Annotated in this window: 50 protein-coding genes and 1 pseudogene (1 of these 51 running past the window's edge); 31 read left to right on the plus strand and 20 right to left on the minus strand. The window is 71.9% G+C overall.

Annotated elements, in window-relative coordinates; all coding sequences use genetic code 11:
* Positions 1–115 precede the first annotated feature (115 nt).
* The 3 genes from ACK8N7_RS25235 (at position 116) to ACK8N7_RS25245 (ending at position 4,918) form a co-directional block, all read left to right on the plus strand.
* Positions 116–961: a DegV family protein gene (locus ACK8N7_RS25235; RefSeq protein ID WP_500444213.1), complete on the plus strand. Its 846-nt coding sequence runs from the start codon at positions 116–118 to the stop codon at positions 959–961.
* 694 nt (positions 962–1,655) lie between these two features.
* Positions 1,656–2,381 (plus strand): ComEA family DNA-binding protein, encoded by a 726-nt coding sequence (locus tag ACK8N7_RS25240; protein ID WP_500445844.1) that lies wholly within the window; start codon positions 1,656–1,658, stop codon positions 2,379–2,381.
* Positions 2,378–4,918, plus strand: coding sequence for a ComEC/Rec2 family competence protein (locus tag ACK8N7_RS25245; RefSeq protein WP_500444214.1), 2,541 nt, complete (start codon positions 2,378–2,380; stop codon positions 4,916–4,918). Before ACK8N7_RS25240 ends, ACK8N7_RS25245 begins: the two co-directional genes overlap by 4 nt.
* Here the strand turns inward: ACK8N7_RS25245 and ACK8N7_RS25250 are convergent.
* Positions 4,901–5,398, minus strand: a complete 498-nt coding sequence (locus tag ACK8N7_RS25250; RefSeq protein ID WP_500444215.1) for a pyridoxamine 5'-phosphate oxidase family protein — start codon at positions 5,396–5,398, stop codon at positions 4,901–4,903. The two genes, ACK8N7_RS25245 and ACK8N7_RS25250, sit on opposite strands and share 18 nt — an antisense overlap.
* Before the next feature lie 141 nt (positions 5,399–5,539).
* Positions 5,540–5,809, minus strand: a complete 270-nt coding sequence (locus ACK8N7_RS25255) for a hypothetical protein (protein WP_203681053.1) — start codon at positions 5,807–5,809, stop codon at positions 5,540–5,542.
* Positions 5,810–5,868: 59 nt separating this feature from the next.
* On the opposite strand from ACK8N7_RS25255, the gene holA reads away from it, so the two are divergent.
* The gene (gene holA, locus ACK8N7_RS25260; protein ID WP_403208163.1) at positions 5,869–6,855 is read left to right on the plus strand and encodes a DNA polymerase III subunit delta; all 987 of its coding nucleotides are present in this window, start codon (positions 5,869–5,871) and stop codon (positions 6,853–6,855) included.
* Positions 6,856–7,115: 260 nt separating this feature from the next.
* Here holA and rpsT read toward each other — a convergent pair whose 3' ends face one another.
* On the minus strand, positions 7,116–7,382 hold the full coding sequence (gene rpsT / locus ACK8N7_RS25265) for a 30S ribosomal protein S20 (protein WP_015608450.1): 267 nt from the start codon (positions 7,380–7,382) through the stop codon (positions 7,116–7,118).
* A 216-nt stretch (positions 7,383–7,598) separates the two neighbouring features.
* On the opposite strand from rpsT, the gene lepA reads away from it, so the two are divergent.
* The 4 genes from lepA (at position 7,599) to hemW (ending at position 15,173) form a co-directional block, all read left to right on the plus strand.
* The gene (gene lepA / locus ACK8N7_RS25270) at positions 7,599–9,473 is read left to right on the plus strand and encodes a translation elongation factor 4 (protein ID WP_403208165.1); all 1,875 of its coding nucleotides are present in this window, start codon (positions 7,599–7,601) and stop codon (positions 9,471–9,473) included.
* Between the two features lie 258 nt (positions 9,474–9,731).
* Positions 9,732–11,621, plus strand: a complete 1,890-nt coding sequence (locus tag ACK8N7_RS25275; RefSeq protein ID WP_500444216.1) for an AMP-dependent synthetase/ligase — start codon at positions 9,732–9,734, stop codon at positions 11,619–11,621.
* A 218-nt stretch (positions 11,622–11,839) separates the two neighbouring features.
* The gene (locus ACK8N7_RS25280; protein ID WP_500444217.1) at positions 11,840–13,876 is read left to right on the plus strand and encodes a SpoIIE family protein phosphatase; all 2,037 of its coding nucleotides are present in this window, start codon (positions 11,840–11,842) and stop codon (positions 13,874–13,876) included.
* A 55-nt stretch (positions 13,877–13,931) separates the two neighbouring features.
* Entirely contained in the window at positions 13,932–15,173 is a 1,242-nt protein-coding gene (hemW, locus tag ACK8N7_RS25285) for a radical SAM family heme chaperone HemW (RefSeq protein WP_500444218.1), read from the plus strand.
* 25 nt (positions 15,174–15,198) lie between these two features.
* On the opposite strand, the gene ACK8N7_RS25290 is transcribed toward hemW, so the two are convergent.
* The 3 genes from ACK8N7_RS25290 to ACK8N7_RS25300 all read right to left on the minus strand — a co-directional run bounded on the left by ACK8N7_RS25290 (position 15,199) and on the right by ACK8N7_RS25300 (position 19,846).
* Complete coding sequence (locus ACK8N7_RS25290) at positions 15,199–18,072, minus strand: ABC transporter substrate-binding protein (protein WP_403208173.1); 2,874 nt, start codon at positions 18,070–18,072, stop codon at positions 15,199–15,201.
* A 135-nt stretch (positions 18,073–18,207) separates the two neighbouring features.
* Complete coding sequence (locus tag ACK8N7_RS25295; protein WP_015608444.1) at positions 18,208–19,026, minus strand: DUF3097 domain-containing protein; 819 nt, start codon at positions 19,024–19,026, stop codon at positions 18,208–18,210.
* Positions 19,027–19,114: 88 nt separating this feature from the next.
* Entirely contained in the window at positions 19,115–19,846 is a 732-nt protein-coding gene (locus ACK8N7_RS25300; protein ID WP_403208175.1) for an MBL fold metallo-hydrolase, read from the minus strand.
* 162 nt (positions 19,847–20,008) lie between these two features.
* On the opposite strand from ACK8N7_RS25300, the gene hrcA reads away from it, so the two are divergent.
* From hrcA to ACK8N7_RS25335, 7 genes are all read left to right on the plus strand, one after another.
* Positions 20,009–21,025, plus strand: a complete 1,017-nt coding sequence (gene hrcA, locus ACK8N7_RS25305; RefSeq protein ID WP_500444219.1) for a heat-inducible transcriptional repressor HrcA — start codon at positions 20,009–20,011, stop codon at positions 21,023–21,025.
* Positions 21,026–22,165, plus strand: a complete 1,140-nt coding sequence (gene dnaJ, locus ACK8N7_RS25310) for a molecular chaperone DnaJ (protein WP_015608441.1) — start codon at positions 21,026–21,028, stop codon at positions 22,163–22,165.
* A 133-nt stretch (positions 22,166–22,298) separates the two neighbouring features.
* Entirely contained in the window at positions 22,299–23,372 is a 1,074-nt protein-coding gene (locus tag ACK8N7_RS25315) for a nitronate monooxygenase (protein ID WP_403208177.1), read from the plus strand.
* A complete protein-coding gene (locus ACK8N7_RS25320) occupies positions 23,369–24,115 on the plus strand; it encodes a 16S rRNA (uracil(1498)-N(3))-methyltransferase (RefSeq protein WP_403208179.1) in 747 nt (248 codons plus the stop codon). Before ACK8N7_RS25315 ends, ACK8N7_RS25320 begins: the two co-directional genes overlap by 4 nt.
* Before the next feature lie 81 nt (positions 24,116–24,196).
* On the plus strand, positions 24,197–24,556 hold the full coding sequence (locus ACK8N7_RS25325; RefSeq protein WP_015608438.1) for a histidine triad nucleotide-binding protein: 360 nt from the start codon (positions 24,197–24,199) through the stop codon (positions 24,554–24,556).
* Positions 24,557–24,582: 26 nt separating this feature from the next.
* Positions 24,583–25,497, plus strand: a complete 915-nt coding sequence (locus tag ACK8N7_RS25330; protein ID WP_403208181.1) for a ribonuclease Z — start codon at positions 24,583–24,585, stop codon at positions 25,495–25,497.
* A gap of 53 nt (positions 25,498–25,550) precedes the next feature.
* Complete coding sequence (locus ACK8N7_RS25335; RefSeq protein ID WP_500444220.1) at positions 25,551–26,543, plus strand: adenosine deaminase; 993 nt, start codon at positions 25,551–25,553, stop codon at positions 26,541–26,543.
* On the opposite strand, the gene ACK8N7_RS25340 is transcribed toward ACK8N7_RS25335, so the two are convergent.
* Positions 26,507–27,868, minus strand: coding sequence for an MFS transporter (locus tag ACK8N7_RS25340; protein WP_500444221.1), 1,362 nt, complete (start codon positions 27,866–27,868; stop codon positions 26,507–26,509). The genes ACK8N7_RS25335 and ACK8N7_RS25340 overlap by 37 nt on opposite strands.
* Positions 27,869–28,280: 412 nt before the next feature.
* Between ACK8N7_RS25340 and ACK8N7_RS25345 the strand changes: the two genes are divergently transcribed.
* From ACK8N7_RS25345 to ACK8N7_RS25365, 5 genes are all read left to right on the plus strand, one after another.
* Positions 28,281–29,399: a carbohydrate kinase family protein gene (locus ACK8N7_RS25345; protein ID WP_403208187.1), complete on the plus strand. Its 1,119-nt coding sequence runs from the start codon at positions 28,281–28,283 to the stop codon at positions 29,397–29,399.
* A gap of 141 nt (positions 29,400–29,540) precedes the next feature.
* Positions 29,541–31,685, plus strand: a complete 2,145-nt coding sequence (locus ACK8N7_RS25350) for a PhoH family protein (protein WP_403208189.1) — start codon at positions 29,541–29,543, stop codon at positions 31,683–31,685.
* Positions 31,686–31,697: 12 nt separating this feature from the next.
* Positions 31,698–32,195, plus strand: a complete 498-nt coding sequence (gene ybeY, locus ACK8N7_RS25355; RefSeq protein ID WP_109165754.1) for an rRNA maturation RNase YbeY — start codon at positions 31,698–31,700, stop codon at positions 32,193–32,195.
* Positions 32,192–33,481 carry a hemolysin family protein gene (locus ACK8N7_RS25360; RefSeq protein WP_403208192.1) on the plus strand — a complete coding sequence of 430 codons (1,290 nt, stop codon included), beginning with the start codon at positions 32,192–32,194 and terminating at the stop codon, positions 33,479–33,481. Before ybeY ends, ACK8N7_RS25360 begins: the two co-directional genes overlap by 4 nt.
* On the plus strand, positions 33,478–33,834 hold the full coding sequence (locus ACK8N7_RS25365) for an MmcQ/YjbR family DNA-binding protein (RefSeq protein ID WP_403208194.1): 357 nt from the start codon (positions 33,478–33,480) through the stop codon (positions 33,832–33,834). The genes ACK8N7_RS25360 and ACK8N7_RS25365 overlap by 4 nt, the downstream gene beginning before the upstream one ends.
* Before the next feature lie 78 nt (positions 33,835–33,912).
* Here the strand turns inward: ACK8N7_RS25365 and ACK8N7_RS25370 are convergent, their stop codons facing one another.
* Positions 33,913–35,337: an MFS transporter gene (locus ACK8N7_RS25370; protein WP_500444222.1), complete on the minus strand. Its 1,425-nt coding sequence runs from the start codon at positions 35,335–35,337 to the stop codon at positions 33,913–33,915.
* A 98-nt stretch (positions 35,338–35,435) separates the two neighbouring features.
* Between ACK8N7_RS25370 and ACK8N7_RS25375 the strand changes: the two genes are divergently transcribed.
* From ACK8N7_RS25375 to era, 3 genes are all read left to right on the plus strand, one after another.
* Positions 35,436–36,359, plus strand: a complete 924-nt coding sequence (locus ACK8N7_RS25375) for a helix-turn-helix transcriptional regulator (protein ID WP_403208198.1) — start codon at positions 35,436–35,438, stop codon at positions 36,357–36,359.
* A 38-nt stretch (positions 36,360–36,397) separates the two neighbouring features.
* Positions 36,398–36,760: a cytidine deaminase-like protein gene (locus ACK8N7_RS25380; RefSeq protein WP_403208200.1), complete on the plus strand. Its 363-nt coding sequence runs from the start codon at positions 36,398–36,400 to the stop codon at positions 36,758–36,760.
* A gap of 120 nt (positions 36,761–36,880) precedes the next feature.
* A complete protein-coding gene (gene era, locus ACK8N7_RS25385) occupies positions 36,881–37,855 on the plus strand; it encodes a GTPase Era (RefSeq protein WP_015608426.1) in 975 nt (324 codons plus the stop codon).
* A gap of 46 nt (positions 37,856–37,901) precedes the next feature.
* On the opposite strand, the gene ACK8N7_RS25390 is transcribed toward era, so the two are convergent.
* Both ACK8N7_RS25390 and ACK8N7_RS25395 read right to left on the minus strand, forming a co-directional pair.
* Complete coding sequence (locus ACK8N7_RS25390; protein ID WP_202705062.1) at positions 37,902–38,168, minus strand: protealysin inhibitor emfourin; 267 nt, start codon at positions 38,166–38,168, stop codon at positions 37,902–37,904.
* A 57-nt stretch (positions 38,169–38,225) separates the two neighbouring features.
* A complete protein-coding gene (locus ACK8N7_RS25395) occupies positions 38,226–39,305 on the minus strand; it encodes a M4 family metallopeptidase (RefSeq protein ID WP_403208202.1) in 1,080 nt (359 codons plus the stop codon).
* A gap of 293 nt (positions 39,306–39,598) precedes the next feature.
* Here ACK8N7_RS25395 and leuA point away from each other — a divergent pair, with 293 nt between their 5' ends.
* The 4 genes from leuA (at position 39,599) to ACK8N7_RS25415 (ending at position 44,024) form a co-directional block, all read left to right on the plus strand.
* Positions 39,599–41,392 (plus strand): 2-isopropylmalate synthase, encoded by a 1,794-nt coding sequence (gene leuA, locus ACK8N7_RS25400; RefSeq protein ID WP_403208204.1) that lies wholly within the window; start codon positions 39,599–39,601, stop codon positions 41,390–41,392.
* Positions 41,393–41,597: 205 nt separating this feature from the next.
* Entirely contained in the window at positions 41,598–42,302 is a 705-nt protein-coding gene (locus ACK8N7_RS25405) for a tellurite resistance TerB family protein (protein WP_500444223.1), read from the plus strand.
* A 68-nt stretch (positions 42,303–42,370) separates the two neighbouring features.
* A complete protein-coding gene (gene recO, locus ACK8N7_RS25410; protein ID WP_015608421.1) occupies positions 42,371–43,117 on the plus strand; it encodes a DNA repair protein RecO in 747 nt (248 codons plus the stop codon).
* 61 nt (positions 43,118–43,178) lie between these two features.
* Positions 43,179–44,024 carry an isoprenyl transferase gene (locus ACK8N7_RS25415; RefSeq protein ID WP_403208208.1) on the plus strand — a complete coding sequence of 282 codons (846 nt, stop codon included), beginning with the start codon at positions 43,179–43,181 and terminating at the stop codon, positions 44,022–44,024.
* Between the two features lie 61 nt (positions 44,025–44,085).
* Here the strand turns inward: ACK8N7_RS25415 and ACK8N7_RS25420 are convergent, their stop codons facing one another.
* From ACK8N7_RS25420 to ACK8N7_RS25435, 4 genes are all read right to left on the minus strand, one after another.
* A complete protein-coding gene (locus tag ACK8N7_RS25420; protein ID WP_031122831.1) occupies positions 44,086–44,520 on the minus strand; it encodes a Fur family transcriptional regulator in 435 nt (144 codons plus the stop codon).
* A 65-nt stretch (positions 44,521–44,585) separates the two neighbouring features.
* Positions 44,586–45,485, minus strand: a complete 900-nt coding sequence (locus ACK8N7_RS25425; protein ID WP_500444224.1) for a metal ABC transporter permease — start codon at positions 45,483–45,485, stop codon at positions 44,586–44,588.
* Complete coding sequence (locus ACK8N7_RS25430; RefSeq protein WP_500445846.1) at positions 45,485–46,267, minus strand: metal ABC transporter ATP-binding protein; 783 nt, start codon at positions 46,265–46,267, stop codon at positions 45,485–45,487. Before ACK8N7_RS25430 ends, ACK8N7_RS25425 begins: the two co-directional genes overlap by 1 nt.
* A 38-nt stretch (positions 46,268–46,305) precedes the next feature.
* Positions 46,306–47,313: a metal ABC transporter substrate-binding protein gene (locus ACK8N7_RS25435; RefSeq protein ID WP_500444225.1), complete on the minus strand. Its 1,008-nt coding sequence runs from the start codon at positions 47,311–47,313 to the stop codon at positions 46,306–46,308.
* Positions 47,314–47,490: 177 nt separating this feature from the next.
* Between ACK8N7_RS25435 and ACK8N7_RS25440 the strand changes: the two genes are divergently transcribed.
* The 4 genes from ACK8N7_RS25440 (at position 47,491) to ACK8N7_RS25455 (ending at position 50,468) form a co-directional block, all read left to right on the plus strand.
* On the plus strand, positions 47,491–48,873 hold the full coding sequence (locus ACK8N7_RS25440; RefSeq protein WP_403208214.1) for a glycine--tRNA ligase: 1,383 nt from the start codon (positions 47,491–47,493) through the stop codon (positions 48,871–48,873).
* A gap of 100 nt (positions 48,874–48,973) precedes the next feature.
* On the plus strand, positions 48,974–49,177 hold the full coding sequence (locus tag ACK8N7_RS25445; RefSeq protein WP_015608414.1) for a hypothetical protein: 204 nt from the start codon (positions 48,974–48,976) through the stop codon (positions 49,175–49,177).
* Positions 49,178–49,349: 172 nt separating this feature from the next.
* The gene (locus ACK8N7_RS25450) at positions 49,350–49,568 is read left to right on the plus strand and encodes a DUF6243 family protein (RefSeq protein ID WP_403208216.1); all 219 of its coding nucleotides are present in this window, start codon (positions 49,350–49,352) and stop codon (positions 49,566–49,568) included.
* A gap of 132 nt (positions 49,569–49,700) precedes the next feature.
* Positions 49,701–50,468: a formylglycine-generating enzyme family protein gene (locus tag ACK8N7_RS25455; protein WP_403209069.1), complete on the plus strand. Its 768-nt coding sequence runs from the start codon at positions 49,701–49,703 to the stop codon at positions 50,466–50,468.
* Positions 50,469–50,538: 70 nt separating this feature from the next.
* Here the strand turns inward: ACK8N7_RS25455 and ACK8N7_RS25460 are convergent.
* From ACK8N7_RS25460 to ACK8N7_RS25485, 6 genes and pseudogenes are all read right to left on the minus strand, one after another.
* A pseudogene (locus tag ACK8N7_RS25460) lies at positions 50,539–51,780 on the minus strand (MFS transporter); the annotation flags it as partial.
* A complete protein-coding gene (locus ACK8N7_RS25465) occupies positions 51,777–52,436 on the minus strand; it encodes a GTP cyclohydrolase II (protein WP_403208218.1) in 660 nt (219 codons plus the stop codon). The gene ACK8N7_RS25465 and the pseudogene ACK8N7_RS25460, both read right to left, overlap by 4 nt.
* Positions 52,433–53,365: a PIG-L deacetylase family protein gene (locus tag ACK8N7_RS25470; RefSeq protein ID WP_403208220.1), complete on the minus strand. Its 933-nt coding sequence runs from the start codon at positions 53,363–53,365 to the stop codon at positions 52,433–52,435. The genes ACK8N7_RS25465 and ACK8N7_RS25470 overlap by 4 nt, the downstream gene beginning before the upstream one ends.
* The gene (locus ACK8N7_RS25475) at positions 53,362–54,534 is read right to left on the minus strand and encodes a hypothetical protein (RefSeq protein ID WP_500444226.1); all 1,173 of its coding nucleotides are present in this window, start codon (positions 54,532–54,534) and stop codon (positions 53,362–53,364) included. Before ACK8N7_RS25475 ends, ACK8N7_RS25470 begins: the two co-directional genes overlap by 4 nt.
* Positions 54,524–55,735 carry a glycosyltransferase family 2 protein gene (locus ACK8N7_RS25480; RefSeq protein ID WP_500444227.1) on the minus strand — a complete coding sequence of 404 codons (1,212 nt, stop codon included), beginning with the start codon at positions 55,733–55,735 and terminating at the stop codon, positions 54,524–54,526. The genes ACK8N7_RS25475 and ACK8N7_RS25480 overlap by 11 nt, the downstream gene beginning before the upstream one ends.
* On the minus strand, positions 55,735–56,675 hold the 3' portion of the coding sequence (locus ACK8N7_RS25485) for a WD40 repeat domain-containing protein (RefSeq protein ID WP_500444228.1). It continues 766 nt past the right edge of the window; 941 of the gene's 1,707 nt are visible here — the last part of the coding sequence; its start codon lies off the right edge, out of view; it ends in the stop codon at positions 55,735–55,737. Before ACK8N7_RS25485 ends, ACK8N7_RS25480 begins: the two co-directional genes overlap by 1 nt.

Here is a 56,675-nt window from a genome sequence, read left to right on the forward strand (position 1 = left end):
GCGGCCGGTGCGTCTGTGGCCGATGGTGACAGGACGCGTTCCGAAGTGACCACGGATGATCAAAGGGCCGGGGCCGGGCTCCCGCACTCTCATCTCGGCAGGTAACCTCCGGCTCATGTCCCGCCATGTCGCTATCGTCACTGATTCAACGGCCTACCTGCCGCGCCGGACGATGGAACGGCACGGCATCACCGCGGTGCCGCTGACCGTCGTCCTGGGCGATCAGGCGTTGGAGGAGGGCACGGAGATCTCGGCCCGCTCGCTCGCCCTGGCCCTGCAGAAACGCCACTCCGTCACCACCTCCCGCCCCAGCCCCGAAGTCTTCGCCGAGACATACCGGGCGGCGGCCGGGAGGGGGGCCGACGCGGTGGTCTCGCTGCATCTGTCGGCGGAGTTCTCGGGCACGTACGACGCCGCGCTGCTCGCGGCGAAGGACGCACCGATCCCGGTCCGCGTGGTGGACACGGGCATGGTCGCCATGGCCCTCGGTTTCTGCGCCCTCGCGGCGGCGGAGAGCGCGGAGGCGGGCGGCAGCCTGGACGAGGTCGTGGCGGCGGCGGAGAAGCGGGCCGCCGGAACATCCGCTTATTTCTATGTCGACACCCTGGATTACCTCCGCCGTGGCGGCCGCATCGGAACGGCCCAGGCGCTGCTGGGCTCCGCACTCGCGGTGAAGCCGATCCTCCAGCTGGACGGCGGCAGGATCGAGATGCTGGAGAAGGTACGGACGGCGTCCAAGGCCATCGCCCGCCTGGAGGAGATCGTCGCCGAGCGGGCCGGTGGGGCGGCGGTGGACATCGCCGTCCACCACCTCGCCGCACCGGAGCGCGCGGAGCGCCTGGCCGAGCGGCTGCGCGAACGCGTGCCGGGGCTGGTCGACCTCCATGTCAGCGAGGTGGGCGCGGTGATCGGGGCGCACACCGGGCCGGGGCTGCTCGGTGCGGTGATCTCGCCGCGGTGATCTGGCCGCGGTGACGGGGTCGTTGGGCGGCGACGGGGTTTCTGCGGAGGCGTGACAGCCCCCGGACGAGTGAGCGAGATATCCACAACTGGCCTGCTATCCACAGGAATCGAGCCCGCTCGGCGGATTCGGTCGATTGTGCCTAACGTCGTGAGGCATGGCCCTTCGAACTTCTCGGGCGTCGATGCCCGACCACGCGTCTGTTGCTTCTCCGTCCGCTGTTGCTCCGCCTGCGGTTTCTTCGCCTTCGACCCCGACTCCGACTTCTGGCGATGCGGCTGCGGGAGCGGCTGTTGCTGCCGAACGTGCTCCGGTGGCCGGGCGTCGGGTGCGACGCGGCCCCGGCAGCCGTCCGAGCGGCCGGGCGGGGCTCCGTCCCGGTGCCCCGCTCGGCGCCCATGGCAGGCAGAGGTCCGCGCGGGGCCGTGCCGCCCTTGCCGCAGCGGCCGCGAGGCGTCGGGCGGACGCGCTGATGGGGAGTGCTCCGGCCTCGGGCGAGGGAGCGGACGCACCTCCGGGCCCACGGGCCGGCCTCGTCGAGGTCACGGACCCAGGAACTGTTCCGGGCGCGGTTCCTGAGCCGAGTCCGAGTCCGAGTTCGAGCCCGAGCCCAGACCCTTATCCCTTGCCCGGCGACAGTGCGGGGGAGGGCGACCGGGTGCAGGGGCCCCGACCCGTGTGGGTCGGGCGCGCGGTGGCGGGGTTCCGGGACCGGGTGCCCCTGTGGGTGCGGCTCAGGTGGGGGCCGGCACCGCGGACGCTCGCGGCCCTGGCTCTGGTGCTGCTGGTGGCCGTCGGCCTTGCCGGCTTCCACTTCTGGTCCGTGCGCCCGCAGGCGGTGAGTGCCCCCGAAACGGTGGAGGCGGGAGCCTCTGCGGGGGTCGAAGACCCGTTACGGACCGGAGACGCGGGCCCGGTACCCCGCCCGGCCGCCGGGGCGCCGCCTTCCGCTTCCTCTGTCCCTTCCCCGGACACGGCCGGGCAGATCGTCGTGGATGTCAGCGGCAAGGTGCACCGACCTGGCGTCCAGAGCCTCCCGGCCGGTTCGAGGGTGGCGGACGCGCTCCGGGCGGCGGGCGGTGTGCGCGCCGGGACCGATGTCACGGGGCTCAACCGGGCGCGCGTCCTCGTGGACGGCGAGCAGGTCGCGGTAGGTCTGCCCCAGGCCCAGGCCGCCCCCGGTACGGCCGACGGGGCGGCGGGCACACCCGGCGCCTCCGGTCCGGCGGCACCGCTGAGCCTGAGCGCGGCGACCAAGGAGCAGCTCGAAACACTGCCGGGGGTCGGGCCCGTGCTGGCGCAGCACATCATCGACCACCGCACGGAGAACAGCGGATTCCGTTCCGTCGACGAGCTCCGGCAGGTAAACGGTATCGGCGACCGCAGGTTCGCCGTCCTCCGACCGCTCGTGCAGCCATGAGCGGCCGCGCGACGGGGTGCGGTGCGGGCGAGGCGGACCGCGCGGCCGCCCCGACGAGCGGTGTGCCCGGGGCGGCCCGTGCGCGGGAGGAGGGGCCGGTGGACCTGCGGCTCGTCCCGCCGGCCCTGGCGGTCTGGGCAGCCGCGGCTCTCGCGCTGGGGCTGCCGGGACGCTGGGTGGTCGCAGGGGTGGTGGTCTGTGCCGTTGGGGGGCTCGCGCTCCTGGCAGCCGCGTCCGCAGGAGGCAGGGAGGCCGCCGCATCCGGGGGAGGCAAGTGGGCGGCCGTGCTGGGAGCCGTGCTGCTCTGCGCGGCGGCGGGCGGAGCCACGGCGGGACTGCACGGCGCCGATGTCCGACGAGGACCCGTTCCCGGACTGGCGCAGGAGCATACGCGGGTCGACGCCGAGGTGCGGGTGACATCGGATCCACGCCCGACCCGCCCCGGCGTGCGGGGCAGCCACAGCACGCCGGCCACGCTCCTGATCAACGCCGACATCACCGAGGTGACCGTACCGGGCGGCCACCGCACCAAGGTCCGCACGCCCGTGCTCCTCATGGTCTCGCCCGGGGACGACCGCGAGGAGTGGCAGCGGATTGTGCCGTCCACCCGGCTCCGCGTCGGTGGCCGTCTCTCGCCCCCCGCTCACGAGGGCGAACGCCTGGCCGCCGTGCTGCGGGTGGACACCGAAGAGCTGCCCAGGATCACCGGCCCCCCGACGGCGGTCCAACGCGCGGCCGGGGAGCTGCGCTCGGGGCTTCGGGAGGCGACGGACGGCCTCGACCCGGACGCGCGGGCGCTGCTGCCGGGGCTGGTGGTCGGAGACACCTCCAGGGTCTCGCCCGAACTCCATGACGCCTTCAAGGCCACCGACCTGACCCACTTGCTAGCCGTTTCCGGGGCGAATCTCTCGATCCTCCTCTTTCTCCTCATCGGCCCACCCGGGTCGGCGCTGAACAGTGAACGGCGAGGTCTGGCACCGAAGTTGGGCATCTCCCTGCGGGGGACCGCGCTGATCGGGGGCGCACTGACGCTCGTGTTCATCATTGTGTGCCGTCCGGAACCGAGCGTCCTGCGCGCGGCGGCGTGCGGCCTGATCACCCTTCTCGCCATCGGGACGGGCCGCCGCAGGTCCCTGATCCCCGCTCTGGCGGCGGCCGTTGTGCTCCTGGTGCTGTACGACCCCTGGCTGGCCCGCAGTTACGGCTTCCTGCTGTCGGTCCTGGCCACGGGCGCCCTGCTGACCCTCGCCCCTCGGTGGAGCACGGCCCTGCAACGGCGGGGGATGCCGGTCCGGTTCGCGGAGGTGCTGGCGGCGGCCGCCGCCGCGCAGGCGGTGTGCGCGCCCGTCGTGGTGGTACTGGCCTCGCGGGTCAGCCTGGTGGCGATTCCGTGCAACCTGCTGGCGGAGTTCGCGGTGGCGCCCGCGACGGTGCTCGGGTTCGCGGCGCTCGCCGTCGCCCCGGTCGCCCCGCCGGTCGCCGAAGTGCTGGCCGAGGTCGCGGGCTGGCCCGTCGGGTGGATCGCCGCAGTGGCCCGTACGGGGGCGGACCTGCCCGGGGCGGAGGCCCCGTGGCCCGGGGGCTGGGCCGGTGCCGCCCTCCTCGCGGTCCTCACGGTCCTGGCCGTGCTGCTCGCCCCTCGGCTGGTGCGCCACCCCTGGGTCTGCTCGGCCGCCGCGCTGCTCCTGGTCCTCGTGGTGGTGCGGCCGGTCCCGCTGACCCGGATCGTGACCGGGTGGCCGCCGCCCGGCTGGGCGTTCGCGCTGTGCGACGTGGGGCAGGGCGACGCGATGGTGCTCGCGGCCGGGGAGGGCACGGGCGTGGTTGTCGACGCCGGACCCGACCCCCGTTCGGTCGACCGGTGCCTGCGGGATCTCGGTGTCACCCGTGTACCGCTCGTCATCCTCACCCACTTCCACGCCGACCACGTGCGGGGACTGCCCGGCGTACTGCGGGGCAGGGCCGTGGGCGCGGTCCAGACGACAAGCCTCGACGAGCCGCCCGAGCAGGCCGCGTTCGTCCGGCGTACGGCGGCCGCGGCGCGGGTGGCGACGGTGCGGGCGGTATCCGGTGAGCGGCGCCGTGCAGGACCGCTCGACTGGCGGGTCCTCTGGCCGCGTGCGGGGCCCGGGGGAGTCGGGGCGGTGAAGGGGGTGCAGGGGCCGAACGACTCCAGCGTGACCCTGCACGTACGGGCCGCGGGCGGACTCACCCTGTTGCTCCTGGGCGACCTCGAACCGCCCGCCCAGCAGGGGTTGCTGCACAGCCCCGAGAGGCTCCCCCGGGTGGACGTCCTCAAGGTGGCCCACCACGGCTCCGCCTTCCAGGACGCGGGGCTGCTGCATAGTGCGCGGCCGAGGCTGGCGCTCATCTCCTGCGGCGCGGACAACCCGTACGGCCACCCGTCGCCCCGAACCGTCGACGCGCTCAGGGCCGCCGGGGCGCGGGTCCTGCGTACCGACACCGACGGCGCCATCGCGGTGACGGGCGCGGGAAAGGAGCTGCGGGCGGTGGGCCGTTCAGGACGGGAGGCCTGACCGGTCGAGGGAGGAGGGCTGGACCAGCCAGGTGCTGTCGAGCATCAGGTCGCGGCCGGCCTGCTCGTTCACCTCACGCCAGGCCCGGACGGTGTGCGGGGTGATGCGCAGGTACACCCACGGGGAGTCCTTCCGCGGGTCCCACACGAGCTTCGCCGCGAACGCGTCGCCGGAGGCGGTGGGGAGGTCCGTCCCCTCGACGACCTCGGCCTCTCCCTCGATGAGCACCACATCACGGGTGGGGCCGAGGGTGACCCTGATCCTGCCGGTGGGGGTCACGTTGACCGCCGTCGGGTTGGTCCTCCGGGTAGCCATGAGCAGGGTGCCCTCGTGCCAGACGAACGACAGCGGCACCAGGCAGGGGGTGCCGTCCGGGGAGGCGGTCGCCACCCATGCGTCCAGGTCGTCGCGGAGGCGGTCGAGGGTGTCCCGCAGGCGCTGTTCGGGGCTGCGCGGAGGGTGTGGGGTGGTGGCGGTCATGGCCGTCACGCTAACCGCCGCCCTGAGCGGTGCGCGTCGGCCGCCGGACCTAGATCTTTCGCCCCGGACGGGCCGCCCGGCCCGGACAGCCCGTGCTGCCCTGCCCGGATCGCCCTGCCCGGACCTGCAGGGCCGGAGGCGCTACGGCTTCTCCAGCCACCCCTCGTACTCCTCGGCGAACGCGTCGAGCGCGGCAGGGTCCAGTCGTCCGGCCGGGTCCTCCACGACCACCAGCCACTGGGCGTCCTCGGCGTCGTCCTCGCCGGCCAGGGCGTCCCGTACGAGCTGGGGTTCCTCGGCGACCCCGAAGCGGTCCGCCAGCTCCCCGGCGACCTCCTCCGCGGCGTCGCGGTCGGGCAGCACCAGTACATGTCTCACATCGCTCACCCGGTCATTCTCCGGTACGGGCATCTGTGCCCCACCCTCCGGGGCAGCCGGGCTGTCAGTGGGTCATGGGATGCTGGATCGCGATGGCCACCAGGAAGAATTCCACCGACGACCCGCTCGCCCCCCTCACCCTCGCCGTGGGCCAGGAGGACCTCCTCCTGGACCGTGCGGTACAGCAGGTGGTGGCGGCGGCCCGCGCTGCCGACGCCGATACGGATGTCCGTGATCTGGCGTCCGACCAGTTGCAGCCCGGCACGCTCGCCGAGCTCACCAGCCCCTCGCTCTTCGCCGAGCGCAAGGTCGTGATCGTGCGCAACGCGCAGGACCTCGCGGCCGACACGGTCAAGGACGTCAAGGCGTATCTCGGTGCGCCGGCCGAGGAGATCACGCTCGTCCTGCTGCACGCGGGCGGGGCCAAGGGCAAGGCGCTCCTGGACGCGGCGCGCAAGGCCGGGGCACGGGAGGTCGCCTGCCCGAAGACCACCAAGCCGGCCGAGCGGCTCTCCTTCGTACGGTCGGAGTTCCGGACGCACGGGCGGTCCGCGACGCCGGAGGCGTGCCAGGCGCTGGTCGACTCCATCGGCAGCGATCTGCGGGAGCTGGCCAGTGCGGTGTCCCAGCTGATCGCGGATGTCGAGGGGACGATCGACGAGGCGGTCGTCGGGCGCTACTACACGGGGCGGGCGGAGGCGTCGTCGTTCACCGTCGCCGACCGGGCGGTCGAGGGGCGGGCGGCGGAGGCGCTGGAGGCGCTGCGGTGGTCGCTGTCCACCGGGGTCGCGCCCGTGCTGATCACCAGTGCGCTGGCGCAGGGGGTGCGGGCGATCGGGAAGCTGTCCTCCGCGCGGGGTGGGAGGCCGGCCGATCTGGCCCGGGAGCTCGGGATGCCGCCGTGGAAGATCGACCGGGTGCGGCAGCAGATGCGGGGGTGGACGCCGGACGGGGTCGCCTCGGCACTGTGGGCCGTGGCTGCGGCGGATGCGGGGGTGAAGGGTGGGGGGGACGACCCCGAGTACGCCCTGGAGAAGGCCGTCGTCGCTGTTGCCCGGGCCGCGCGGGCTGGGCGGTAGGCGGTTCCGCCGGGCTGGGTAGTGCTCCGGGTCGGCTGGAAGTGGGGGGTGCGCCCCGCACCGGCCACCAAGCATGCGGAAGCCCCGGTCCTTGATCTGGGGAGATCGAGGAACCGGGGCTTCCGGGTCACACTCTTGGTGCGCCGCACCCGCGTGGCGAACGCAGGTTCGGTGTGCGGCGCGGGGTGCCGGTCAGGGACGGGAGAGAGGGCCCGTCTGGTCCGTTCCGGCGGTCACATCAGTGAGCTTCGGGAAGAAGCTCAGGCCTGCAGGGCGCCAACCTTGGACGCCAGCGCCGACTTCTTGTTGGCGGCGGCGTTCTTGTGGATGACACCCTTCGAGACAGCCTTGTCGAGCTGACGGGAAGCGTCGCGGACGGCCGTGGTGGCCTTCTCGACGTCACCGGCAACGACGGCCTCGCGGGCCTTGCGGATCGCGGTCTTGAGCGACGACTTGACGGCCTTGTTGCGCAGGCGCGCCTTCTCGTTGGTCTTGTTCCGCTTGATCTGGGACTTGATGTTCGCCACGAATAGAGCCTTTGCAGGTTCGTTGGATCTTCTAGGGCGCCACGCCGCTCATGAAGAGCCACGAGGCACAGCTGTCCACGGTAGCAGCCACCCTCCGACCGGCCCAAACCGGTCGCTGTCCCGCAGGCGTGGGACGATGGAGCCTACGTATCGATCCGACCGACCCGACATCGACCCGAGACACGGCGTTCGGCGTCTCAAGAATCAGGACCCTGCGTGCCCGCGACTCCTTCCAACGTGCCCGAGCCGAGCCGTACCGACCCGGCGCTGATCCGCAATTTCTGCATCATCGCGCACATCGACCACGGCAAGTCGACCCTTGCCGACCGGATGCTTCAGCTGACCGGAGTGGTCGACCAGCGGCAGATGCGTGCTCAGTACCTCGACCGGATGGACATCGAGCGCGAGCGCGGCATCACCATCAAGTCCCAGGCGGTCCGACTGCCCTGGGCGCCCAACACGGGCGAGGACACGGGCACCACCCACATCCTCAACATGATCGACACCCCGGGCCACGTGGACTTCACCTACGAGGTCTCCCGTTCGCTCGCGGCCTGCGAGGGCACGGTCCTGCTGGTCGACGCCGCGCAGGGGATCGAGGCCCAGACGCTGGCCAACCTCTATCTCGCGATGGAGAACGACCTCACCATCGTCCCGGTGCTCAACAAGATCGACCTTCCCGCCGCGCAGCCGGAGAAGTTCTCCGAGGAGCTGGCCAACCTCATCGGCTGCCAGCCCGAGGACGTGCTCAAGGTCTCCGCCAAGACCGGCGTCGGCGTGGACGCGCTGCTCGACCGGGTCGTCCGTGACGTACCGGCCCCGGTCGGTGTCGCGGACGCCGCCGCCCGCGCGATGATCTTCGACTCGGTCTACGACGCGTACCGCGGTGTCGTCACCTACGTCCGTGTCATCGACGGACAGCTCAACAAGCGCGAGCGCATCCGCATGATGTCGACCGGTGCCACCCACGAGCTGCTGGAGATCGGGGTGTCCTCCCCGGAGATGACCCCTGCCGACGGCATCGGCGTGGGTGAGGTCGGCTACATCATCACCGGCGTGAAGGACGTGCGGCAGTCCAAGGTCGGTGACACGATCACCTCGCTGCACAACGGGGCGACCGAGGCGCTGGGCGGCTACAAGGAGCCCAAGCCGATGGTGTTCTCCGGGCTGTATCCGCTGGACGGCTCGGACTACCCGGACCTGCGCGAGGCGCTGGACAAGCTCCAGCTCAACGACGCCGCCCTGGTCTACGAGCCGGAGACCTCCGCCGCGCTCGGCTTCGGTTTCCGCGTCGGCTTCCTCGGTCTGCTCCACCTGGACGTGGTCCGTGAGCGGCTGGAGCGCGAGTTCGGCCTCGACCTGATCGCGACCGCCCCCAACGTGGTCTACCGGGTCGAGATGGAGGACGGCAGCGAGCATGTCGTCACCAACCCGAGCGAGTTCCCCGAGGGCAAGATCGACAAGGTGCACGAGCCGGTCGTCCGCGCCACGGTGCTGGCCCCCAGCGAGTTCATCGGCGCGATCATGGAGCTCTGCCAGAACCGGCGCGGCACCCTGCTCGGCATGGACTACCTCTCCGAGGACCGCGTCGAGATCCGCTACACGCTGCCGCTCGCCGAGATCGTCTTCGACTTCTTCGACCAGCTGAAGTCCAAGACCCGCGGTTACGCCTCCCTCGACTACGAGCCCACCGGCGAGCAGTCGGCCCAGCTCGTGAAGGTCGACATCCTGCTGCACGGCGACAAGGTGGACGCGTTCTCCGCGGTCACCCACAAGGACAAGGCGTACGCGTACGGCGTCCGGCTCGTCGCCAAGCTGCAGAAGCTCATCCCTCGGCAGAACTTCGAGGTGCCGATCCAGGCTGCCATCGGCGCCCGGGTCATCGCCCGTGAGACGGTCCGCGCCATCCGCAAGGACGTCCTCGCCAAGTGCTACGGCGGTGACATCTCCCGTAAGCGGAAGCTGCTGGAGAAGCAGAAGGAGGGCAAGAAGCGGATGAAGATGGTCGGCAACGTGGAGGTCCCCCAGGACGCCTTCATCTCGGTGCTGTCGACCGACGAGTCCGCCGGGGAGAGCAAGGGCAAGAAGTAGCCCCGAGCCGCCACCCGCCGACGAGCAGTCCGAAGGGCCCTCACGCCGCAGTAACGTGCGAAGTGAGGGCCCTTTCGTTATGAAAGCGGCGGCCCGTTGCCTCTTACGTGGCGGACGAGTGCGCTCTACTCTGATCACGACTCGTTGGTTACTCGCCAGTTAAACAAGCCGAACAAGCAGGTTGCGCAGCAGGACAGCAGAAGTAGTCGCAGTATCAAAGAAGCCGGTCGTAGCAATGCCGCAGGCCCGGAGGACGTCGTGAGCGACACACAGACCTTGATCGATAACCGGCCGCCCTCCGTGGCGGCCCTCTTCATCGACCGCGTGGCGGCGACCCCGGACGGGGAGGCGTACCGCTACCCGGTCCCGTCCGCCTCGGGCGAGGGTCCCGACGACTGGAAGTCGCTGAGCTGGGGCCAGGCCGCGGAGCGGGTCTACGCGATCGCCGCCGGGCTGATCGCGCTGGGTGTGCTGCCCGAGGAGCGGGTCGCCCTCTCCTCCGCCACCCGGGTGGAGTGGATCCTCATCGACCTCGGTGTGATGTGCGCGGGCGCCGCGACCACCACGGTCTACCCCTCCACGAACGCCGAGGAGTCCGCCTTCATCCTGGCCGACTCCGAGAGCCGGATCCTCATCGCGGAGGACGCCGAGCAGCTGGCCAAGGCCCGTGAGCGCCGCGCCGAGCTGCCCGACCTGGCCCATGTCATCGTCATCGACCCGGCCGGCGTCGAGCCCGCCGAGGGTGACCCCGAGGGCTGGATCATCACCCTCGCCGATCTGGAGGCCCGGGGCAACGAGCTCCTCGCCAAGACCCCGGACGCGGTCACCGAGCGGGTCTCCGCCATCACGGCCGACCAGCTGGCCACCCTCATCTACACCTCGGGCACCACGGGCCGCCCCAAGGGCGTACGGCTGCCGCACGACAACTGGTCGTACATGGCCAAGGCCACCGTCTCGACCGGGCTGATCAACGCCGACGACGTGCAGTACCTCTGGCTGCCGCTCGCCCACGTCTTCGGCAAGGTCCTCACCTCGGGCCAGATCGAGGTCGGCCACGTCACCGCGGTCGACGGCCGCATCGACAAGATCATCGAGAACCTGCCGGTCGTCCAGCCGACCTACATGGCCGCCGTCCCCCGCATCTTCGAGAAGGTCTACAACGGGGTCGCCTCCAAGGCCCGCGCGGGCGGCGGCGCCAAGTACAAGATCTTCCTCTGGGCGGCCGGGGTCGCCCGCGAGTACGCCAAGGTCTCCCAGGACAACTTCCGCCGTACCGGCAAGGCCTCCGTCCCCTTCGCGCTCGGCGCCAAGCACAAGGTCGCCGACGCGCTCGTCTACTCCAAGATCCGCGAGGCCTTCGGCGGCCGGCTGCGCGCCTGCGTATCCGGCTCCGCCGCGCTCGCCCCGGACATCGGCTACTTCTTCGCGGGCGCCGGCGTCCACATCCTGGAGGGCTACGGCCTCACCGAGACCAGCGCAGCCTCCTTCGTCAACCCGGGCGAGGCCTACCGCACCGGCACCGTCGGCAAGCCGCTCCCCGGCACCGAGGTGCGCATCGCGGACGACGGCGAGATCCTGCTGCGCGGCCCCGGCGTCATGGAGGGCTACCACAAGCTGCCCGACAAGACCGAAGAGGTCCTGGAGTCGGACGGCTGGATCCACACCGGCGACATCGGCGAGCTCTCGGCCGACGGCTACCTGCGCATCACCGACCGCAAGAAGGACCTGATCAAGACGTCCGGCGGCAAGTACGTCGCCCCGGCTGAGGTCGAGGGCCAGTTCAAGGCGGTCTGCCCGTTCGTCTCCAACATCCTGGTGCACGGCGCGGACCGTAACTTCTGCACCGCGCTCATCGCGCTCGACGGCCCCACCATCCTGAACTGGGCCGCCGAGAACGGCCTGGAGGGCAAGTCGTACGCGGACGTGGTCGCCGCCCCGCAGACCGTCGAGCTCATCGACGGGTACGTCAAGCGCCTCAACGAGGGGCTCCAGCGCTGGCAGACCATCAAGAAGTTCCGCCTCCTGCCGCGCGACCTGGACGTCGAGCACGGCGAGCTGACGCCCAGCCTCAAGCTGAAGCGGCCGGTCGTCGAGCGGGAGTACCAGGGGCTGATCGACGAGATGTACGCGGGATCGCGCGAGGCGTAGCGCGAACCGCCGCCGCTCCGAAGGACCCGGCGTACGCGGGCGGGAGGCCCGGACACCTCGGTGTCCGGGCCTCCCGCCCGCTGTGCATGTGTCGTTGTGTTTCCCGAAGCCCTGCGTTCGAACCTGCTCGATTTTCTGCCCACTTCGGTAACTCGGTGCTTATGGATGCGGCCGGTCTGTCACTCTGTCGGAGTCGTCGGACCCGTAGGAGCCGCACCGTGGCACCCATCCCCTTGCAGCGGGACACCGTGCAGCGTCCCGGCACCACCCGTGCCGGGTACGCGCACGGCCCGCGCCTGGCCAGCCGCACCAGCCTGCCCGGCATACCGCTCGCCCCGTCCGCCGCCCGCCGGTTCGTGCGGGCGGCGCTCGCGGAGTGGACCGGGCTGGGGGTGCCCGCCGCCGTGGGCTTCAGCGACCGGCTCGCCGACGACGCCGTGACCGTCACCAACGAGCTGGTCACCAACGCCGTCGTGCACGCCGGGACCACGGTCGACCTGGTCCTCAGGCTGGAGGAGGAGGGCGGCGACGAGCCGTCGGCCGCCCTCGTCCTGGAGGTCACCGACCACCACCCCGCCCGCCCGGTCAGCGGCGACGAGCCGGGTGCCGCCGGGGCACCGGGCCGTACGGACACCGAGCCGCCCACCGAGCCGCCGACGGAGAGCCCAGCCGGCCTCCCCGACCCCGCCGAGTACGGCCGGGGCCTCCAGCTCGTCGCCACCCTCGCCGAGTCCTGGGGCATCACCTACCGCACCGGCCTCAAGACCGTCTGGGCCCGGCTCCCCGTCGACGACTGGAGCGACCCACCCGCCCCGCCCGACCGGGACGCCCTGCGGCGAGGCCTGCGCGCCGCCGAGATCCTCGCCCCCGCCGCCCGGCGCACCGAACGCGACGACGCGGTCTGGGACAGCCGGGGCGCCCCGGCCTTCCTCGCCGAGGCGTCCGACCTGCTCGCCGGGCAGCTCGACGAGGACCTCGTGGCCGCCATAGCGGGCCAGCTGCTGGTGCCCCGCCTCGCGGACTGGTGCGCGATCTGGCTGGAGGCCGAGAGCGGCGGACCGGGGGCCGAACCCCGTCTTGCCCGGGTCTGGCACAGCGACGAGACCGGTACGGAGCCCCTGCGCACCGCCCTGGAGCGGGAGCCCCTCCGCCTCCCCGCGGGCATCGGCTCCGGCCCCGTACCCGTCCCCGTGCCCTGGCCCCTGCACCGCGCCGAGAACGCGCCCCACCCCGAGAACGCCCCCCACCCCCAGCAGCCCCGCGAGGCCGCCCCGCCCCCCGACCCCGGCGCCCGCGACGGCGCCGCGCTCGCCTTCCGGATCACCGCGGGCGGCCGGGCGCTCGGGACCGTCCTCGTCGGACGGGAGGGCGTCGCCCAGGTGCCCGAGGCCGTCGCCTCGCTCATCGAGGACTTCGTACGCCGTCTCGGCCTCGCCGTCGGCGCCGCCCGCGCCTACACCCGGCAGGCCACCATCAGCCGGATCCTGCAGCGCGGCCTGCTCCCCAGCAAGGTCGCCGAGATCCCCGGCGTCACCAGCGCCCTCGTATACGAACCGAGCGACGACGGCGTGGTCGGAGGTGACTTCTACGACATCTTCCCGTGCCCCGGCGACCGCTGGTGCTTCGTCCTCGGCGACGTCCAGGGCTCCGGCCCCGAGGCCGCCGTCGTCACCGGCCTGGCCCGCCCCTGGCTGCGGCTGCTCTCCCGGGAGGGCTTCGGCGTCGGCGAGGTCCTGGACCGGCTCAACCGGCTGCTGCTCGACGACGCCATGGAGGCCGCCGAGGCCGCGGCCCTGATGGTCGCCGCCGCCGGGGGCCGGCAGCTCCACGACGGCTCGCAGTCCCGGTTCCTCTCGCTGCTGTACGGGGAGGTCGTGCCGCTCCCCGGCGGCGGCGTCCGCTGCACGGTGGTCAGCGCCGGGCACCCGCTGCCGCTGCTGCTGCGCCCCGACGGCTCCGTACACCCGGCGGCCGAGCCGCAGGTGCTGCTCGGGGTCGTGGAGGACGTGGCGTACGAGAGCCAGACCTTCGACCTGGAGCCCGGGGACACCCTGCTCTGTGTCACCGACGGGGTGACCGAGCGGCGCTCGGGGCCGCTGATGTTCGACGACGGGGACGGGCTGGCCCGGGTGCTCGCCGGGTGCGCCGGGCTGCCCGCAGAGGCGACGGCCGAACGCATCCGGCGGGCGGTCCACGAGTTCGCCGAGCAGCCGCCGGACGACGACGTGGCGCTGCTGGTGCTGCACGCGGACTGAACGGGCCGGCGAGCGAAAAGCCACCCGGTCCGGGAAGCTCCCGCGGCGAGCGACAATGGACGGTATGCCTTCCGTACTGCCCGATGGTGAGCCCGTGCCCGACGACGGGGCGCTGCCCCGCCACGCCCTGGAAGGCGCAGCCGACCGCCCGCTCGGCTTCTACCTGCACGTCCCGTACTGCGCCACCCGCTGCGGCTACTGCGACTTCAACACCTACACCGCCACCGAGCTGCGCGGCTCCGGCGGGGCTCTGGCCTCCCGCGACAACTACGCCGCCCATCTGATCGAGGAGGTCCGCCAGGCCCGCAAGGTCCTCGGCGACGACCCACGCCCGGTCCGTACGGTCTTCGTCGGCGGCGGCACCCCCACCCTGCTGCCCGCAGCCGATCTCGTACGGATGCTGGCGTCGATCCGGGAGGAGTTCGGGCTCGCGGAGGACGCGGAGATCACCACCGAGGCGAACCCCGAGTCGGTCGACCCGGCCTACCTCACCGCCCTGCGCGAGGGCGGCTTCAACCGGGTCTCCTTCGGCATGCAGAGCGCCAAGCAGCACGTCCTGAAGATCCTGGACCGCACGCACACCCCCGGCCGCCCCGAGGCCTGTGTCGCCGAGGCGCGCGCGGCGGGCTTCGACCACGTCAACCTCGACCTGATCTACGGCACCCCCGGCGAGTCCGACGACGACTGGCGGGCCTCCCTGGACGCGGCCATCGGCGCGGGCCCCGACCACGTGTCCGCGTACGCGCTGATCGTCGAGGAGGGCACCCAGCTCGCCCGCCGCATCCGGCGCGGCGAGATCCCCATGACCGACGACGACGCGCATGCCGACCGCTACCTCATCGCGGACGAGGCCTTCGCCGCCGCCGGATTCGACTGGTACGAGGTCTCCAACTGGGCCAGCACCGAGGCCGGCCGTTGCCTCCACAACGAGCTGTACTGGCGCGGCGCCGACTGGTGGGGCGCGGGCCCCGGAGCCCACAGCCACGTCGGCGGCGTCCGCTGGTGGAACGTGAAGCACCCGGGCGCGTACGCCCAGGCGCTCTCCGAGGGCCGCTCGCCCGGCGCCGGCCGCGAGATCCTCAGCGAGGAGGACCGCCGGGTCGAACGCATCCTGCTGGAGCTCCGGCTCCGCGAGGGCTGCCCGCTCGACCTGCTGAAACCCGACGGCCTCGCCGCCTCCCGCCGCGCCCTGACCGACGGACTGCTGGAGAGCGGACCCTACGAGGAGGGCCGCGCGGTCCTCACCCTGCGCGGGCGGCTCCTGGCCGACGCCGTCGTCCGCGACCTGGTCGACTGATCCCGGACCGCACCGGGGGCGGGCCTCACGGCCTGCAGTCCTTCGCAGTCAGCGGCGGCGCGACCCCGGCGGGCTTGCCGCAGACCAGGGTCCGCTCGGCGCTCGGCCCGGGGCGGACCACCTTGACGATGTTCAGACCGTGCAGATGGCCGGAGACCGAGGACTTCGCCGGGCTGAACGCGATCGTCCCGGTGGGCATGTTGTTCAGCTCCACCGTGTGCAGCGTCGCCCAGGTCTCGGCGGCGCTCCGCCGGACGTCACCGCGTGCGGCGGCGTCGTACAGGGCCGCCGTCGCGCTGTAGGCGATGACCGTCTGCCCGCTGGAGAACAGCTCGTCCTCGTACGCCGGGCGCCCCGGGGCCAGCGTGGTGACCTTCTCGTCGCCGAGCAGGGCCCGCAGGGTGCGGTGGGCGTCCGCGTAGAAGCCGGGGTTCGTTCCCCGGTCCAGCGGTGCGAGGGAGCTGTGGTAGAGCGTGACGTTCGTCGCGATGGAGGCGCTGTCGCTGAACGTGTCCTTGGTCAGATCGTCCCCGGTGAACACCGTCAGCGCCCGGTTCCAGCACCCGGTGGTCTCCGACAGGCCCCGCATCAGGGCCCGTACGTCCTCGACGCGCCCGGCGAAGTACAGCGCGTCCGGCACCCGCTCCGCCTGGCAGATGCCGGTGAGCGGGGCGTTCAGACTGGCGCCGCCCGCCAGGTCGAAGTCGACGTCGGGGCCGAGCGCGAAGCCCGACGCCCGCAGCATCGCCCGGCCCGCGTCCCGCTGCTCGGCGGTGTACCGGTCCAGGTCCCCGTTGCGGTCCTTGCGCGAGAGCACGATCGCGTGCGGGCGGTCCAGCTTCCGCGCGATCTGCCGGGCGACCAGCCCGAGCGCGTACGTCTGCTCCTCGTCCGTCGCCGCCAGGCCGAAGTAGTTGGGGAACCGGCGGGGCAGATCGCTGCTGGAGTTCGTCGTGTTCACCAGCGGCAGCCCGGCCGTGCGGAGCAGCGCGGCGGCGTCGTCGCTCTCGTCGGTGTTACGGCCGAGGCCGACCACCCCCACCACCGTCGGGTCCCGCCGGGCCACCTCGATGATCTTGCGGACGGCGGTGAGCTGGCGCAGCATGTCCTGGCCGGCGTTGGCGGTGAGCACCCGCAGCTTGACCGACCGGTTCACGGTCTTGTTCACCGCCTGCTGGTGGAGATAGACGCCGGTCAGCTCCTCCAGACCCTTGCGGGTCGCCTCGGGGCCCTTGCCGGTCGAGGTCAGCGGGCCGGCGTAGACGACGGTGACGTACGCGTCGCCGGGCGCGATGTCCGCGTTCTCCTCCCGGATCGCCTGCTCGATCCGGTCGAACGTGATGCCCTTCCCGCCCCCGTACAGCTCCAGGCCGTTGCCCCGCGCGAAGCGCACCTCGGGCACGGTCGCCACGCCGACGCACTCCCGGTCCCCGTCCCGCCCGGCCCAGATCGCGTCCGTGCTCCGGTCGGTCAGCGGCCCGTGGCAGTACGTGTCGCGCCAGTGCCCGGCCCACAGGAACGCCCCCAGCAGACTCCCCACGACGACCAGCGCGATGCTCGTCCTCGACATCACCCACCACGCCCAGGTCCGCGGCACCGGATGGGTGACCAGCTCGGTCCGGGCGGGCGCGGTGGTCAGCTCCTGGGTGGTCAGCGGCAGCTGGAGCACCCACGCCAGCATCGCCGCCGCCACCGGCGACTGCCCCAGGCTCAGCTCGTCGGCCCAGCGGTCGTACTGCTCCTGGGCCCCCGGCGGAGCGGCTGGCCGGACCGCCCCCGGCCGCTCCGGGGGCGGCGGGGTGTGGCGCATGACCTCGGCGGCCGGCAGCGCGGCGAGCAGCAGCAGCGGATCGACCTCGCTGCGCCGCGACCGTACGTTGTTGATCGCGTTGATCAGCAGGATGCCGCCGTTGTCCTGGGTGGCCCGGTGCAGGAGCACCACCGGTGGCCGGGTCCGCTTGGCGCGCCGCCAGTCCGCCGCGTGGGGGCGGTAGTTGTCCCGCAGGTCCTCCAGCAGCGCCTGCACCCGCAGCTCCAGGTGGAACTGGCGCGCGTGCCCGTCGCCCGCCCCCGCATGCGCCACCCGCTTCGCGACCGCCGCCGCCCGCACCCGGATCACGTCCCACGACCCTCTGGGCGAGAGGCGGGACCAGCCGTCCGAGGGGTAGCCGGTGCTGGAGGCGGCCAGGGAGGAAGTGGTGGCGAACCACCGGCTGGCCCGGCGCAGCCACAGCAGCGGCGGCGCGGACCGGCCCACCAGCCCCACCACGGCCAGCCCGACCAGGGCGAGGGACGCCACCACCACCGTCAGGAACCAGTCGATCTCCCCGAGCAGCACACTGAGCAGGGCGATGAAGAGCGCGCCGACGAAGGTCTCCGGCCGCACGGAGTTCCGTAACGACGACCCCCAGGTGCCCCGGCGCGGCCGGTCGGCCCGCCAGCGCAGCCGGCGCAGCTGCTCCAGGATCAGCTCCTCGCCGATCTCACCGGTGTTCCCGTCGGACTGCTCGACCACGGTCGCGGTCGCCTGCTCGATCGCCCCGAGCAGCCGCGAGCGGGGAAAGGCGAGGGGCTTGTACTGCGTGGTCCCGGGCGATTCCCACGGCTTCTCCGCCAGCGTGCGCACCATGTCCAGCGCCGCCTCGTACGGGGTGGCCCCGCCGCCCTCCAGCCGCTGCACCGGAACCCCGCGCCGCTCATTGGCCTTGTGGACCAGCCTGACGATCGCCTCGACCTGCTCGTCGATCTCGCGCCCGGCCCCGGCGTCCTCGGCCTTGATCACCACCAGCGGCATCACCGGCCGGTTCCTGCGGTACCGGTCGATCAGCTGCTGCATCAGACGGAAGACGGCCAGAGCCGCCTCGTTCCCCGCTCCGCCCCGCCAGTTCCCTTGTCGCATCGCCCGTGCCCTTCCCCCGTGAACGGGTGAGCCCGTTCCCCCCACCCTCCATAACCGATGGTGCGTGTGGGACGCAGGCATTCCTAGGGATCGGCACGTGATCCTCTCGGGCGGGCCGGCGACGAGCCCGGGACATCACTCAGGAAGGGTGACGAAGTCAATCAATTCCTCCACCCGGCCGAGGAGTTGAGGCTCAAGATCCTTGTAGCTGCGGACCTTGGACAGGATGTGCTGCCAGGCCGCCCCGGTGTTCTCCGGCCACCCCAGCGCCCGGCACACCCCCGTCTTCCAGTCCTGGCCCCGGGGCACCACCGGCCACGCGTCGATCCCCACCGAGGACGGCTTCACCGCCTCCCACACGTCGATGTACGGGTGGCCCACCACCAGCACATGCGGATCCGAGACCTGCGCGGCGATCCGGGACTCCTTGGAGCCGGTCACCAGGTGGTCCACCAGCACCCCGAGCCGGGCGTCCGGCCCGGGGGAGAACTCACCCACGATGGCCGGGAGGTCGTCGATGCCCTCCAGGTACTCGACCACCACGCCCTCGATGCGCAGATCGTCGCCCCACACCCGCTCCACCAGCTCCGCGTCGTGCCGGCCCTCCACATAGATCCGCCCCGCCCGTGCCACCCGGGCCCGCGCACCGGGCACCGCCACCGAACCGGAGGCCGTACGGGCGGGACGCACCGGACCGCCGGGCCCCGGGCGCACCAGCGTGACCACCTTGCCCTCCAGCAGGAAGGCCCGCGGCTCCATCGGGAAGACCCGGTGCTTGCCGAAGCGGTCCTCCAGGGTCACCGTGGGCCCCTGGGCCGTCTTCTCGCAGCGGATCACGGCGCCGCAGAAGCCGGTGGCGACCTCCTCCACGACCAGATCGGGTTCGGCGGGGACCTCGGGCACGGGGGCGGACCTCTTCCACGGCGGGGTCAGGTCCGGCTGGTAGCTGCGCATGCGCCGACGATAATCCTCACCCCGCCCCGAAGATCGTCACTCCGCCCGAGAACCGTCACACCACGCTGAGAGCCGTCCCCCGGAACCCTCACCCCGCCCCGAACCGCTCCGCCAGCGACCCCCGCTGCGCCCGGACGAACGCCGCGTCCACCACCGCCCCGTGCCCCGGCACGTACACCGCGCCCTCGCCGCCCAGTTCGAGCAGCCGGTCCAGGGCGGCCGGCCAGCGGGAGGTGATCGCGTCCCGGCCCGCCTGCGGTTCGCCCGACTCCTCCACCAGGTCCCCGCAGAGCACCACCGGAGGCTCGCCGTCCGTCCCCGGCACCAGCACCGCGAGGTCATGGCCGCTGTGGCCCGGGCCCACGTTGGCCAGCAGCACCTGACGGCCGCCGCCCAGGTCCAGCGTCCACTCGCCGGTCACCTCGTGGTGCGGCACCACCAGCGTGTCCACCGCCCGGTGCGCCTCCTCCTCCGAGAGCCCGTGGTGCACGGCCGACCCGGTCAGCTCGTCCGCCGAGCGCCGCAGCAGGGCGGTGATGCCCACCGCCCCGTACACCTGGGCCCCGGCGAACGCCGCCGTACCCAGCACATGATCGAAGTGGGGGTGGCTCAGTGCGATATGCGTCACCCTCCGGCCGAGCAGGGCCTCGGCCTGCCTCCGCAGCTCGACGCCCTCGCGCAGGGTCGAGCCGGTGTCGTACAGCAGCACACCGCCGGGCCCGGCCACCAGCGCGACCGTGGCGTCCCAGCCCGGCAGGCGCCGCCGCCCGATACCGTGGCCCAACCGCTCCCAGCCGAAGTCTTCCCAAGAGACGTCCATGGGACGACGCTATCGGGGCGACCCGCGCGGTCCGGTGGCGGCGTGGCCGGTCGCCCTTGCCCCTGCCCCACCCCACCCCCGTACACTGACCGGGGGGTAACTGGCACTCGTACGCACCGAGTGCCAACAGGCACCGGGAAACAACAGCTGGAGGTGTGCGCCATGCTCAGCGAACGCAGACTGGAAGTGCTGCGCGCCATCGTCCAGGACTATGTCGGCACCGAGGAGCCCGTCGGCTCCAAGGCGCTCACGGAACGGCACCAGCTGGGGGTCTCCCCAGCCACCGTCCGCAACGACATGGCGGTGCTGGAGGACGAGGGCTTCATCGCGCAGCCGCACACGAGCGCGGGCCGCATCCCCACCGACAAGGGGTACCGCCTCTTCGTCGACAAGCTCGCCGGCGTCAAGCCGCTCTCCTCGCCCGAGCGCCGGGCCATCCAGAACTTCCTCGACGGCGCGGTCGACCTCGACGACGTGGTCGGCCGGACCGTACGGCTGCTCGCGCAGCTGACCCGGCAGGTCGCGGTGGTGCAGTACCCCTCGCTGACCCGCTCGACGGTCCGGCACGTGGAACTGCTCTCGCTCGCCCCCGCCCGGCTGATGCTGGTCCTGATCACGGACACCGGCCGGGTCGAACAGCGTATGATCGACTGCCCCGCGCCCTTCGGCGAGGCATCGCTCGCGGATCTGCGTGCCCGGCTCAACAGCCGGGTCGTCGGACGCCGCTTCGCGGATGTCCCGCAGCTGGTGCGGGAGCTGCCGGAATCCTTCGACAGCGAGGACCGCGGAACGGTTTCCACGGTCCTTACCACCCTCCTCGAAACCCTGGTCGAGGAGACGGAGGAGCGGCTGATGATCGGCGGCACCTCCAACCTCACCCGCTTCGGGCACGACTTCCCTGTGATGATCCGGCCGGTGCTGGAAGCACTGGAGGAGCAGGTCGTCCTGCTGAAGCTGCTGGGTGAGGCCACGGACTCAGCCATGACCGTACGGATCGGGCACGAGAACGCCCACGAGGGCCTCACGTCCACGTCCGTCGTTGCGGTCGGCTACGGTTCGGGCGACGAGGCAGTCGCCAAACTCGGCGTGGTCGGACCGACCCGCATGGACTACCCCGGAACGATGGGAGCGGTACGCGCAGTGGCACGTTACGTCGGACAGATCCTGGCGGAGTCGTAAGTGGCCACGGACTACTACGCCGTACTCGGCGTGCGCCGCGACGCATCTCAGGACGAGATCAAGAAGGCATTCCGTCGGCTCGCACGCGAGCTGCACCCGGATGTCAACCCGGATCCGAAGACCCAGGAGCGGTTCAAGGAGATCAACGCCGCTTACGAGGTGCTCTCGGACCCGCAGAAGAAGCAGGTCTACGACCTCGGCGGCGACCCGCTCTCCGCCAACGGCGGTGGCGGCGGCGCGGGCGGTTTCGGAGCCGGTGGCTTCGGCAACTTCTCCGACATCATGGACGCGTTCTTCGGAACTGCCTCGCAGCGCGGGCCCCGCTCGCGCACCCGCCGCGGCCAGGACGCCATGATCCGGCTGGAGATCGACCTCTCCGAGGCGGCCTTCGGCACCACCAAGGACATCCAGGTCGACACGGCCGTCGTCTGCAACACCTGCAGCGGCGAGGGCGCCGCCCCCGGCACCTCCGCCCAGACCTGTGACATGTGCCGCGGTCGCGGCGAGGTCTCGCAGGTCACCCGGTCCTTCCTGGGCCAGGTCATGACCTCGCGCCCCTGCCCGCAGTGCCAGGGCTTCGGCACGGTCGTGCCCACCCCGTGCCCGGAGTGCGCCGGCGACGGCCGCATCCGCTCGCGGCGCACGCTCACCGTCAAGATCCCGGCGGGCGTCGACAACGGCACCCGTATCCAGCTCGCCGGTGAGGGCGAGGTCGGCCCCGGCGGCGGCCCGCCCGGCGACCTGTACGTCGAGATCCACGAGCTGCCGCACGCCGTCTTCCAGCGGCGCGGCGACGACCTGCACTGCACGGTCACCATCCCGATGACCGCTGCGGCCCTCGGAACCAAGTGTCCGCTGGAGACCCTGGACGGCCTGGAGGAGATCGACATCCGGCCCGGCACCCAGTCCGGCCAGTCCGTCCCGCTGCACGGGCGGGGCATCACGCACCTGCGCGGCGGCGGCCGGGGCGACCTGATCGTGCACGTCGAGGTGACGACCCCCTCCAAGCTCGACGCGGAACAGGAGCGGCTGCTGCGGGAGTTCTCCAAGCTGCGCGGCGAGGAGCGCCCCTTGGGCCAGTTTCAGCCAGGTCAGCAGGGGCTCTTCTCCCGGCTGAAGGACGCCTTCAACGGCCGCTGAAGCGTTTTCCGCCTTTCACCGCACCGCCCATCGGTTCCGTACCGGTGGGCGGTGCGGCGTTCGGAGGGAGAACCGGTCACGCCGAACGCTGGCTGATTCGGCCCCTGTGCGACCGACGTGGCACGATGCCGTCATGTCCTCCGCGTTGACCGATCTCTGCCGGTATCCGATCGTGCAGGCCCCGATGGCGGGCGGCGCTTCCGGACCTAAGCTCGCCGCGGCCGTCGCCGAGGCGGGCGGGCTCGGATTCCTGGCCGCCGGGTACAAAACGGCGGACGGCGTGTACAACGAGATCAAACAGCTGCGCCGGCTCACCGGCGGGCCGTTCGGCGTCAACCTCTTCATGCCGCAGCCCGCGCTCGCCGACCCCAGCGCCGTCGAGGTCTACCGCCACCAGCTGGCCGGCGAGGCCACCTGGTACGAGACCCCGCTCGGCGACCCCGACAGCAGCGGCGACGACGGGTACGAGGCGAAGGTCGCCATCCTGCTGGAGGACCCCGTCCCGGTGGTCTCCTTCACCTTCGGATGCCCCACCCGCGACACTCTCGACGCCTTCGCCAAGGCCGGGACGCACACCATCGTGACGGTCACCTCCGCCGAGGAGGCCCAGGCCGCCCAGTGGGCGGGCGCCGACGCCGTCTGCGTCCAGGGCGTCGAGGCGGGCGGCCACCAGTCCACCCACCGCGACGACCCGCAGGCCGACCACACCGGCACCGGGCTGCTCACCCTCGTCACCCAGGTCCGCGAGACCGTCCAGATCCCCATCATCGCGACGGGCGGCCTGATGCGCGGCTCACAGATCGCCGCAGCCCTCGCGGCCGGCGCGGACGCCGCCCAGCTCGGCACCGCCTTCCTGATCTGCCCCGAGTCCGGGGCCCACCTGCTCCACAAGCAGGCCCTGACCAACCCGCTCTTCGTCCGCACCGAGCTGACCCGCGCCTTCTCCGGTCGGCCCGCCCGCGGCCTGGTCAACCGGTTCATCCGCGAACACGGCCCGTACGCCCCCGCCGCCTATCCCCAGGTCCACTACGTCACCAGCGGGCTGCGCCAGGCCGCCGCCAAGGCCGGGGACGCCCAGGGCATGGCCCTGTGGGCGGGGCAGGGCCACCGGATGGCCCGCGAACTGCCCGTCGGCGAGCTGATCGAACTGCTCGCCGCCGAACTGGAGGCCGCCAGGTCGGCCCTGAGCATGAGGAGCCCCCGGTGACCGCACCGGTCTTCGTCGTCGAACGGATGCCCACCGGAACGGAGTTCGTCCTCGACGGCCCCGAGGGGCGGCACGCCGTCTCCGTGAAGCGGCTCCAGACCGGCGAGGAACTCGTCCTCACCGACGGCCTCGGCCACTGGGCGGACGCCACCGTACGCACCGCCGAGGGCAAGGACCGCCTCACGGTCACCGTCCGCGGAGCCGTCCAGGAGGAGCCCGAGCCCGCGCCCCGGATCACCGTCGTCCAGGCGCTCCCCAAGGGCGACCGGGGCGAACTGGCCGTCGAGACGATGACCGAGACCGGCGTCGACGCGATCGTGCCGTGGCAGGCCGCCCGCTGCATCACCCAGTGGAAGGGCGAGCGCGGCGCCAAGGCCCTGACGAAGTGGCGCAGTACGGCACGGGAGGCGGGCAAGCAGTCCCGCCGGGTGCGCTTCCCCGAGGTCACCGAGGCCATGACGACCAAGCAGGTCGCCGCCCTCCTGTCCGACGCCGACTTCGCCGGGGTCCTGCACGAGGACCGCGACCACGACAGCACCCCCCTCGCCACCGCCGGACTCCCCGCCACCGGCACGATCGTGCTCGTCGTCGGCCCCGAGGGGGGCGTCTCCCCGCAGGAGCTGGCCGCCTTCGCGGACGCGGGCGCCCGCCCCTACCGGCTGGGCCGCAGCGTGCTGCGCACCTCCACCGCGGGGACCGCCGCGGCCGCGCTGCTCCTCGGGCGCACCGGCCGCTGGGGATGAACGGGGCCCGACGGGCCGGGGATAGCATGCCCCTGTACCGATCACCTCACTGATCACCAGCGAACGAGGAGGCCCGGCGCCATGGCGGGAGAGCCGCAGACCGACTGCCTGTTCTGCAAGATCGTCTCGGGAGACATCCCGGCGACCATCGTCCGCGAGAGCGACACGACCGTCGCCTTCCGCGACATCAACCCGCAGGCCCCGACCCACGTCCTGGTCATCCCCAAGGTCCACTACCCGGACGCCGCGACGCTGGCCGCCGCCGAACCGCAGATCGCCGCCGACGTGCTGCGCGAGGCCGGAGCGGTCGCCGCCGACGAGAAGGTGGACGGCAGCGGCTACCGGATCATCCTCAACACGGGCTCCGGCGCCGGCCAGACCGTCTTCCACGCGCACGCCCACGTCCTGGGCGGCCGCGGCCTCCAGTGGCCCCCCGGATAACGCCCGCCCCGTAGGAGCCTCTCTCAATGTCCGTACGCGAGCTGGTGGTGCTCGGCACCGCCAGTCAGGTCCCCACCCGGCACCGCAACCACAACGGCTATCTGCTGCGCTGGGACGGTCAGGGCATCCTCTTCGATCCCGGCGAGGGCACCCAGCGCCAGATGCTGCGGGCCGGGGTCGCCGCGCACGACATCGACCGGATCTGCATCACGCACTTCCACGGCGACCACTCCCTCGGACTCGCCGGGGTGATCCAGCGCATCAACCTCGACCAGGTGCCGCACCCCGTCACCGCCCACTACCCGGCGAGCGGGCAGCACTTCTTCGACCGGCTGCGGTACGCCACCGCCTACCGCGAGACCGTCGAGCTGACCCAGGCCCCGGTCGCCGGAGCCGGCGGGGTCCTCGCCACCACGGCCTCGTACACCCTGGACAGCCACAGGCTCTCGCACCCCGTCGAGTCGTACGGCTACCGCCTCACCGAGCCCGACACCCGCCGCATGCTGCCCGCCCTCCTCAAGGAGCACGGCATCGCCGGACCGGACGTCGGCCGCCTCCAGCGTGAGGGCGTCCTCGGCGGCGTAACACTGGAGCAGGTCTCCGAGCACCGGCGGGGGCAGCGGTTCGCGTTCGTCATGGACACCCGGCTCTGCGACGGGGTGTACGCGCTCGCCGAGGAGTGCGACATGCTCGTCATAGAGTCGACCTTCCTCGACGAGGACGAGAAGCTCGCCACCGACCACGGCCATCTGACCGCCGGACAGGCCGCCCGGGTGGCGAAGGAGTCGGGCGTACGCCACCTCGTGCTGACCCACTTCTCGCAGCGCTACAGCGACCTGGAACTCTTCGAGACCCAGGCCCGCGCCGCCGGGTTCGACGGCGAACTCACCGTCGCGCAGGACCTGATCCGGGTCCCGCTCCCCACCCGGCACCACCACTGACCCACCGGCACCACCGTTGTGAACCCACCCGGCACCACCGTTTGCGAGACACCGTGCACCTCCCCAAGGCAGAACTCCACCTCCACATCGAAGGCACCCTCGAACCCGAGCTCGCCTTCGCCCTCGCGGAACGCAACGGGGTGACCCTGCCGTACGCCACCACCGACGAGCTGCGCAGGGCCTACCAGTTCGACGACCTCCAGTCCTTCCTGGACCTCTACTACGCGCTCATGGCCGTGCTGCGTACGGAGGAGGACTTCACCGAACTCGCCGACGCCTACCTGGCCCGCGCCGCCGCCCAGGGCGTCCGGCACGCCGAGATCTTCTTCGACCCGCAGGCCCACACCGCCCGCGGTGTCCCGATCGGCACGGTCATCGAAGGGCTGAGCCGGGCGCTGGAGCGCAGCGAGGAGACCCACGGCATCTCCACCCAGCTCATCCTCTGCTTCCTGCGCGACCTCTCCGCCGAAGCCGCCCTGGGCACCCTCGACGCGGCCCGCCCCTACCTGCACCGGATCAGCGCCGTCGGCCTGGACTCCGCCGAGGTCGGCCACCCGCCAGCCAAGTTCCGCGAGGTGTACGAGGAGGCCACCGCGCTCGGACTGCGCAAGGTGGCCCACGCGGGGGAGGAGGGGCCGCCGGAGTACATCAGGGAGGCCCTGGACGTCCTCGGCGTCGAGCGCGTCGACCACGGGCTGCGCTGTATGGAGGACCCGGAGCTGGTGGCGCGGCTGGTCGCGGACCGGGTGCCGCTGACGCTGTGCCCGCTCTCCAACGTACGGCTGCGCACGGTCGACACGCTCAAGGACCACCCGCTGCCGGAGATGATGGCCGCGGGGCTCCTGTGCACGGTCAACTCCGACGACCCCGCCTACTTCGGCGGGTACGCCGGGGACAACTTCGACGCCGTCCGCGACGCCCTCGCCCTGGACCCCGAGCAGCTGCGGACCCTGGCCCGCAACTCCTTCGAGGCGGCCTTCCTCGACCACGACGAGGAGCGCCGGGCGCGCTACCTGTCCGAGGTCGAGGCGTACGCGTTCGACTGACCGGGCCCGCCGTCCGGACCGGCCGTCCGGATCGCGCTGCGCACCAGCCGCCTGCGCCGCAGGGCCGGTACGCGGAGCTCCGTGACGGCCTGCTCCGGTGAACCGAGCTTCGGCACGGCACCGGACAGGCTGCCGGTGGTGGCGGCGAGCAGGGCGGCCGGGGCGCCACCGCGGCGGCGGACCGAGCCGGGCACCAGCGGACGCCCACCGGTGTGCAGCGCCACGGCGGTGACGGGCGCGGCGACCAGCAGGGTTGCCACGCCCAGGATCAGCCCCATCGCCGGGTAGCCGGCCTCCTCGGAGAGCACGCTGCCCAGGAGCGGGCCGCAGGCCACGCCCACCGAGGACGCCGAGCCCGCCAGGACCGCCCAGCGGCCGCGTACGTCCAGGGAGGCGGCCAGGCCGATCAGGTAGGAGAGGACCACCGGGTAGACGGTGTTCCACAGGATCTCGCCGGTCGCGAACGAACCGAGGTCCCGGGCCGAGGAGCTGACCACGATGCTCCCCGCGATGACCACGGTCCCCAGCCCGATCGGCACCGCCCTGCCCAGCCGCGCGCCGAGCACCCCGGCGCCCATGACACCCAGCAGACCCGCGCCGAGGGCGGCGGCGAAGACCGCGCCGACGGTGACCTCGGTCAGCCCCGCCTGCACAACGCCGATGCGGCTGCTGACACCCCACAGCGCGTTCTGCGCCATGGACCAGACGAGCATCCCGCCCGCCAGGACGAGACCGGAGCGGCGGTGCGGCAGCCGGCCGGTGATCTGCGAGGTCGACTCCTCGGTGGCCGTGGGGCCGTTCAGCCGTCCGGTCGCGGGCCAGACGAGGAGGGCGACCAGGGCGATCGCGGCGAAGGGGAGCCGGTGGCCGCCGCCGAGGTGCGGGATCGTCAGATAGAGGGCGCCCGCCGTGGCGGAGACGGTGAGCAGCCCGAGCGAGGACGTCCGGTGCGGGTCGCGCTGCGCGGCGATCCCGGCCGCGGCGACCGCCGTCGCCGCCCCCGAGCCGAAGCCGCCGACCACCACGGAGAGCACCACCAGCGGCACGGACCCGGCCAGCGCGGCACAGCCGTACCCCGCGACGGCCAGCACCAGACCGACGCGGGCAGGGGTGCGGGACCCGTACCGCTCGACCCGTCCCGCCAGGGTGAAGCCGGCGCTCGCCGAACTCAGCAGCAGAGCGCTGCCGACCAGACCCGCCTGCGCGGGACTCAGCCCGAGATGGACGCTGAGGCGGCCGACGATGGTGGGAAGCAGATAAGAGGCGAGGTAACCGGCGGTGAAGACGGCGACCAGAGGCCACGCGGCGCGGGGGCGCGAGGACATGGGCGTTCCTGAAGACATGCCTGAGCAGGCAGGGGGGAGGGGGAGGCAACACAGGGCACGCCCGAGAAGGGCAGCGCGAAGCAAGCGGGGAATGCGAGAATACGGGGAGGGGTATGGCTAGATAAGCGGAGATACGGGGAAGTGCGGCTCTCGTCGGACAACGTCCCCGAAGGTGCTCGCGGGGCAATTTGTATCAAGCGCTCCCGGCCGACCGAAAGCCGCCCCGATGTGATCTGGGTCACTTATGCGTTTATGCACTCCGGGCCCGGGTAGCGGCGCATGTTTATGCAGGTCAGGATCGGCTGTCGGCCCTCTCCCCATCGGCGGGGGAGGCCCCGCCCCTGGCCCCGAATCGGGCAGACTGGCCGGATCTCACACTGTCCAGATCTGCCGCACGGCCGGGGAGCGCACGGTGAGCACTGACACTCCAGGGATCGACCCGCTGCTGGCGCTGCGCGCCCCGCAGGACCCCGCCTGCGACGTCTTCCTGACGGGCACGGTCTTCCTCGACATCATCTTCACCGGCCTCGACAGCGCCCCCGTGCGCGGCACCGAGTCCTGGGCCCGCGGGATGGGCTCCAGCCCCGGCGGCGTCGCCAACATGGCCACCGCGCTCGCCCGGCTCGGCCTGCGCACCTCCCTCGCCGCCGCCTTCGGCGACGACCACTACGGCGAGTACTGCTGGGACGCCCTCGAACAGGGCGAGGGCATCGACCTGTCGATGTCGCACACCGTCCCCGGCTGGCACTCCCCGGTCACCGTCTCCATGGCGTACGAGGGGGAGCGCACGATGGTCTCCCACGGCCACGAGGCCCCGGCCCCTCCGGCCGTTCCGGGGCAGGCCACCGCCGCCCCGAATCCGGCGTTCCCCCAGTGCCCGCCGCGCGCCCGCGCGGCCATCGCCTCGCTCGCCCCCGGCCGCAGCGAACCCTGGGTGGCCACCGCCGCCCGGCACGGCGCGCTGATCTTCGCCGACGTCGGCTGGGACGAGACCGGCCGCTGGGACCTGGACGCGCTGCCCGACCTGGCGCACTGCGAGGCGTTCCTGCCCAACGCCGAGGAGGCCATGCGCTACACCCGCACCGACTGCCCGCGCGCCGCCGCCCACGCACTGGCCGAACGCGTCCCGCTCGCCGTGGTCACCCTGGGTGCCGAGGGCGCGTACGCCGTCGACGGACGCACCGGCGTCAGCGCCCAGGTGCCCGCCATCGAGGTGGAGGCGCTCGACCCGACCGGCGCCGGGGACGTCTTCGTGGCCGGATTCGTCACCGGCACCCTCGCCGACTGGCCGCTCGCCGACCGGCTCGCCTTCGCCGGGCTGACCGCCGCCCTCTCGGTCCAGGAGTTCGGCGGCTCGCTCTCCGCACCCGGCTGGGCCGAGATCGCCGCCTGGTGGCAGCGGATCCGCACCTGCGAGAGCCAGGACCCCACCGCCCTGGAGCGGTACGCGTTCCTGGAGGAGCTGCTCCCCACCACGGCCCGCGCCTGGCCGCTGCGGCGCGCGGTCCCCACGATCGGCTTCCGCCAGTGAGCGGGCCCGGGAACGCCCCGCAGCACGGCCGGTAAAACCTCTCGGAGTTGTCACTGCCAGGTCGTAGGCTTGGTAATCCAGAGGTTGTCGAGCAGCGAGAACCCTGCAACGGGAGGTATGCGCAGGCCCTAGGGCCGGCCCATGACTCAGACACCCACACAGCCGCAGGCGCGTGCCCAGATCCGGATTCCGGCCGCACACCCCATGGTGATGCTCCTCGGATCGGGTGACTCGCTGTTGCGCGTGATCGAAGAGGCCTTCCCGGCGGCCGACATCCATGTCCGGGGCAACGAGATCAGCGCCACGGGCGAGGCGGCCGACGTCGCCCTCATCCAACGCCTGTTCGACGAGATGATGCTCGTGCTCCGCACCGGAGCGCCGATGACGGAGGACGCAGTGGAACGGTCGATCGCCATGCTCAGGGCGGCCGGTACCGGACAGGGAGAGCCCCAGGGCGAGACGCCCGCCGAGGTGCTGACGCAGAACATCCTCTCCAGCCGCGGCCGCACCATCCGCCCGAAGACGCTCAACCAGAAGCGGTATGTCGACGCGATCGACGAGCACACGATCGTCTTCGGCATCGGCCCCGCCGGCACCGGCAAGACGTACCTCGCCATGGCCAAGGCGGTCCAGGCCCTGCAGTCCAAGCAGGTCAGCCGCATCATCCTGACCCGCCCCGCGGTCGAGGCGGGGGAGCGGCTCGGCTTCCTCCCGGGCACACTCTTCGACAAGATCGACCCGTATCTGCGCCCGCTCTACGACGCCCTGCACGACATGCTCGACCCGGACTCGATCCCGCGGCTGATGGCGGCGGGCACGATCGAGGTGGCGCCACTGGCGTACATGCGCGGCCGCGCGCAACCGGTCTTCACCAACGTGCTGACGCCCGACGGTTGGCGGCCCATCGGCAGCCTTGAGGTGGGTGACCTCGTCATCGGCTCCAACGGCGAGCCGACCCCGGTCCTCGGCGTCTACCCGCAGGGCGAGAAGGACATCTACCGCGTCAGCGCCCAGGACGGTTCCTGGACGCTGTGCTGCGGCGAGCACCTGTGGACGGTCCGGACGGCGTCCGACCGTCGCCGGGACAAGCCATGGCGGGTCTTGGAGACCAAGGAGATGATCGGCAACCTCCGAGCGGCGCACGCGCGCCGTTACGAGCTGCCGATGCTGACCGCGCCCGTCAGCTTCCCCGAGCGCGAGGTCCCGATGGACCCGTACGCACTGGGTCTGCTGCTGGGTGACGGCTGCCTCACCGGTTCCACCACACCGTCGTTCGCCACTGCGGACCAGGAGCTTGCCGAAGCGCTGCAAGGAGCACTCACCGGCGTCACTCTGCGCCACATGGGCGGGCCGGACCATGTGCTGAACCGGACCAAGGCGCCGGGCGATGTGGTGACACTGGAGAACCCTGTCACCGCGATCCTGCGTCAGCTGGACCTTCTCGGGAGCCGGTCCCACTCGAAGTTCGTTCCGGACGCCTATCTGCACAATTCCGCCGAGGTCCGCCACGGCGTGCTCCAAGGCCTCCTCGACGCCGATGGCGGTCCGGTCACGCAGTCGGACCGCACCTGCCGTATCCAGTACTCGACCGCCTCGATCGCCCTTCGCGACGATGTGATCGCACTGGTCCAGTCGCTCGGTGGAGTCGCCTACACGCGCCGCCGGCCGGCGGCGGGCCGGGCGCCCGGACTTGCCAAGGGCCGGCCGGTCCACCACCGCTACGACGCCCACATCGTCGACATCCGTCTCCCCGAGGGCATCGAGCCCTTCCGGCTCGCCCGCAAGGCTGAGAAGTACCGGGCGGCCGGCAGCGGTGGCCGCCCGATGCGATTCATCGACAGCATCGAACCGGCCGGGCGTGAAGAGGCCGTCTGCATCCAGGTGGCGGCGGAGGACTCGCTGTACGTCACTCAGGACTACCTGCTGACGCACAACACGCTCAATGACGCCTTCATCATCCTCGACGAGGCGCAGAACACCAGCGCCGAGCAGATGAAGATGTTCCTCACCCGCCTCGGCTTCGACTCCAAGATCGTCGTCACCGGTGACGTCACCCAGGTCGACCTGCCGAGCGGCACCAAGAGCGGGCTGCGGCAGGTCCAGGACATCCTGGAGGGCCTGGACGACGTGCACTTCTCCCGTCTCACCTCGCAGGATGTCGTCCGGCACAAGCTCGTCGGCCGTATCGTCGACGCGTACGAGAAGTACGACAGCCGAAACGGTCAACAGGACGGTCAGGCGGACGGCCGGGAAGACGGCCGACGCGACCGCCGAAAAGGGAAGTAGTCGCAGCGCACCATGTCGATCGATGTCAACAACGAGTCCGGAACCGAGGTCGACGAGCAGGCGATCCTCGACATCGCCCGCTACGCACTGGCCCGGATGCGGATCCACCCGCTGTCCGAGCTCTCGGTGATCGTGGTGGACACCGACGCCATGGAGCAGCTGCACATCCAGTGGATGGACCTCCCCGGTCCGACCGACGTCATGTCCTTCCCGATGGACGAGCTCCGTCCGCCGGCCAAGGACGAGGAGGAGCCCCCGCAGGGGCTCCTCGGTGACATCGTGCTCTGCCCGGAGGTCGCGAAGAAGCAGGGCGAAGAGGCGCCGACGCAGCACTCCATGGACGAGGAGCTCCAGCTCCTGACCGTCCACGGGGTGCTGCACCTGCTGGGGTACGACCACGAGGAGCCGGACGAGAAGGCCGAGATGTTCGGCCTCCAGGCCGCCATCGTGGACGGCTGGCGCGGTGAGCACGGGCTCACCGGCGCGTCCCCCGCCCCCACCGTCTCGTGATCGCCCCCCTGATCACCGGAGCCGTCCTGCTGGTCGTCGTCGGCTGGCTGGCCGCCTGCGCCGAGGCGGGCATCGCCCGTACGTCGAGCTTCCGGGCGGACGAGGCCGTCCGGGCCGGGCGGCGCGGCAGCGCGAAGCTGGCGCAGGTCGCCGCCGACCCGGTGCGCTATCTCAACGTCGCCCTGCTGGTGCGGGTCGCCTGCGAGATGTCGGCCGGGGTGCTGGTCACCTACGTCTGCCTGCAGAAGTTCCCGGAGACCTGGGAGGCGCTCGCCTTCGCGATGGGCGTGATGGTCCTCGTCAGCTATGTCGCCATCGGGGTCTCCCCGCGCACCATCGGCCGCCAGCACCCGCTGAACACGGCGACCGCCTCGGCGTACGTGCTGCTGCCACTGGCCCGGATCATGGGCCCGATCCCGCAGCTGCTGATCCTCATCGGCAACGCGCTCACCCCGGGCAAGGGGTTCCGCAAGGGCCCGTTCGCCAGCGAGGCCGAGCTGCGCGCCATGGTCGACCTCGCCGAGGCCGAGTCGCTGATCGAGGACGACGAGCGCCGCATGGTGCACTCCGTCTTCGAGCTGGGCGACACCCTGGTGCGCGAGGTGATGGTGCCGCGCACCGACCTGGTCTCCATCGAGCGCTACAAGACGATCCGTCAGGCCCTCACCCTCGCCCTGCGCTCCGGTTTCTCCCGGATCCCGGTCACCGGGGAGAACGAGGACGACATCGTGGGGATCGTCTACCTCAAGGACCTGGTCCGCAAGACCCACATCAACCGCGAGTCCGAGGCCGACCCGGTCTCCACCGCGATGCGCCCGGCCGCCTTCGTCCCCGACACCAAGAACGCCGGGGACCTGCTGCGCGAGATGCAGCGGGACCGCAGCCATGTCGCCGTCGTCATCGACGAGTACGGCGGCACGGCGGGCATCGTCACCATCGAGGACATCCTGGAGGAGATCGTCGGCGAGATCACCGACGAGTACGACCGCGAGCTGCCGCCCGTCCAGGAGCTGGAGAACGGCTGCTACCGGGTTACCGCCCGGCTCGACATCGGGGACCTCGGCGACCTCTTCGGGCTCGACGAGTACGACGACGAGGACGTGGAGACCGTCGGCGGGCTGCTCGCCAAGGCGCTCGGCCGGGTTCCGATCGCCGGTGCGTCGGCCGTCGTCGAGCTGCCCGACAGCCGAAAGCTCCGGCTCACCGCCGAGTCCCCGGCCGGCCGCCGGAACAAGATCGTCACGGTGCTGGTGGAGCCCGAGGAGAAGGAAGCGGAGACGGTATGACGCCCGAGCGGCTGCGCGCCTTCTGCCTGGAGTTCAACGCGAGCGTGGAGGAGTTCCCGTTCGGACCCGAGACCTCGGTCTTCAAGGTGCTCGGCAAGCTGTTCGCCCTCACCGCGCTGGACGCGCGGCCGCTGACGGTCAACCTCAAGTGCGACCCGGACGAGGCCGTCCGGCTCCGCGAGGAGCACCCGGCGGCGATCGTGCCCGGCTGGCACATGAACAAGCGCCACTGGAACACGGTGACCGTCTCCGGCGTCCCGGACCGGCTGCTGCGCGAGCTGATCGAGGACTCCTACGACCTGGTGGTCGCCGGACTCCCGAAGGCGGAGCGGCTGAAGCTGGACCGCCCTTAGGGCGTGTCCGGCGGGGTTACGTGGACGGGCCCGCTCCTCCCCCGTGGGGAGCGGGCCCGTCCACGTACCGGCACAGGGTCAGCCGCGGCGCAGCCCCGCCGCCACCGCCGCGCCCGCCGCCAGCAGGACGGCCGCCGCGATCGCCACCACCGTCCGTACGCCGTCGAACAGCCCGCCCTGCGTCGTCGCCAGCACCCCCAGCAGCGGGATGCCGACCGTCAGCCCCACCTGCTGGGTCGTGGTGACCAGCCCGGTCGCGAGCCCCTGCTCCTCGTTCGGGACACCGGACGTCACGGTCAGGCCGTACGCGATGATCGCGCCCAGATGGCACATGCTCGCCAGGGACACCGCCGCCGTGGCCAGCCAGACCCCCGCATCCGTGCCGAGCCCCAGCAGCGCGCCGATGAACAGCCCCTGGCCCAGCAGCGACACCACCAGGGTCCGGCGCGCGCCGATCCGGCCGATCAGCCTCGGCGCGTACATCCCCGCCACCACCGACAGCACGCCCTGCACCCCGAAGACGAGCCCGGTGGCGAACGGCGAGAGGCCCAGGACCTCCTGGAGGTAGAGCGTCAGGACGAACACGACGGTGCTCATCATCGAGAAGGTGACGAGTCCGCCCAGATTGCCGAACGCCACCGTCCGCCGCCGCAGCATCGGCAGCGAGACCAGCGGGGCCGCCGCACGGGACTCCACGACCACGAACGCGGCCAGCAGACCGACGCCGAGGACCAGGGTGACGAGCACGTCCGCGCCGCCGAAGCCGTGCTCCGCCGCCGTGGACAGGGAGTAGATCAGCGCCAGCAGACCACCGGTGACGGCGACCGCGCCCGGTACGTCGAGCCGGGGGCGGTCCGGCGTACGCGACTCCTCCAGAACCTTCGGGGCCAGCACCAGCACCACCACCGAGGCCACGGTCAGCAGGCCCATCGTGGAGCGCCAGCCCAGCGTGTCGGTGAGGACGCCGCCCGCCACCATGCCCACCGTGAAGCCGAGCGAGAGCAGGGTCCCGCTGATCCCGAGCGCCCGGTCCCGCAGCGGGCCCTCCGGGAACGTGGTGGTCAGCAGGGACATCCCGGTCGGCACGATCACCGCTGCCCCGAGGCCCTGGAGCGCCCGCCCTGCGAGGAAGGAGGCCGGGTCCCAGGCCAGGGTCGCCAGCAGCGAGGAGGCGCCGAAGAGGGTGAGCCCGGCGAGGAACAGCCGGCGCCGCCCGTACAGATCGGCGATCCTCCCGAACAGCAGCAGGAACCCGCCCGACGGCAGCGCGAACGCGGTCACCGCCCACTGGAGCCCCGAGGTGGAGAGCCCCAGGTCCGCACCCAGGACAGGCAGGGCCACATTCAGTACGGAGAAGTCGAGCGCCACCATGAACTGGGCGGCGCACAGCACGAAGAGGACGAGCCGGGCGCGGCCGGAGAGCCGGGCCGGGGGTGCGGGTGCGGGGGCCGGGGGGAGCGGGGGAGCTGAGGTGACAGGGGTTCCAGGGGTTTCGATCGCCATGGGCCCCACCCTGCGGCGGCCGGAATATCCGTGGGGAGCGGGAACTTATCCTGTTGCCCGCACCACCAGGCAGGCGCACCACAACACAGGGGGAGTACGTGGCCACACCGGCCCGGCAGGCGACGGACGACACCAGAACCCGGCAGGCGACGGACGACACCAAGGCCCACCGGCTCGCGGAGCTGCGGGAGTTCCTCAGGAGCCGCCGGGCGCGCGTCACCCCGGCCGCCGCGGGCCTCCCGGACGGCGGTGCCCGCCGGCGTACGCCCGGTCTGCGCCGGGAGGAGGTCGCCGTCCTCGCGGGCGTCGGCGTCTCCTGGTACCAGTGGCTGGAGCAGGGCCGCGACATCACCGTCTCGCCGCAGGTGCTGGACGCCGTCGCCCGGGTGCTGCGCCTCAGCAGCGCCGAGCGCCGCCATCTGTACGTCCTCGCCGGGCTGAACGCGCCCCCGTTGGAGGTCGATCCGGCGCACGCCGACATGTGCGACGGGCTGACCCGGCTGATCGAGGCGTGGATGCCGTACCCGGCCCACATCATGGACCGGTACTGGAACACCGTCCTCCACAACGACGCGGCCGCCGCGGTCCTCGGTATGCGCCCCGGCATCCGGCAGAACTGTCTGATCGACTTCTTCACCGACCCGGTCTACCGGGCGCGGACCGGGCCGAGCTGGGCGGCGCTCGCCCCGCAGGTGGTGGCCCAGTTCCGGGCGGCCTGCTCGGAGTGCCCGGACGACGACGGCTTCCGGGCCGTCGTGGAGGAGGCGAAGGCGGCCAGCGAGCTCTTCGCCGAACTGTGGGAGCGGCGCGACATCGTGCCCGCCGGGCAGAACCGCAAGGAGGTGGAGCACCCGCTCGTCGGCCGGCTGTTCCTGGAGGCGACCCAGCTGCGGGTGCCCGCCCGGCCGGACCTGGCGATCGTGCTGCACATCCCGCTGCCGGACACCGGGAGCGAGGCCAAGCTCCAGTGGCTCGCCTCGCCCGAGGGGCGGCGCGGCTCGATGTACCCGGTGCCGGGGTGAGTGGATCCGCACGGTCCGGTGCTTCGTATGCTCGTGCCATGACCGATACCACCGACACCACCGCCCTCGACGCCGAGGACCGCAAGATCGTCACCCTGGCGCGCAGCGCCCGCGCCCGCAACGGTGTGGCCGAGGGCGCCGCCGTACGGGACGAGACGGGACGTACATATGTGGCGGGCACCGTGGCGCTGGAGTCGCTGAAACTGAGCGCCCTGCGGACCGCCGTCGCCATGGCCGTCGCCAGCGGCGCCACCTCGCTGGAGGCCGCGGCCGTCGTCTCCGCCGCCGAGACCCCCGCCGACGAGGACCGCGCGGCCGTACGGGACCTGGGCGGGCCGGAGACGCCGGTGCTCCTCGCGGGCCCGGACGGCACCCTGCGGCTGCGGGTCACAGCGGGCTGACGGACCGGCCCGGGCGGCGGTTCCGTACGGCCTTCCGGCGCGTCCGCGGGGCCCTCCCGACCGGCCTCCCGGCGCGTCCGGGCGGACCGCTGTTCGGGAGTGCCGCCGCGATCGGGGAGAATGGTCGCCATGAGCGCTCGCCCGAACCAAGAATCCGCTGCCCAGCAGACGGAGACCACCTCCCCCCACCGGGCCGGCTTCGCCTGCTTCGTGGGCCGCCCCAACGCGGGCAAGTCCACCCTGACGAACGCTCTGGTCGGTCAGAAGGTGGCGATCACCTCCAACCGCCCCCAGACCACCCGGCACACCGTGCGCGGCATCGTGCACCGGGACGACGCGCAGCTGATCCTGGTCGACACCCCCGGCCTCCACAAGCCGCGCACGCTCCTCGGCGAGCGGCTGAACGACGTGGTGCGCACCACCTGGGCCGAGGTCGACGTCATCGGCTTCTGCCTGCCCGCCGACCAGAAGCTCGGCCCGGGCGACAAATACATCATCAAGGAGCTCGCGGGGATCAAGAAGACCCCCAAGATCGCCATCATCACCAAGACCGACCTGGTCGAGTCGAAGGCGCTGGCCGAACAGCTCCTCGCCGTCTCCGCGCTCTCCGACGAGCTCGGCTTCGAGTGGGCCGAGATCATCCCGGTCTCGGCGGTCAAGGACCAGCAGGTCGGCCTGCTCGCCGACCTCATCGCACCGCTGCTCCCGGAGAGCCCGCCGCTCTACCCGGAGGGCGACCTCACCGACGAGCCGGAGATGGTCATGGTCGCGGAGCTGATCCGCGAGGCCGCGCTGGAGGGCGTACGCGACGAGCTGCCGCACTCCATCGCGGTCGTCGTCGAGGAGATGCTGCCCCGCGAGAACCGTCCGGCGGACAAGCCGCTGCTGGACATCCACGCCAACGTCTACATCGAGCGCCCCAGCCAGAAGGGCATCATCATCGGCCCGAAGGGCCAGCGGCTGAAGGACGTCGGCACCAAGTCGCGCAAGCACATCGAGGCGCTGCTCGGCACGCCGGTCTTCCTGGACCTGCATGTGAAGGTCGCGAAGGACTGGCAGCGCGACCCGAAGCAGCTGCGCAAGCTCGGGTTCTAGAAGCCTCCTCCCGGGTTCCGGAAGCCTCCTGAAGAAGGCGCCGGTCTCACGCGCCCTCCTTGAGGATGCGTGAGACCAGCGTGCGCTGGGCCCCGGTCAGATCGGGGTCAGCGCAGTACACGGTGCGGTCCCCGACCGTGATCCGGTAGCGGAACCCGTCCGGCACCCCGGACGGCGGCGCGTCCGGGGTGCCGGCGAGGACCTCCTGGGCGAGCGACTCCCACTCCGTGGCGTCCTCCCGACCCTCGGTGTCGACCTCGTGGTGGCGGGAGATGCCGGCGAAGCCGCCGGTGCGGGTGACCTGAATAAGCATGGGGTCCTGTCTAGCCGGGGTCGGTCGCGGGCTCAAGCCCGCCTCGCTCCGGCCCGCTCACTCCGCCGTGGGAACGCCCACCTCGGACCAGGCCTTCAGCACCGCCTCCCGCTCACCGCGCTCGCCGAAGCGGTCGCCCGCCGCCGCGACCGTCAGCCGGGCGAACTCGGCGAAGTCCGCGGTGGCCGTCAGCTCGCCGCCGGTCAGCACGTCGAACCAGATCTGCCCGGCCCGCTCCCAGGCGTTGCCGCCCAGTGCGGTGGCCAGGAGGTAGAAGGCGCGGTTGGGGATGCCGGAGTTGATGTGGACCCCGCCGTTGTCCTCCTCCGTCTCGACGTACTCCTCCATCGACGCGGGCTGCGGGTCCTTGCCGAGCAAATCGTCGTCGTACGCCGTGCCGGGGGCCTTCATCGAGCGCAGGGCGTCCCCGCTGACCCGGGGCGCCAGCAGCCCCGCGCCGATCAGCCAGTCGGCCTGCTCGGCGCTCTGGCCCAGCGAGTACTGCTTGACCAGCGAGCCGAAGACGTCGGAGACGGATTCGTTGAGCGCGCCCGACTGGCCCTCGTAGCGCAGGTTGGCGGTGTACTGGGTGAGGCCGTGGGCCAGTTCGTGGGCGATGACGTCGATGGCGTAGGTGAAGTCGAGGAAGATCTCCCCGTCACCGTCGCCGAAGACCATCTGCTCGCCGTCGAAGAACGCGTTGTTGTACTCGTGGCCGTAGTGCACGGAGCCGATGAGCGGCAGGCCCTTGCCGTCGATCGAACTGCGCCCGTACGCGGAGAGCAGCAGTTCGAAGGTGGCGCCGAGTCCGGCGTACGCGCGGTTGACGCTGGCGTCCGAGGTGGGCTTCTCGCCCTCGTCGCGGACCTGGCGGCCGGGCAGGGAGGTGCCGTTCTCGCAGTCGTACAGGGTGCGGTGGGGCTTGGTGGGGACCGCGCCCGCCGTGGGGGTGGCGGGCGCGGCGGCCAGGGCCGTCAGCCGGCGGCGGTTGCGGCGGAGGCCGTCGGCCTCCAGTGTGCGGCGGGCGGGGTCGGCCAGCCGGGCGTCGCCGGAGTGCGACAGCTTGTCGAGGACGTGGGGCGGCACGATGGTGCAGAAGACGGGGTGGAGCCCGTCTTCGTTGGTTCGAGGCTGCATGACATCGACTGTGGCACTCCGTCACCGTCCTGTCACTGGTTGCGATGATGATTGACGAAATGGAGTGATGAGTCACCGTTTTCCCCTCATCGATGCCCGGTCCCGCATACTGATACGGACCGACACCCCGGGCCACCCTCGGCTAGGCTCGTCGCATCATGCGTTTCGGGCTGCTTCTCCTTAGCTGCCGCGGCGAGGGCCTGTAGTCGTAGGCCGACCCCCTCCCCGCGGAGTCTGGTGCTGCAGCGACACCGTCGGCCGACCCCATGTCGGACCCCGAGGAGCCCTACGCCATGACCACCGTGAACCCCGCCGGTGCTGTGAACCCCGCCGCTGATTCCGTCGGCCGCCCCACCCCGGTCACCAACGCGACGCAGCTGCAGAAGCCGTCCGGGATGCCGGTCCACAAGTACCGCGGTTACGAGGCCGTGGACATCGCCGACCGCACCTGGCCGGACAACCGGATCACCGTGGCGCCCCGCTGGCTGTCCACCGATCTGCGCGACGGCAACCAGGCGCTGATCGACCCGATGTCGCCGGCCCGCAAGCGCGAGATGTTCGACCTGCTCGTACGCATGGGCTACAAGGAGATCGAGGTCGGCTTCCCGTCCTCCGGCGAGACCGACTTCGCCTTCGTCCGCTCCATCATCGAAGAGGGCGCGATCCCCGAGGACGTGACGATCTCCGTCCTGACGCAGGCCCGCGAGGAGCTGATCGAGCGGACCGTCGAGTCGCTGGTCGGCGCCCGCCGGGCCACGGTCCACCTGTACAACGCGACCGCCCCCACCTTCCGCCGGGTCGTCTTCCGGGGGTCGAAGGAGCAGGTCAAGCAGATCGCGGTGGACGGGACCCGGCTGGTCATGGAGTACGCCGAGAAGATCCTGGGTCCCGAGACGGTCTTCGGCTACCAGTACAGCCCGGAGATCTTCACCGACACCGAGCTGGACTTCGCCCTGGAGGTCTGCGAGGCGGTCTGTGACGTCTGGCAGCCCGAGGAGGGCCGCGAGATCATCCTGAACCTGCCCGCCACCGTGGAGCGCTCCACGCCCTCCACCCACGCGGACCGCTTCGAGTGGATGTCGCGCAACCTGACCCGCCGCGAGTTCGTCTGCCTGTCGGTCCACCCGCACAACGACCGGGGCACCGCCGTCGCCGCCGCCGAGCTGGCCATCATGGCGGGCGCCGACCGCATCGAGGGCTGCCTGTTCGGTCAGGGCGAGCGGACCGGCAACGTCGACCTGGTCACCCTGGGCATGAACCTGTTCTCGCAGGGCGTGGACCCGCAGATCGACTTCTCGCAGATCGACGAGATCCGCCGCACCAGCGAGTACTGCAACCAGATGGAGATCCACCCGCGCCACCCGTACGCGGGCGACCTGGTCTACACCGCCTTCTCCGGCTCCCACCAGGACGCCATCAAGAAGGGCTTCGACGCGATGGAGAAGGACGCGGCGGCCCAGGGGAAGACGGTCGACGACATCGAGTGGGCCGTGCCGTACCTGCCGATCGACCCGAAGGACGTCGGCCGTTCCTACGAGGCGGTCATCCGGGTCAACTCGCAGTCCGGCAAGGGCGGTATCGCGTACGTCCTGAAGAACGACCACAAGCTGGACCTGCCGCGCCGGATGCAGATCGAGTTCTCCCGGATCATTCAGGCCAAGACCGACGCCGAGGGCGGCGAGGTCACCCCGACGCAGATCTGGTCCACCTTCCAGGACGAGTACCTGCCGAACGCCGAGAATGCCTGGGGACGCATCCAGCTGCGTTCCGGCCAGACCACCACCGACACCGACGGCACGGACACCCTGACCGTCGAGGCCACCGTGGACGGCACGGACACCGTGCTGACCGGAACGGGCAACGGCCCGATCTCCGCGTTCTTCGAAGCGCTGCAGGCCACCGGCATCGACGCCCGGCTGCTGGACTACACCGAGCACACGATGAGCGAGGGTGCCAGCGCCCAGGCCGCCTCGTACATCGAGTGCGCGATCGACGGCAAGGTGCTGTGGGGCATCGGTATCGACGCCAACACCACCCGCGCCTCGCTCAAGGCGGTCGTCTCCGCGGTCAACCGCGCCTCCCGCTGATCCGGCCGGGCGCCCCCTCGTACGGACGTCCGCTTTGACCCCGTACGGGAGCAGCCCCAGAACCCCGACCGCCCGCTCCGGGCGGTCGGGGTTCGGCCATATCCGAGGGTTGTGACCTCCGGGATACTGACGTCACATCACGCATGTGGCTAACATCACGTCCAACACACGGCAATGTTGCCGGAGCGTTACGGAGGTGTGCGACGTGCGGTCAGCCAAAGGACAACGCGCTCTGAGGCCGGTCTTCTGCGGCATCCGCACGGTCTGGGACGCCGTCGGCGACGGGGCCTTCTTCTGCCCCGGCTGCGGTGGGGACCGCAACTACCGCCGCCTCACCGGCCGCCGCCGCCTCACCGTCCTCGGCATCCCGCTGGCCCGCCGGGGCGAGACCGGGCCCGTCGTGGAGTGCGCCGCCTGCCGCGCCCGCTTCGCCACCGACGCCTTGGACCACCCCACCACCACCCGGTTCTCCTCGATGCTCCGGGAGGCCGTCCACACCGTGACCCTGGCCGTTCTCGCGGCCGGCGGGACCACCTCCCGCACTGTCCTGGACACCGCGGTCGGGGTCGTACGCGACGCCGGGCTCGACGACTGCACCCAGGAACAGCTGTACACCGTGGTGGAGGTGCTGGCCGCCGACACCGGGTACGGCGGCCGCTCCGACCCGGCGGCCGAGGCATGCGGCGTGACCCTCGCCATCGAGCTGCACGAGGTGCTGGCCCCGCTCGCCCCGCACCTGGCCACCGCCGGCCGGGAATCGGTCCTCCTCCAGGGCGCCCGCATCGCGCTCGCCGACGGGCCCTACAGCGCGGCCGAGCGCGAGGTCCTGACGACGGTGGGCGGCGCCCTGAAGCTCCCGGCCGACGACACCGCCCGCCTGCTGGCGGCCGCGGCCCGCACGCCCTCCTAGGGGCTCCTGAGGTCTCCTGGGGTCTCCTGGAGGCGAACGGCCGTCCGGGTGTGCGCGACAATGGCCCCATGAGCTTGTTCCGGGACGACGGCGTCGTGCTGCGTACGCAGAAACTGGGCGAGGCCGACCGGATCATCACGATCCTGACCCGTGGCCACGGCCGGGTCCGCGCTGTCGCCCGGGGGGTGCGCCGCACGAAGTCCAAGTTCGGGGCCCGCCTGGAACCCTTCTCCCACGTCGACGTGCAGTTCTTCGCCCGGGGCAGCGAGCTGATCGGCCGCGGTCTGCCGCTCTGCACCCAGAGCGAGACCATCGCCCCGTACGGCGGCGGGATCGTCGCCGACTACGCCCGCTACACCGCCGGCACCGCGATGCTGGAGACCGCCGAGCGGTTCACCGACCACGAGGGCGAGCCGGCCGTCCAGCAGTACCTGCTCCTCGTCGGAGGCCTGCGCACCCTCGCCCGCGGCGAGCACGCGCCCCATCTGATCCTGGACGCGTTCCTGCTGCGCTCGCTCGCGGTGAACGGGTACGCGCCGAGCTTCGAGGACTGCGCCAAGTGCGGAATGCCGGGTCCGAACCGGTTCTTCTCCGTCGCCGCGGGGGGCGTCATATGCGGTGACTGCCGGGTCCCCGGGAGCGTCGTACCCTCGGCACAGGCCCTGGGGCTGCTGAGCGCGCTGCTCAGTGGCGACTGGGCGACGGCGGACGCCTGCGAGGCACGCCATGTCAGGGAGGGGAGCGGGCTGGTGTCCGCCTATCTGCACTGGCATCTGGAGCGCGGCCTGCGCTCGCTGCGGTACGTGGAGAAGTGACGCGGGCCCCAAGAGAGCGACGCGTTGCGTAAAGAAGTGACACAGGGAGACTGAGAAGCTCATGGCAGTACGCGGGATCCTCGGCGGCCGTAACCGGCGCACGTACAAGACCCCCGAGCCGCACCCCTCGGGCGCGACGCCTCCGAAGATCCCCGGCGAGCTGGTGCCCCAGCACGTCGCCGTCGTGATGGACGGTAACGGCCGCTGGGCCAAGGAGCGGGGTCTGCCCCGCACCGAGGGCCACAAGGTCGGTGAGGGCGTCGTCATGGACGTTCTCAAGGGGTGTATCGAGATGGGCGTCAAGAACCTCTCGCTCTACGCCTTCTCCACGGAGAACTGGAAGCGCTCGCCGGACGAGGTGAAGTTCCTGATGAACTTCAACCGTGACGTGATCCGCCGCCGCCGCGACGAGATGGACGAGCTCGGCATCCGTATCCGCTGGGTGGGCCGCATGCCCAAGCTGTGGAAGTCCGTCGTCCAGGAGCTCCAGGTCGCCCAGGAGCAGACCAAGGACAACGACAGGATGACGCTGTACTTCTGCGTCAACTACGGCGGCCGCGCCGAGATCGCGGACGCCGCGCAGCGCATCGCCCGGGACGTGGCGGCCGGGAAGCTCGACCCGTCCAAGGTGAACGAGAAGACCGTCGCGAAGTACATGTACTACCCGGACATGCCGGACGTGGACCTCTTCGTGCGCCCCAGCGGCGAGCAGCGCACCTCGAACTACCTGATCTGGCAGAGCGCGTACGCCGAGATGGTCTTCCAGGACGTCCTGTGGCCGGATTTCGACCGTCGGGACCTGTGGCGGGCCTGCCTGGAGTACGCCCAGCGCGACCGCCGCTTCGGCGGGGCGGAAGCGGTGGAGGCTGCGGCAGCAGCCCAGGCGGCGGAGGCCGCGGAGAAGTGACGTAGAACGTGGAAGAGGGCCCTGTACGCGTACAGGGCCCTCTTCTTTTACGTTCGCGCGCTTACTTCTTGCTCGCGGCGCACTCCGCACACGTGCCGAAAATCTCGACGGTGTGCGCGACGTTCACATAGCCGTGCTGGGCGGCGATCGTCTCGGCCCACTGTTCGACGGCGGGACCCTCGACCTCCACCGCCTTGCCGCAGAGCCGGCAGACCAGGTGGTGGTGATGGTCACCGGTCGAGCACCGCCGGTAGACGGCCTCGCCCTCGGTGGTGCGCAGGACGTCGACCTCGCCCGCGTCGGCGAGGGACTGCAGGGTCCGGTAGACCGTGGTCAGGCCCACGGAGTCGCCGCGGTGTTTGAGCACGTCGTGCAGCTCCTGGGCGCTGCGGAACTCGTCGACCTCGTCGAGGGCCGCCGCCACCGCCGCCCGCTGCCGGGTGGACCGGCCGCGTACCGGCGCTGCGTTCGTGCCACTGATCGGCGCCGTGGCCACAGGTGCCTCCTCGTGTCGCCCGTACATGTGTCGGGCCATTGTGCCAGCCCGCCCGGGCGCCGCACTCAAACGCGCACGTCACCCGAGGACCGGCGGGCCGCCGGTACCTCCAGGGTGCACTCGGCCCCCTTCGCCTCGCTCGCCCTGGCCCGGCGTTTCGCGAGCGGAGCGGCAAGTGCGGTCAGTGCGACGAACACCGCGATGGCCAGCAGCACGATCGTCGCGCCCGGCGGGACGTCCTGGTAGTACGAGGTCACGGTGCCGGCCAGGGTCACGGCCGTGCCGATCATCACGGAGAGCACGAAGGTCACCTTGAAGGACTTGGTGATCTGCTGGGCTGCCGCCACCGGCACCACCATCAGCGCGCTGACCAGCAGCAGCCCGACGACCCGCATCGCGACGGTCACCGTCACGGCGGCCACCACTGCGATCAGCAGGTTGAGCACCCGCACCGGCAGCCCGGTCACCCGGGCGAACTCCTCGTCCTGGCTGACCGCGAACAGCTGCCGCCGCAGCCCCACGGTGACCAGCACCACGAAGGCGGCCAGCACGCAGATCGCGATGACGTCGGACTCGGAGACGGTGGAGAGGGAGCCGAAGAGGTACGAGGTCAGGTTGGCGTTGGACCCCGTCTCGGACAGGTTGATCAGCATGATGCCGCCCGCCATGCCCCCGTAGAAGAGCATCGCCAGGGCGAGGTCGCCGCGCGTGTGCCCGTACCAGCGGATCAGCTCCATGACGACGGCACCGGCCACGGCGACGGCGGTGGCCATCCAGACGGGGCTGGTGGAGAGCAGGAAGCCGAGGCCGACACCGGTCAACGCGATGTGACCGATGCCGTCGCCCATGAGGGCCTGGCGGCGCTGGACCAGGTAGATGCCGATGGCGGGCGCGGTGATGCCGACCAGGACGGCCGCGATGAGCGCCCGCTGCATGAAGGGAGGGTTGAGGAATTCGAACAGCATCAGGTCAGCAGTCCCGTCCGTACGGGCTCGGCGGCCGCGTGGGGGTGTACGTGGTCGTGGCCGGGCAGCGCGTGCTGGCCGAGCGCCTCGGGCGGCGGGCCGTCGTGCGTCACGCAGCCGTCGCGCAGGACCACGGCCCGGTCGATCAGCGGCTCCAGCGGGCCCAGCTCGTGCAGCACGAGGAGCACGGAGGTGGAGAGGGCCACCTGCTCGCGCAGGGTCGCCGCCAGGATCTCCTGGCTGGCCAGGTCCACCCCGGCCATCGGTTCGTCCATGATCAGCAGCTCCGGCTCGGCAGCCAGGGCGCGGGCGATCAGGACCCGCTGGTGCTGGCCGCCCGACAGGGCGCTCACGGAGTCCTTGGCGCGGTCGGCGAGGCCCACCAGCTCGATGGCCCGGTCCACGGCCGCCCGGTCCGCCTTCCCGGGCCACCGCAGCTTGGTACGGGCCAGCCGACCGGAGGCGACGACCTCGCGGATGGTGGCCGGGACCCCGCCCGCGGCCGTGGTGCGCTGGGGCACGTAACCGATCCGGCCCCACTGGCGGAAGCGGCGCAGCTCGGTGCCGAACAGCTCGACGGTGCCGCCGGTCAGCGGGACCTGGCCGATGGCGGACCGTACGGCGGTGGACTTGCCGGAGCCGTTGGCGCCGAGCAGGGCGACGACCTCGCCGCGGTGCACGGCGAGGTCCACCCCGCGCAGCACGGGGCGTGCGCCGAGGGTGGCCGTGGCGCCGCGCAGGCTGACCACGGGCTCGTGGGTGGTGCTCTCACGCTCCGGCATGAGCGCCTCCGATCCGAAGGTGGGGCGGGTGGGGCTGGTCACTTCGCGCCGAGTGCCTTCTGCAGCGCGGTGAGGTTGGACTCCATGACCTCGATGTAGTCAGCGCCCTGGGACTTCTTCGTGATTCCCTCCAGCGGATCCAGGACGCCGGTCTTCAGTCCGGTGTCCTTCGCGAGGGTCTTCGCCGTCCTGTCGCTGGCGAGCGTCTCGAAGAAGACCGTGGTGGCCTTCTCCTTCTCCGCGATGGTGTGGATCTCCTGGATCCGGGCGGGGCTCGGCTCGGCCTCGGGGTCGATGCCGGCGATGCCCTGCTGGGTGAGCCCGTAGCGCTCGGCGAGGTAGCCGAAGGCGGAGTGAGTGGTGATGAAGGTCTTGGTGGCGGTGTTCTTCAGCCCGGTCTCGTACGCCGTGTTCAGCTTGCTCAACTCACCGACCAGGGCCTCGGTGTTCTTCTTGTAGTCGGCGGCGTGGTCGGGGTCGGCCTTCTCCAGGGACTTCCCGACGCCCTTGGCGACCTCGGCGTACTTCACCGGGTCCAGCCAGATGTGCGGGTCGGCGCCGCCCTCCTCGCCGTGGTTGTGGCCGTCGCCCTCGGCGTGCTCCTCGTGGGCCTCGTCCTCATGGGCTTCCTCTTCGTGCCCGTGGTCGTGGCCGCTGACCTCGGAGCCGTGGTCCTCCAGCGTGGTGAGGGTCGCGGCGTCGACGGTGTTCTTCACACCGGACTGCAGAATCGCGTCGTCCACGGCGGGCTGGATGCCCTTGAGGTACAGCACGTAGTCGGACTCGCTGATGGAGCCGATCTGGCGGGGGGTGAGTTCCAGGTCGTGCGGCTCGACGCCCGGCTTGGTGAGGCTGGTGACGGCGACGTGCTCGCCGCCGATCCTCTCGGCCAGGAACTGCATCGGGTAGAACGACGCCGTCACCTTCAGCTTGTCGCCGTTGCCCCCGTCCGCTGCGTCGGAGGTGGAGCAGGCCGAAAGAGCGGTCAGACCGAGGACGACTGCTCCGGCGACGGCGGTGGTGGGTATGAGGCGGCGTACGTTCATGACAGTCATTTTCAACAAAAGTGGAAACGATTGTCAACAAGGCTGATGAGATGCCCGGAACATCACATAGGGAGGGGCCGGAGATCGTCGGACCACCCGCCGATTTGATCCAGGGGGTGCGCCCGCCGGTAATCTGAAGCATTCGCCGTTCGTCGCCGTCGTAATGAAGAGAGCACCGTGGCCGCCGACAAGATCGACACCATCGTCAGCCTGAGCAAGCGCCGTGGCTTCGTCTACCCCTCCAGTGAGATCTACGGTGGTCAGCGCGCCGCCTGGGACTACGGGCCGCTGGGCGTCGAGATGAAGGAGAACCTGAAGCGTCAGTGGTGGCGCTACATGGTCACCGCGCGCGAGGACGTGGTCGGTCTCGACTCGTCGGTCATCCTGGCCCCGGACGTCTGGGTCGCCTCGGGCCACGTCGCCACCTTCTCGGACCCGCTCACCGAGTGCACCTCCTGTCACAAGCGCTACCGCGCCGACCACCTGGAGGAGGCGTACGAGGAGAAGCACGGCAAGCCGCCGGTCAACGGCCTCGCCGACCTCAACTGCCCCAACTGCGGTAACAAGGGCACCTTCACCGAGCCCAAGGAGTTCTCGGGCCTGCTCTCCACCCACCTCGGCCCCACCCAGGACTCCGGCTCGGTCGCCTACCTGCGCCCCGAGACCGCCCAGGGCATCTTCACCAACTTCGGCCAGGTGCAGCAGACTTCGCGCAAGAAGCCGCCGTTCGGCATCGCGCAGGTGGGCAAGTCCTTCCGGAACGAGATCACTCCGGGCAACTTCATCTTCCGGACCCGCGAGTTCGAGCAGATGGAGATGGAGTTCTTCGTCAAGCCGGGCGAGGACGAGGAGTGGCAGCAGTACTGGATGGACCAGCGCTGGAACTGGTACACGGACCTCGGCATGCGCGAGGAGAACATGCGCTGGTTCGAGCACCCCAAGGAGAAGCTCTCCCACTACTCCAAGCGCACCGCCGACATCGAGTACCGCTTCCGCTTCGGCGGCAGCGAGTGGGGCGAGCTGGAGGGTGTGGCCAACCGCACCGACTACGACCTCAAGGCGCACTCCGCGGCGTCGGGCACCGACCTGTCGTACTTCGACCAGGAGGCCGGCGAGCGCTGGACGCCGTACGTCATCGAGCCCGCGGCCGGTGTCGGCCGCGCGATGCTGGCGTTCCTCCTCGACGCCTACATCGAGGACGAGGCGCCCAACGCCAAGGGCGTCATGGAGAAGCGCACCGTGATGCGTCTCGACCCGCGCCTGGCGCCGGTCAAGGTCGCGGTCCTGCCGCTGTCGCGCAACCCGCAGCTGTCGCCGAAGGCCAAGGGCCTGGCGACGGACCTGCGCAAGAACTGGAACATCGAGTTCGACGACGCGGGTGCGATCGGCCGCCGCTACCGCCGCCAGGACGAGATCGGCACCCCGTTCTGCGTGACCGTCGACTTCGACACCCTCGACGACAACGCGGTGACCGTGCGTGAGCGCGACACCATGAAGCAGGAGCGCGTCTCCCTGGACCAGATCCAGGCCTACCTCGGCGCCCGCCTCATCGGCTGCTGACGCCCTCGTAAGCGCGTGAGGCCCCCGGTTCCGGGTACGGAACCGGGGGCTTCGTCGTACAGTCCCCCGGAGCCCCCGCCGCCGTTCCGGGAGGTACGCGATGCCGTCCATCACCACCAGCAAGGTCAGCAGATGGGACCAGCACGGACGTGAACACGTCGTGCAGGTAAGAAAGTCGGGTATGTCGCGCGAGCTGACCTGCTCCACCTGCGGCTGGCGCCGCTCGGCGCAGTTCCTGCCCTGGCTCAAGGCCCAGGAGCACCTGACCGAGGCCCACCAGGCGACGGTCGACCCGACGGCCTGAAAACCTGGTGCGGGGCGCTCCGGGAGCGGGGTACCGTTTCCGCATGTCTTCGTTCTTCCAGATCTACGAGTGAGAGCGCGGCGGGGGTCCGAACCACCCGCCGCCCACCGGACCGATCGATCTCGATCACCTGATCACTTCCGCCTCACCTCACCACGAATGGGAGAACGCCGTGGCCAAGAGCCGCAACAACCTTCTCGGCGTCGGCGGACAGCGCAAGAAGCTGTCCCGGGCCGAGCAGCAGGGCGCGGGTACCGCGCGCGACTCCGACCGCAAGGTCGCCGAGGACAAGAAGCAGGAGCTGGTGCGCAAGATGCGCGAGCGCGCCGAGGCCCAGGCGGCCACGACCGCCGAGCCGGCCGAGCAGGAAGCGCCGCCCGCACAGAGCTGACACCTGAGCAGTACCCCGTACGACGGTGGGCCCGGATCATCCGTGATCCGGGCCCACACCCGTACCCGGGCGACGACCGAGCGAGAGGATGTTCCGCACGTGGAGCGAGCCGGCAAGGACGACAGGGGCGGCATGGACGGCATGGACGGCACGCACGGCACGGACGTGGACCGGGTGGACTGGGTCGACGTACCCGCCGGGAGCCTGTGGCGCGGCACCCCGGCCGACGCGGTGGCGGAGGTGGCCCGCCGTTACGCCGACACCGGGGTTCCGGAGGACTGGTACCGGAAGGAGGCCCCGCGCACCCGTGTCCGGGTGGAAGCCTTCCGGATGGCCCGTACCCCCGTCACGGTCGGCCAGTGGCGGCTGTTCGCGCGGGAGACCGGCGGGGTGACACCGTCCGACGCCCCCGCCGACCACCCGGTGACGGGGGTCGGCCACGACGGGGCGGTGGCGTACTGCCGCTGGCTCGGGGAACGGATCGGCGAGCCCGGTGTCCGGCTGCCGACCGAGACGGAGTGGGAGCGTGCCGCGCGCGGGGACGACGACCGGGAGTTCCCCTGGGGGGCGGAGTACCGCACCGGGCTGGCGAACCTGGTGGACCTGGGCCTCGGCACCACCACGCCGGTCGGCTCCTTCCCCCTGGGGGCAAGCCCGTTCGGGGTGCTCGACCTGGCGGGCAACGCCGACGAGTGGACCTCCACCCGCTACGCGCCCTACCCCGGCGCCCCCGACGGCGTACCGGAGGCCGAGGACTGGGCCCACGACCCGCACATCACCCGGGGCGGCGCGTTCTGCCACGACCGGGACCTCGCCCGGTGCGCCCGTCGGCACGGGGTGTACGAGCGGGATCTTTCGGCGATCGGTGTCGGCTTCCGCCTGGCGGCTCCGGCCCGGTGACCTGGGCCCGGGGCGCCCCGAGGCGCTCCGGCGCCATGCGGCCCGCCACGTGGTACCCCAGCCCGCCCAGCGCCGTCAGCACGGCCAGCACCGCCCACAGCAGCAGGGTGTGATCCTCGATCAGAGCCCCGACGAGCGCCGGCCCGGTGATGGCCGACACCGTCCAGGTGAGGTTGACGACGGAGAGGTAGCGGCCCCGGGCGCGGCGGGGCGCCACGGTCGCGGAGACGGCAGTCATGGCGGGGGTCGCCGCCATCTGCCCGAAGGTGAACAGGGCGACGGCCGCGAAGACCAGGGCCACCCCCACCGCGCTCCCCGCCGCCGGGAGGACCGCGAGGAGCAGGAGGGTGGCGAGCATCAGGGCGGCGCTGCGGACGACCACCCGGCTGCGCCGGAACGTGGCCAGCCGGGCCGTGAGGGCGGACTGCGCCACCACGATCAGCAGGGCGTTGAGGGTGAACGCGGTCGAGGGCAGCCAGGGCGGCAGTCCTCGCACCGCCACCAGGTAGACCGGCAGCACCGTGGTGGGGATCAGCCAGGCGAAGACGAACGCGGTCTGCGCCCCTATCAGCACGAACACCGTCCGGTCGCCCAGCAGGGACCGCCAGCCGCCCTCCTCGTCGCCTGCCGCCTCCGGAGCCGCGGTGTCCGGCGGGGGAGGCGTGGTGTCCGGCCGGGGAGCGGCGGTGGTCCGTACCCCGCGGCCCGGGTAGGCGAAGAGCAGCGCCGTGATCGCGCTGGTGCCCGCGTTCACCACCACGATCAGCACGGCCGCGCCGGACCAGCCGGTGCCCAGCAGGGCGCCGCCGGCCGCACCGCCGAGACCCACGCTCGCGTTCTTCCCGGCGGCGGTGAACGCGTACCACCGGTCCAGCTCCTCCCCCTCGGCCAGGTCGGCGACGAAGGCGGGCCACGCCACCCAGTACAGGCGCTCCGCGCACAGGACCACGAAGAGGACCACGACCAGCGAGGTCTGGCTGTCGACGAGCAGGTAGCAGAGGAAGCCGACGGTCGAGATCAGGTTGTTGGCGACCAGGGAGGCCTTGGGGCCCCAGCGGTCCACGGCGATCCCGGCCAGCGGTGCCACCGGCAGGGAGAGCAGTGTCGCCAGGCTCGTCCCGTACCCCACCTGCTGGACCGTCAGATCGGTGGTGAGCAGGAAGAACAGGAAGTTCAACGGGATGAACATCCCCACGCCGAAGGAGTCCAGCGCCGTCGCGGTGACGATCCTTCCGTTGCCGGACAGGCGCGGGACCCCGAGACGGTCGGCCAGACGGCCCTTCCTGGAGCGGGGGGCGTCCTCCTCCGTCACGTCCGTTCCGCGTCGGGCAGCTCGATCCGGTGACCTGCGACCTCCCGCTTGGCCGTCAGATACCCCCGGTTGCTGCCGCTCACGAACGCCCCGGTGGTGCGGGTGGAGCGCACCTCCATCCCGCTGTCGGTCAACTGCCGTGCCTTGTCGGGGTTGTTGGTGAGCAGTTTGACGGCGGTCACGGAGAGCGCGGCGAGCATCTGGGCGGCGGGCCGGTAGTCCCGCAGGTCGTCGGCGAAGTTCAGCTTCCGGTTCGCCTCGAAGGTGTCGAGCCCGCCGTCCTGGAGGATGTACGCGTCCAGCTTGTTGTACAGGCCGATGCCCCGGCCCTCCTGGCGGAGGTAGAGGAGGATCCCTCCCTGGGCGGCGAGGAGGTCGATGGCCTCCCGGAGCTGTGGCCCGCAGTCGCAGCGCCCGGAGCCGAACACATCGCCGGTCAGGCACTCGGAGTGCACCCGCACCAGCGGAACCTCCCGCTGCCGCTCCCCGAAGACCAGGGCGATGTGCTCCCTGCCGTCCACGAGACCGGTGAAGCTCATCATGCGCGCCGTCACCGTGCCCGCTCCGGTCTCCACCGGTACGGGTACGTCGGCGCGGATCTTGCCGGGCAGCAAGGGGTACCGGTGCCCGGCGGCTGTCGGAATCGTGCTGCTCATGCGTCTCTTCCTCCAGGCCGGACGGGTGTTCCCGGGGGCGGGGAACCGGCGGTCACCGGCTCCCACAGGTGGGCGGGCAGGTCCCAGGTGTACTCGCGCCCCAGGTTCGCGGGGTCGAGCAGCGTTCCGTAGGTCGCCCGGTCGAGTTCGGGGACCTGGGTGCGGTGACAGCGGACCGCTCGCTCCTTGGCGGCCACGGTGTCCTCGGAGAGCGTGTGCCGCCGGGGCCGGGCGTGCTCCTGGGAGCCCCCGGGGAAGTGCTGCGCGAACCACTCGGTCAGGGCGAGCGGGTCCTCGTTGTGCCAGGTGTACGTGGACCAGGTGCCGTGGGCGCGGTGGCGGTTGCTCATGGCGAAGAGCTGGTACGGGTAGTCCGCGTAGAGCCGCACCCGGGGAGGCCGTCCGGCGGCGGCGAGTTCGCGGCAGGCCGCCAGTCCGGTGTCGCGGACGGCCAGGTGGTCGGGGTGGTCCCCGATGGCGGCGGGCAGCCGCACCTCCCCGGCCCGGTCGATCCGCTGTCGCATCTCCCGGCGCAGGGCCCCGGTGTCCGGCGGGCCGGGCCGGTACTGGCCGTCCAGGTGGGCCCAGGCGTCCAGCGCCACCCCCGTACCCCGGTAGGCCGCCGCGTCCTCGCGGAGCCGCTCCAGGGCGAACTCACGTGACGTACGGGCTCCGAGGCGCTCGTCCCAGGGAGCGAGGAGGGCGGGGTCGTCGGGCACGCCGGCGAAGACCGTGACCGCCTCGCCGCCGGGCCGCAGGGCGCCGAAGGAGGAGAGCACCACGTCGTCGGCGTGCGGCGAGAACACCAGGACGGTGGCCGGGCCGGTGGCCGTCGCCCCTTCGGCGTCAGCGGGCACCGGCCCTTCGGTGTCAGCGGTCACCGGCCTTTCGGCGTCAGCCGGCACCGGCCCTTCGGCATCAGCGGTCATCGTTCCTCCAGCGTCAGCGGGTGGGACCAGATCAGCGCGGCCTCGGGGAGGGCGGCGAGCTGTTCCGGCGGAAGGGGTGCGGGGCGGCCGTACGCCTCCCGGTCTTCGAATCCGGCCCGCAGGCCGTCCTCGGCCAGGCCGATCAGCGGGCCCACCCGGTGCAGGGCCCACAACCGCAGGTCGGCGCGGTCGGCGGTGCCGCCGAGGACCAGGCTGCGCAGACAGAGCCGGATCCGGTCGTCCCCGGCGCCGGGTGCCCGGCCGGCCGGGGTGTGCAGGGCCATGAGATAGGCGGCGTACCAGATCTCCTCGCACAGGGCGCCGAGGAGGACGCTCGGGGCGCGCAGGGCCGCGACCGCCCGCGCCGAGCGGCGGGGGCTCCGCCCCGCCGGCCCCGCCGCCCGCAGATAGCCTTCCCGCGATGCCCGGCGCGGCGTCCCGGTGTCGGCCGCCAGGACCAGCTGGACCCGGCCCTTGAACAGGTGGACGAGGACGTCGGGCGCCGCCGCCACCGGTCCCGCCGGGTCGGGCCCAGCGGCCGTGTCGTCGGCGAAGCAGGCGGAGTGCCGGGGCCCGTACACGTCGTTGCCGACCAGGCTGGTCCCGTCGGCGTGCTCCACCCAGTGCGGTACGGGGATCAGCACCCGCCGTCCGCGCCGGCCGAGTTCACGGGCGAGGACGGTGTCGTCCGGGTCGGGACCGGTGACGTCCGGGGGTACGGCCGTCAGCAGCGCGTCCACGTCCGCGCGGGGCAGCACGAGAGCCAGGCTGGGGGTCCACTCGCCCGGTACGGCGGGCACCCAGGAGGCGCCCTGGAGGGCCGCGGCACGGGTGGCCGCGCCGTTCCAGGAGTTCCAGTTGGCGTACAGGGCCAGCGGAGTATCGGGCAGCTCCCGTACGGCGTGGGCGACCTGGGCGGCGAACTCCCGGCAGGGCACCACGTCGTCCTGGAGCACGACGTGATGGGTGGCCTCCGGTGCCACCGCCGCCCAGGCCGCCCGTGCCGTCCGCAGGGCCCCGGGCCCGGCCTCGGGCGAGGGGTCGACGACCACCCGGGTGCCCCATGCGGGCAGCGAGGCGGCCAGCCGGGCGGCCTCCGCCGCCCGGCGCGGGTGGGCCATCACGGCTCCGCTGATCACCGCCGTGGAGGTGACACTCTCAGTCGGCACGACGGACTCCTTCCGGGGCCGGGGCCGGGGCCGGGTTCGCCGTGGCGTCGGAAGCCCGGTCGGCCGCAGAGTCCACGGGTGCCCCGGAGTCGTCCCCGTCCCGCACGCTGTGCCAGCCCCGCTGCCCCCTCGCCCACTCGTACAGGGCCAGGTACACGGCGAGGGACCCCAGCATGTGCCAGGGCACGACGAGGGCCCAGCCGACCGCGTCCGTACGCTGCCGGTAGGCCGTTTCGCGCCGGGCGCCCAGGACGCAGGCCGCGTCCGCCAGCACCAGGGCGAGCGCCGCCGGGCGCAGGGCGCGTACGGCGACGGCACCCCCGCACACCAGGGGCAGCGCGGCCCTGGCCGCCAGCGAGCCGACCGTGACGGCGCCCAGCAGCCTTCCTCGGGGCGGGAGTTCGGCCCAGTTCACGGCGACCGCGCGCAGCTGTCCCCGCGCCCAGCGGGCCCGCTGGCGGAGTGCGGCGGCGGGCCGTTCGGTGGCGCTGACCCGCGAGGCGGAGGCGAGGAAGCCGGTCTCCACCCCGGCCCCCATCAGCCGCAGTGACCAGTGGTAGGACTCCTCCACGTCGTCGGAGCGCACGGGGCGCACCAGGTCCCATGTCCCGGCCCAGGCGTAGACGGAGCTGCCCGCCACGACATGGACGCCCGCCAGCCGCTTGAGGCCGCGCACGGAGGCGTGCCACACCGCGTCCTCGCCCGCCTTGGCGCGCGCGGCGAGACCGGCCCCCGGCTCACTGATCTCCTCGGCCTGGACGAGCGCGTTGCCCTGCTCCAGCGCGAGGACGGCCTCGGCCGCCTGGCCGGGCGCGGGGACCACGTCGGCGTCGAGGATGGCGATCACCTCGCCCTCGGCGTACGGGAAGGCGTGGTTCAGCGCCGCGCCCTTGGGGCTCATGCCCGGCAGCCGCAGCAGCCGCCAGTCCAGCCCGGCCCGCCGGTACGCGGCCATCGCCGCGCCCGCCCGCGCCGCGTCCTGGTCCCCGGCGCTGCCCGCCTCGACGAGCCAGAGCACTTGAAGCAGTTCGTCCGGGTACTCCAGGGCCGCCACCGCGCGCGCCGAGCGCTCGAAGGTGGCTGCGGCCTCGCGGTAGAGGGGCGTCAGCACGGTCAGCCGGCGGGTGGGCCGCCAGCCGGGCTCCACGCCCTCCACGGCGTACGGGTGCAGGGGCCTCGTCGGTACCAGCAGATCGGTCATCACACGGTCCGCGAGGCGTCCGGCGCGACCTCGTGGACCGCCCCGTCGTAGGAGGAGGCGAGGAAGACGCCGCGCCCGCTGTCGTACGTCAGGGAGGAGACGCCCGCCGTGGTCGGGCGGACGTCGGTGGACCAGCGGCCGGTCTCCCGGTCGTACACCGTGACGCGCCCGTTGTAGGCGCCGACGGCGATGTGGCGGCCCTGCTCGTCGGCGCTGACGCACTTGAGGGAGTGGCGGTGCGGGGTGGGCACCTCGGTGGAGGTGAAGTCGGGGCTCCACAGGCGCAGGACGAGGTCGCGCGAGACGCTGGCGAACCAGCCGTCGCCGCCCAGCCCGACGCAGCCGTTGGCGATCATGCCGTGCGCGTCCGCCAGGGCGTGGACCCGGGTGAGCCCGGCCGTCTCGTGCCAGGCCGCGCCGCCGTCCGCCGAGACGGAGAAGATCAGGCCGCCGGAGAGAGCCACGCCCTTCACCGCGTTGGAGTGCAGGGGGACATCCCGGACATGCTCCAGGGAGCCGTCGTCGGACTCCGCCAGCACGACGCCCTCGCCGGTGTACGCCCCGACCACGACATGGCGCCTGCCGTCCCGCTCGAAGGCGGCCGCGCAGTTCAGCGGGGAGCGGTGCTGGTGGACCGGGGCACCGGTGAGGGCGTCGAAGACGGTCCCGAGCTGCCCTCCGGTGACTACCGTGGAGCCGACGGGCGTGAGGAAGTTGCAGAGGCTGTCCGGCTGCGCGTGCACCTCGCCGTTCCGCCACAGCGTGCCCGCGTCACCGATGGTGTAGACCGAACCCCCGTGTACGGCAACGGCGTTGAGGCCCCAGGTGGGGGCGACGGGGTCCTCGCTCCACAGGCCCTTGGCGAAGTCGTAGCGGTGGTAGCTGTCGCCGAACGTGCCGAAGACGATCTCGGAGCCCGCGGCGAAGGCGCAGGTGCGGG

This window comes from Streptomyces griseobrunneus (assembly GCF_046713465.1).
Classification (GTDB): domain Bacteria; phylum Actinomycetota; class Actinomycetes; order Streptomycetales; family Streptomycetaceae; genus Streptomyces; species Streptomyces microflavus.

What these genes read in the sequence shown, in the direction of transcription:
- ACK8N7_RS25235 (WP_500444213.1), top strand. Translation starts at nt 116, where the DNA reads ATGTCCCGCCATGTCGCTATCGTCACTGATTCAACGGCCTACCTGCCG.
- ACK8N7_RS25245 (WP_500444214.1), top strand. Translation starts at nt 2,378, where the DNA reads ATGAGCGGCCGCGCGACGGGGTGCGGTGCGGGCGAGGCGGACCGCGCG.
- ACK8N7_RS25250 (WP_500444215.1), bottom strand. Translation starts at nt 5,398, where the DNA reads ATGACCGCCACCACCCCACACCCTCCGCGCAGCCCCGAACAGCGCCTG.
- ACK8N7_RS25255 (WP_203681053.1), bottom strand. Translation starts at nt 5,809, where the DNA reads ATGCCCGTACCGGAGAATGACCGGGTGAGCGATGTGAGACATGTACTG.
- holA (WP_403208163.1), top strand. Translation starts at nt 5,869, where the DNA reads ATGGCCACCAGGAAGAATTCCACCGACGACCCGCTCGCCCCCCTCACC.
- hemW (WP_500444218.1), top strand. Translation starts at nt 13,932, where the DNA reads ATGGACGGTATGCCTTCCGTACTGCCCGATGGTGAGCCCGTGCCCGAC.
- ACK8N7_RS25290 (WP_403208173.1), bottom strand. Translation starts at nt 18,072, where the DNA reads ATGCGACAAGGGAACTGGCGGGGCGGAGCGGGGAACGAGGCGGCTCTG.
- ACK8N7_RS25295 (WP_015608444.1), bottom strand. Translation starts at nt 19,026, where the DNA reads ATGCGCAGCTACCAGCCGGACCTGACCCCGCCGTGGAAGAGGTCCGCC.
- ACK8N7_RS25300 (WP_403208175.1), bottom strand. Translation starts at nt 19,846, where the DNA reads ATGGACGTCTCTTGGGAAGACTTCGGCTGGGAGCGGTTGGGCCACGGT.
- hrcA (WP_500444219.1), top strand. Translation starts at nt 20,009, where the DNA reads ATGCTCAGCGAACGCAGACTGGAAGTGCTGCGCGCCATCGTCCAGGAC.
- ACK8N7_RS25315 (WP_403208177.1), top strand. Translation starts at nt 22,299, where the DNA reads ATGTCCTCCGCGTTGACCGATCTCTGCCGGTATCCGATCGTGCAGGCC.
- ACK8N7_RS25325 (WP_015608438.1), top strand. Translation starts at nt 24,197, where the DNA reads ATGGCGGGAGAGCCGCAGACCGACTGCCTGTTCTGCAAGATCGTCTCG.
- ACK8N7_RS25330 (WP_403208181.1), top strand. Translation starts at nt 24,583, where the DNA reads ATGTCCGTACGCGAGCTGGTGGTGCTCGGCACCGCCAGTCAGGTCCCC.
- ACK8N7_RS25340 (WP_500444221.1), bottom strand. Translation starts at nt 27,868, where the DNA reads ATGTCCTCGCGCCCCCGCGCCGCGTGGCCTCTGGTCGCCGTCTTCACC.
- ACK8N7_RS25350 (WP_403208189.1), top strand. Translation starts at nt 29,541, where the DNA reads ATGACTCAGACACCCACACAGCCGCAGGCGCGTGCCCAGATCCGGATT.
- ybeY (WP_109165754.1), top strand. Translation starts at nt 31,698, where the DNA reads ATGTCGATCGATGTCAACAACGAGTCCGGAACCGAGGTCGACGAGCAG.
- ACK8N7_RS25365 (WP_403208194.1), top strand. Translation starts at nt 33,478, where the DNA reads ATGACGCCCGAGCGGCTGCGCGCCTTCTGCCTGGAGTTCAACGCGAGC.
- ACK8N7_RS25370 (WP_500444222.1), bottom strand. Translation starts at nt 35,337, where the DNA reads ATGGCGATCGAAACCCCTGGAACCCCTGTCACCTCAGCTCCCCCGCTC.
- ACK8N7_RS25380 (WP_403208200.1), top strand. Translation starts at nt 36,398, where the DNA reads ATGACCGATACCACCGACACCACCGCCCTCGACGCCGAGGACCGCAAG.
- era (WP_015608426.1), top strand. Translation starts at nt 36,881, where the DNA reads ATGGTCGCCATGAGCGCTCGCCCGAACCAAGAATCCGCTGCCCAGCAG.
- ACK8N7_RS25390 (WP_202705062.1), bottom strand. Translation starts at nt 38,168, where the DNA reads ATGCTTATTCAGGTCACCCGCACCGGCGGCTTCGCCGGCATCTCCCGC.
- ACK8N7_RS25395 (WP_403208202.1), bottom strand. Translation starts at nt 39,305, where the DNA reads ATGCAGCCTCGAACCAACGAAGACGGGCTCCACCCCGTCTTCTGCACC.
- leuA (WP_403208204.1), top strand. Translation starts at nt 39,599, where the DNA reads ATGACCACCGTGAACCCCGCCGGTGCTGTGAACCCCGCCGCTGATTCC.
- recO (WP_015608421.1), top strand. Translation starts at nt 42,371, where the DNA reads ATGAGCTTGTTCCGGGACGACGGCGTCGTGCTGCGTACGCAGAAACTG.
- ACK8N7_RS25415 (WP_403208208.1), top strand. Translation starts at nt 43,179, where the DNA reads ATGGCAGTACGCGGGATCCTCGGCGGCCGTAACCGGCGCACGTACAAG.
- ACK8N7_RS25425 (WP_500444224.1), bottom strand. Translation starts at nt 45,485, where the DNA reads ATGCTGTTCGAATTCCTCAACCCTCCCTTCATGCAGCGGGCGCTCATC.
- ACK8N7_RS25430 (WP_500445846.1), bottom strand. Translation starts at nt 46,267, where the DNA reads ATGCCGGAGCGTGAGAGCACCACCCACGAGCCCGTGGTCAGCCTGCGC.
- ACK8N7_RS25435 (WP_500444225.1), bottom strand. Translation starts at nt 47,313, where the DNA reads ATGAACGTACGCCGCCTCATACCCACCACCGCCGTCGCCGGAGCAGTC.
- ACK8N7_RS25445 (WP_015608414.1), top strand. Translation starts at nt 48,974, where the DNA reads ATGCCGTCCATCACCACCAGCAAGGTCAGCAGATGGGACCAGCACGGA.
- ACK8N7_RS25455 (WP_403209069.1), top strand. Translation starts at nt 49,701, where the DNA reads ATGGACGGCATGGACGGCACGCACGGCACGGACGTGGACCGGGTGGAC.
- ACK8N7_RS25465 (WP_403208218.1), bottom strand. Translation starts at nt 52,436, where the DNA reads ATGAGCAGCACGATTCCGACAGCCGCCGGGCACCGGTACCCCTTGCTG.
- ACK8N7_RS25470 (WP_403208220.1), bottom strand. Translation starts at nt 53,365, where the DNA reads ATGACCGCTGATGCCGAAGGGCCGGTGCCGGCTGACGCCGAAAGGCCG.
- ACK8N7_RS25480 (WP_500444227.1), bottom strand. Translation starts at nt 55,735, where the DNA reads ATGACCGATCTGCTGGTACCGACGAGGCCCCTGCACCCGTACGCCGTG.